Raw genomic sequence first — 56,878 nt, forward strand, 5'->3', positions numbered from 1 at the left:
AACGAAAAAGGCACTATCAATAAAATGATGGTGCCTTTATTTTCAATAGCTTAGCTGTTATGGCTTAGTTCATGCCGTAACGCTTGAGCTTCTTGCGCAGGGTGCCACGGTTGATACCCATCATCACGGCAGCGCGAGTCTGGTTACCACGGGTGTACTGCATGATCACGTCCAGCATCGGCGCTTCGACTTCGGAGAGAACCATATCGTACAGATCAATCACTTCCTGACCGTTCAACTGGGCCAGGTAGTTACGCAGGGCCTGTTGCACAGAGTCACGCAGGGGGCGCTGGGTCGGCTCGGCAGCGTGATTGTGAGTAGTTGTTACCAATGCATCAGAAGTCAGGGTTTGTTCGAACATATTCGGTCGGCTCTTTAGTTATCTTGTTAACCTAATCCATCGAAATACGCTTCGAGTGCCTCAAGTTGCGCGTCTGCGCAATCCAGGGCATTGAAGTGCTTACGGAATTCTCGGCCCGTCTCTTCTTCATCCAGATACCAGCCCACGTGTTTACGGGCTATGCGCGCTCCCAGATATGCACCATAAAACCGGTGCAGGTTGGTTACATGCTCGTTCATCAGGGTGCGAACCTCTTCCCTCTCGGGAGGCGGCAGCTTGGTGCCCGTCTCAAGAAAATGACGGATTTCCCGGAAAATCCAGGGTCGTCCTTGCGCAGCTCGGCCGATCATCACGGCGTCGACACCGGTATAGTCGAGGACATACCGGGCTTTCTCCGGGCTGTTGATGTCACCATTGGCGACAACAGGAATCGATACGGCCTGCTTAATCGCCCTGATCGTGTCGTACTCCGCTTCGCCCCGGTAGAGGCAGGCACGGGTACGACCATGCACGGCGAGGGCCGCGATACCGCAATCTTCGGCGATTCGGGCGATCTCCACGCCATTGCGGTTATCCGGATCCCATCCTGTGCGGATCTTCAAGGTGACAGGCACCTCCACTGCATCCACCACGGCCCGGCAAATTGCTTTGACCTGATCGGGGGCACGCAGCAGGGCGGAACCTGCCAACTTCTTATTCACTTTTTTTGCCGGACATCCCATGTTGATGTCGACGATCTGTGCGCCCTGCTCCACGTTGTAGCGGGCAGCAAACGCCATCATCTCGGGGTCGGCCCCGGCAATCTGGACCGATCGCAATCCGCCTTCTGCAGAGTGATCCATCCTCATCCGGGTTTTCTGGGTATCCCAGACATCCGGGTTGGCCAGCAGCATCTCGGAAACGGCCATGCCAGCCCCCAGTCGCAAACAAAGTTCGCGAAATGGTCGGTCAGTTACACCGGCCATGGGAGCCACAATCAAAGGAGTTTCAAGCGTGTGGGGACCTATCTGCATTCCACGGTTACCATCGGCTTAGGGCGGCGTATATTACGCATTTTTTAGGCAGGAGAAAAGGTTAGTATTTGAGCGTCAGCCATTTTTTTCTGAAAAAAACGTCGCGCCAAGGCTTGCAAATTCTGGAGTTATTGAAAAACGGCCAGATTGCTCGTGAGGGATGGCTGTACTACCTATGTCGGTTGTCTGCATAATTGTCAGTCCACTTGCCGGCCTGCTTTGCGTTATGATAACGGGCTTAAGTCGAGCAAATGCTCCAAACATTTATGCAACAAAAGCGGATTGGGGATCTATGACGTCAAGGTTCATTACATCACTCTGGCCGTGTCTGCTGGGGGCCGTGCTGGGGTCGGCACAGGCGCAGACCATCAGTTTCGGCGAAGCCTGGACTCGGGTCATCCAGCAGGATGAGGGGCTGGCCGCCGAGCAGGCCGGGGTCGATCGGGCCAAGCAGCTGCGCGAGGCCGCCAAGGCCATGTATCTGCCCAAGGTGGATCTGGGGGCCAGCTATACCCACCTCGATCAGCCGATGGAACTTGATCTGATGGATCTCAACCCCATCGCCAACCATCCGGAAATGGTCAAAGCGTTGCAGCATATCCTGGGCGGGCTGCCGATCCCGCATTTCACGCCCGATGATTTCGTTACCCCGCTGACCAAACAGAACGTGGTGACCAGTTCGGTCAAGATGCTGTGGCCGCTGTTTGCCGGTGGCCGCATCGATGCGGCGCAGGATATCCGCCAGGCACAGGTGAGCGAGGCGCAGCAGCTGCTGGTGCTCAAGCAGCAATCCACCTTCGAGAGCCTCTCCCAGACCTATTTCGGCGTGGTGCTGGCTGCTCAGGTGGTGCAGACCAAACAGGAGATCGAAGAGGGGCTGGCCCACCATCTGGATCACGCCAAGAAGCTCGAAGCGCAGGGCCAGATCGCCAGGGTGGAGCGCCTCTCCGCCCAGTCGGCCTATGATCGGGCCCGCATCGATACCCAGAAGGCGCGCCGCAGCCTCGAGATCGCCGAGCTGGCCCTTGGCCGCATGCTGAAGTTGCCAAATGCCCAGCCGGGCAGCGGCCTGTTCGTCAACAAGGAGCTGCCGCGCCTTGAGGGGGTGGTGAGCCAGACCCTGGAGGTGCACCCCGGTCTCAAGCTGCTCAGCGCCAAGAAGGAGCAGGCCAAGGGGCTGATCCGGGTCGAGCAGGGCAAATATGCCCCCGAGGTGTTCCTGTTCGGCAACTACAACCTCTATGAAGATGATTCACTCGCCTCCAAGACAGCGCCGGACTGGCTGGTGGGGGTGGGTGTCAGCATGCCGCTGGTGAGCCGCGATGGCCGCTCCGAGACGGTGCAGGCCGCCAAGAGTGCCGAGCTGCAAGTCAATCTGCTGCAAGCCAAGACCCGTCAGGATCTGGAGTTGCTGGTCGAGAAGACCTGGCGCGAAGCAGCGCAGGGGCTGGAGGAGTATCAATCCCTCTCTTCCACCCAGGCGTTGGCAGAGGAGAACGTGCTACTGCGGGACAAGGCGTTCGGGCAGGGACTTTCTACCTCCCTTGATGTGGTGGATGCCCAAAACCAGCTGGCGGGGGTCAAGACCCAACGTGCGGCGGCGGCTTATCAATATGTGGTGTCGCTGGCCCGTCTGCTGGCCCTCTCTGGCCAGATGAACAGTTTCAATCAATATCAGCATGGTCAGGTGATCGAGGTGAACTCATGATCCCGGCCCTGTCTGTTTCTTTTTTCATGTCTGTTTCGACCGCCAAGGGTCGCCCGTTTGTCGAGGTGAAGTGATGAGCCATCCCCCCATCAAAAAGAAGATGAGCCAGGGTAAACCGCTGTTGTTGCCGCTGGCGCTGGTGATCCTGGTAGTCTGGCTCGGCTGGCGTTTCTGGCTCGCCTATCAGCCCGAGCCGGTGCATCTGCAAGGGCAGATTGAAGCGCAGCAATATTCGGTCTCCTCCAAGGTGCCGGGCCGCATCGACGAGGTGCTGGTTAAAAAGGGCGATCAGCTGACCAAGGATCAACTGGTCTTTACCCTGGCGAGCCCCGAGATTGAAGCCAAGCTGAGCCAGGCCAAGGCCGGTGAGGCCGCAGCGGGTGCGCTGGCGCAAGAGGCGGAGAAGGGGGCCCGTGCCCAACAGATCGCTGCCGCCAAGGATCAGTGGCAAAAAGCCAAGGCTGCCGCCCAGCTGCGTGGCAAGACCTATGAGCGGGTCGCCAGCCTGCACCGAGATGGCGTGATGCCGCTGCAAAAACGCGACGAGGCCTGGACCGCCTGGCAAGCTGCACGCTACAGCGAAGGGATGGCGTGGCAACAGTACCAGATGGCGTTGGAAGGGGCGCGGGAAGAGACCAAGATCGCCGCCCGTGAGAAGGCCAAGATGGCGGCGGGTTCCGTGGCCGAGGTTGAGGCCTATCTGGCCGACACCCGCATCACCAGCCCCCACAATGGTGAAGTGAGTCAGGTGTTGCTGCGCAGCGGCGAGCTGGCGCCACAAGGTTTCCCGGTGGTGACCCTGCTCGACATGAGCGATGCCTGGGCCCAGTTCCACGTGCGCGAGGATCTGCTGCCCCGCTTCCCGGTCGGTACCGAGTTTGATGCCCGTATCCCGGGCCTTGGCGATCAGATGGTGCGCTTCAAGGTGACCCATGTGGCCGTGATGGGGGATTTTGCCACCTGGCGCGCCACCGATACCCGTCAGGGTTTCGATATGAAGAGCTTCCAGGTGGAGGCTCGCCCGCTGCAACCGGTTGAGGGGCTGCGGGTTGGCATGAGTGTGCTGGTTGAACTCTGATGGGACGTGAATTTCGGCTGCTGTGGCAGGATCCGTTCAGCCGTGCCCTGATGAGCTGGGTGCCGCTGCTGCTGATGGGGATCCTCTGCTGGATCTTCTCGGCAGGGCTGGCTCGCGACCTCAAGGTTGGGCTGGTGGATCTCGACCACAGCATGCTCTCGCGCCAGCTCGCCTTCTCGCTGGATGGCTCGGCCGGGCTCAAGGTCGCGCAACAGTTTGACTCCATCGATGCCGGTGCCCACGCCCTGCGCGGTGGCGACATCTATGCGCTGGTGGTGCTCCCCAACCATCTGGAGCGGGATGCCCGTCAGGGCACCCAGCCGCAGGTGACGGTGTTCAACAACGGCCAGTTCATCCTGATCGCCAAGCTGGTCAACTCGGCGCTGGCGCAGGTGGTAGGCACCCTTAACGGTCAGGTCGGCGTGCTGGAGGCGATGGCCGATGGCAAGGCGCTGCCCGGCGCGCTCGGGCAGTCGGTGCCTATCAGCAGTCAGGTCACTGCGCTCTATAACCTCAACTCCAGCTATGCCCAATTTCTGCTGAGCGCCATTCTGCCCGCGGTGTGGCAGATCCTGGTGGTGCTGTTCGGCCTCAATGCGCTGGCCCGTACCGATCGGCTGGGACTGGACTGGACCACTCGCGGTGTCTGGTTTGGCCTCTGGCGCACCCTGCTGCCCCACGTGCTGATTGGCTGGGGCTGGGGGATTGTCTGGACGCTGCTGCTGTTCAAGGGCTTCTCCTACCCCATGCACGGCAGCTGGCTGGTGCTGGTGGTGGGTCTGGGGCTCGCCTCGGCGGCCTGCGTCACCATGGGGGCCTTTTTCTACGGCATCATTCGGGATCCGGCGCGCGCCCTATCGCTGGCGGGGGCTTACACTGCGCCCGGTTTCGCCTTTATGGGGGTCACCTTTCCGGTGAGTGCCATGGGGGATTTCGCCCGCTTCTGGCGCAGCCTGTTGCCGGTCTCTCATTATGTCGAGCTGCAGATTGGTCAGAGCAACTACGGTCTGCCTCTCGCATCGGCGTTGCCGCAACTGGGGGCGCTGCTGCTGTTTCTGCTCCCCCTGCTGCTGGTGGTACGCCGTTACAAGCAGCAGGCCGAGCTTGCCCGTCAATCAGCCGTAGTGGCCGTCGCCGAGAAGGAGCCTGAGTGATGCTGGGATTTGTCGATCTGTTGCGCCTAGAGCTGCGCACCCTGCTGGCGGATCGCGCCATCATGCTCACCCTGTTTGGCGGGGTGGTCTTCTACTCGTTTCTCTATCCCCAGCCCTATCTGCATCAGCTGCCGCGGGAAGAGGCAGTAGTGGTGGTCAACGACGATGGCAGTCAGTTGTCCCGTCAGCTGGAGTTTATGGCCGATGCCACGCCGCAGGTGAAGCTGGTGGCGCGGGCCAATTCACTGGCCGAGGCGCGCCAGCTGATGATGGCCGGGAAGGCGAGCGGGATCCTGCATATTCCCAACCACTTCTATCGGGACCTGATGCAGGGCAAGAGCGTCACCCTGAGTTATGCCGGTGATGCCTCCTACTTTCTGGTCTACGGTACCATTGCCGAGGGGCTGGCGCAGGCCGGCGGCACTCTCGCCGCGCAGGTGAAGGTGGCGCGGCTGTTGAGCCACGGCGAGGCACTGCCACAAGCGGCCATGGGCTGGAATGCGGTGGCCCTCAACGTGGTGCCGGTGTTCAACCCGACCATGGGTTATGTGAACTACGTGGTGCCAGCGGTGTTCGTGCTGATCCTCCATCAGGTGTTGCTGATGGGAGCGGGGATCCTGGGGGCGACCCAGAACCAGCGCAGCTGCCGCGGCGAGCATGGTTACTGGCAAAGCGCGCCTGTATTGCCGCTGCTGCTGGCCAGAACCCTGGTGCTGACGGGGTTGTTCCTGCTGCCGGTGAGCTACTTCCTCGGCTTCTGCTTCGATCACTACAATATCGCTCGTCATGCAGATCCGCTGGAGCTGTGGCTGTTTGCCCTGCCGTTCCTGCTGGCGACCTGCTGGTTCGGTATTGTGTTGGGCGCCATCTTTACCCGGCGCGATCTGCCCACTCAGGTGGTGTTGATCTCCTCCCTGCCGCTGGTCTTTCTGGCGGGCTTTATCTGGCCGCTGGAGCTGATCCCTGCCCCTCTCAACTGGCTGGCTCAGTGGGTGCCCACTATCCCCGCCATCGAGGGTTTTCTGCGCCTTAACCAGATGGGGGCCGACTTTGCGCAGGTTTCCCGTTACTGGTGGCAGCTGTGGGGACTGGCGCTGCTCTACGGCGCCCTGGCCTGCCTGCTGCTGCGTTGGCGGCAGCAGTCGCAGCTAGTTGCTGGCCCATCAGTCGTTCAGAGTGAAACGACCGCCGGTTAGCGGGATGGTGCAAGCACGTGTGAGATGGCGTGTGCGGTATAGCGGAAACGGTCAGCCCAAGGGCTGACCGTTTTGTTATGTGGTGGGGTTAAGCGGTTTTACTGCTGGTTTAGCCGCGTTGGAGTTCGGGATCGCCGATGGCGTAGATCTGCCCCACTGCCGTCTCATCCGCCAGCAGACGCAAGCCTCGGGCGGCCACATCGGCGCGGCGCACCAGTCCGTGTACCTCCTTGCCCTGACTCAGCTCGGCGCGGCCGGTGGTGTCGCCATCCTGAAGGCCCGCCGGGCGAAGAATGGTCCATGCGAGGGCGCTGGTCTGCAGCCAGCTCTCCGCCAGACTCTTGAGACGTACCTCGTGACCGAAGGCGGCGCGGGCCCGCTCCGGCAGATACTGCCAGCTGTCGCCACAGCCGAGGGAGGTGACCAGCAGCAGCCGTTTCAGGCCTGCCTGCTCCATGGCATCGATCACATGGCGGTTGCCCTGATAGTCCACCGGCGCGGCTTGACGGAAGCTGCCGAGGGTAGAGACGACTTGTGCATTTTGCCCTGCCCGGACACATGCCTGCTGCACCGCAGCCGGATCCAGCGCATCCCCCTCGATCACCTCAACTCCCAGCGCACTCAGTTCCATGGCCATCTCGGGGCTGCGCACCAGCGCAACGACCCGGTGCCCTTGGTTCAGGGCGTGATGAGTAAAGGCGCGGCCCAGCCCGCGGCTGGCTCCGAAAATCAGTGTGGTTGGCATAGATGAGCTCCCTTGGCAAAAGGGGCTAGCCTAGTGGCTTGTTCGTCTGCTGTAAATGAGAGTTGTTTCTATTTGTGAGTCAGCAAGGAGGAGAAGGTGCGAGCCGTCAGCGACTCGCACTCTTTGAGAGGGATCAGCCGTTGTAGTTGCCGATGCTGGGGCGACGGCTGGGGCCGCTCAGGTGGATATCCACCGGATTGAACGCCTTGATCGCCTCATAGCTGAAATCACCGATCGCCTGATGCAGGCTCTGGGGCGTGTGGTTGGTGATGATGATGACGCTCTTTGACAGGTTGCGACGGCGGCGCAGCAGGTGGCCGAGGAAGCTGGACTGGCTCTCCGCCATCTTGGCGCGGTTGGCCGATACCTCATCGATGATCAGCAGATCCACCTCTTCCAGCGCGCGGCGGTACTGGTTGCGCTCGTCCTGATCGGGGATCACGTTGAAGAACAGCCGATCGACGATGGAGGCCCACTGCTGGAAGATCACCGATTTCTGGTGACGGGCGATCAGCTCATGCGCTACCGCCCCCGCGAGGGTCGACTTGCCGGTGCCGTAGTCGCCATAGATCAGCATGCAGCCGCCACCGCTCTTCTCCCAGTGCTCGAAGCCGCTGATAAAGTAACGGGCGGTTTCGATAGGGTATTGCAGCGCCGGATCTGTGGCATCCATTTTGTCGAACACCCAGTCGGGGTTGAGGTCGGCCTGGGCGATCAGTTTCTGGATCCGTTCCTGGCGGGCTGCCTTCTGCAGCTCGCGCACCTCGGCGTTGGCCTTGGCGTCGTACTCCTTGCGCAGGGTCTCGTAGTCATACTGACCGCCGCCGGTCTCTTGTTGCAGGCGACGAATGCGCTCCAGCAGGCCACCCACATGGCGGCTCAATTCCGGGTCGTGAATGCGGTGATCCTGCTTGGCCTTGGCGATCTTCTGGCGCTTGGCTTCGATCTCTTCCAGCTCCTGGCGCAGGGGATCTTGCGGGTCAGTCATGGAATGCTCCTTCTGCTCGATCAGGGATGGGTAGACAAGGGGTTGATTCTGCCTGCAGGCGGGGGCCGCTATCAATCATTATCCGGCTCCTGCTGCGCTGCGGGTTCTTGCGTCTGCTGTTGGGCCAGTCGCTTGGCCTCTTCAATCATCTGTTGGGCCCGTTTGCTGGGGCCCGACTCTGCCGGGGCCGGCGTCACCTGCTGGTAGCCCTGCACCTCCATCGGTTTGCGACGGGTATAGCGGCGGGTCTTGAGGGCGCGAATGAACTTGAGCATCCATTGATGCTGGGAGTCGAACACCTCGGGGCGCCCCAGCCAGTAGGCGATAAACTCCCCCAGATCTTCTTCGCTATAGCTGGCATCGATCACCCCGCACAGACGGGCGAGGGCGGGCAGCTCCTCGTCCGGTCGCCATTGCAGATGCATCTGGAAGGGGCGCTCCGGCAGCGGGCTGCGCAATTTCTGGGTCAGCAATGGCAATTGGAACGGGCACTGATGGTAGTGCTCACTCTCGGGCTGGGCCTCGACTTGCAGCAGGCCCGCCTCCATCAGTTCATCGAACAGCTCGGTGAGCTGGCGGGCATTGACCTGAAACGAAAAGCCGCAGGGATCACCCGGATCGACCACTGCCAGCGCCCGACCCAGCTCGGGATAGTTGAGCCTTGCCGCCTGATTTTCCAGCACCAGTCGGCGCAGCTGCAGGGTATAGAGACTACGAGCCGGATGGGACAATCTGGGGTGGGCAAGGGCGCTGTATTCGGCTGGGGTCATGGTCTTCTTCACGAGCTGGAGTGGGGGGCATTATCCCTTATGGCGCCCACTTGCACAATTCGGATGGCGGTCGCAGTCGCGGGGCCTCCCGAGTGAATAGAGCTGCGCGGGCGGATAGGGTTCTCTTGATGCCATCGTATGATCGAGGTCTACTTTTGACGCAGGGTTTCCGCGCTGACCGCACTTTTGAGCTAGTCTTAATACCTAAATAACCAATTGACTAATAAGAGCTTTATCAAGATGTCAAAAGCCGGGCCACGGATCCTGGTGGTGGAGGACGAGGCCGTTTTTCGCCACTCGTTAGTAAGTTACCTCGCACGGGACGGGGCAACGGTGTTTCAGGCCGAAGATGGTATTGAGGGGCTATCGGCGGCGGCCCTCTACCATCCTGATGTGGTGCTCTGCGATCTCAATATGCCCAATATGGATGGCCACGAGGTGATCGCCTGCCTCTCTGCGCGCTATCCCCATATTCCGGTTATCGTCATTTCGGCCCAGAGCACCATGGAGGCAGTCGCCAGCGCCTTGCGTGCCGGTGCGCGGGATTATCTGCTCAAACCCCTCGAGGATTATGCGCTGGTCGAGCGCAGTATCGAACAGTGTCTCAACGGCAGCGCCAATCGGGCGCAGCAGCTTGAGCTGATGGATCACATCGACTATTTCAGTGCCCACGACAAGGCGGCCAGCCGCCTGCTGGCGGGGCTCAAGCCGCCGGGCTTGCAGGAGTGGGGCCCCTGGCAGGTCACGTTCAAGGGGCTGGGTCAGTTGTTTATTCCCGATACCTTCAAGGTGGAAGACAAGCTGCTGGTGCTGGTGATGGAGCTGCCGATCATGGGGACGGATGCGGCATTTTGTGGTGCGCTGGTGCGCTCCTTGATGAACGTCCCCTACCGCCAGTTTCAGCAGAACGAGAGCCGGTTGCTGAGCCAGCCGCACCGGTTGCTCGACTACCTTAACCATCAGTTGATGGCGTCCGGGCTTCGCCACTCTTTTGCCATGGCGGCGCTGCTGTTTGATCAGCATGATGGGCTGGTGTTTGCCAACGCAGGGCTCACCTCTCCCCACTGGCTGATGCGCTCCGGCGGCTTGCCCCTTGGCCTGATGCGCAGTAGCCACTACGCCCTGCACAAACGCAGCTGGCATGAACCGTTCGCCCTGCAGTTTCGCAGTGACAGCGGCGGCTCGCTGGATGTGCAGGTTCGTCATCACTGATGCCGCCTGATAAACAGGCTAAAACAAACAGGGCGCCGATGGGCGCCCTGTTTGTTGTTTACAATCCTGACCGTTTAGACGGTGGCGGATTGCAGTTTCTTCTCTTGAGCTTGCGGCTCTTTGGCCGGGCCTTCGGCACCGTGCATCCAGTAAACCAGGCGGTTGGCCATGGTCAGCAGGATCAGGGCGCTCAGTACCGCCGCCAGGGCGATGCCACCGAAGATGGCGATCGGACCGGCTTCACCCACGAAGGAGCCGATAAAGCCCGCAGCGTAGTTGGCCAGGGCAACGAAGCCAAACCAGGCGCCCATCATCAGGGAAGCCAGACGCAGCGGAGCCAGCTTGGTCACCATGGAGAGGCCAATCGGGGAGAGGCAGAGCTCGCCCAGGGTGTGGAACAGGTATGCGCCAACCAGCCAGAACATGGAGGTCTTGACGGTGTTGTCACCACCCTGCTGCAGCACGGCACCGACCATGAACAGGAAGCCGATAGCCAGGAACAGCAGACCCATGGCGAATTTCACCGGAGAGTTCGGCTCTTTCTTGCCGAGCTTGATCCAGATGGCCGCAACGACCGGTGCCAGAGTGATAATGAAGAAGGGGTTCAGGGACTGGAACCAGGCGGTCGGCACTTCGAAGCTGCCGATCATGCGGTCGGTATACTCCTGGGTGTAGAGGTTCATCAGACCACCGGCCTGCTCGAAGCCGGCCCAGAAGATGATGGTGAACAGACCCAGTACTAGAATAACCTTGATGCGATCCACTTCCTGCTTGGTCAGCGGTGCTTTCTGCTCGGTAGTACGCAGGGCGGCTGCGCGCTGGGCGGCAGTGACGCGACCGATGTCACCCAGGAAACGCTGGGCCATGGTGGCCTGGATCACCAGAGAGAGCAGCATACCGATACCGGCGCCGACGAAAGCAGCTTGCCAGCCGTAGGCCGTAGCGGCAGCACCACAGATCACACCTGCCAGCAGGGAACCCAGGTTGATACCCATGTAGAAGATGGTGAAAGCACCATCACGGCGATGATCGCCCTCTTCATAGAGGTCACCCACCATGGTGGAGATGTTCGGTTTGAACAGGCCGTTACCCACGATCAGCAGCGCGAGGCCCGCGTAGAACATGGTGTTGACCATATCCGGGAACATGGCGTGGGGCAGTGCCAGAGTGAACTGACCTGCGGCCATCAGCACGGCACCGATCAGGATGGCGCGACGTTGACCCAGGAAGGTGTCAGCCAGCCAGCCGCCGATCAGCGGAGTGATATAAACCAGACCGGTATAGATACCGTAGAGTTTGAGGGCATCTGCCTGACTCCAGCCCAGACCGCCGTTGGCAGTCAGGTCGGTCAGATAGAGCACCAGTACGGCACGCATGCCGTAATAGGAGAATCTCTCCCACAGTTCGGTACTAAAGAGCAAAAAAAGCCCTTTAGGGTGACCTAAAAAGGTCCCTTTTGACGGGTTATTCATTGGAACTTCCACCTGTGTCTTATATTTTTTTGAGTTTTTTATGCAAGGGCGAGAAACACGCCTCAATCCTTATAGAGCATGTGTGAATAAATTACAACATTATGATTTGCTGAGAGTTTATTTACTCTTGATTGATTTTTTGTTGCAAAAATGAAAAAGGAGCATCGTTTGATGCCCCTTAAATACGTCTATAAAAAACAGATTTATCAGCGATTACAACTGCTTGACGAACTGCTTCAGCCAGCCGATGAATTCACCATTCAGCTCGTGATGGCGCACACCATATTCCACATTGGCTTTCATGTAGCCCAGCTTGCTGCCGCAATCGTGGCTCTTGCCCTTCATGAAGTAGGCGTTGACCTGTTCCTGCTCCATCAGCATGGCGATGGCATCGGTCAGCTGGATCTCGTCACCGGCACCGGCCGGGGTCTTCTCCAGCAGCGGCCAGATATTGGAGGAGAGGACGTAACGACCCACCACCGCCAGATTGGAGGGGGCTTCGTCACGGGGCGGCTTCTCGACAATGGCCTGCATCGGCAGGGACATCCCCTCGCTCAGGGCCTCGCCCTTGATGTCGGCGATGCCGTACTTGTCCACTTCGCTCTCGGGAACCGCTTCCACCATGATCTGGCTGATCTGGTTCTCTTCGTACATGTGCACCATCTCGGCCAGGTTGTCCTGCTTGGGGTTGCTGGCAACGTCGTCGATCAGCACATCCGGCAGCAGCACGGCAAACGGGTTGTCACCGATCAGCGGGCGGGCGCACAACACAGCGTGGCCCAGACCTTTGGCCTCACCCTGACGGACGTGCATGATGGTGACGTCTTTAGGGCAGATCTGTTGTACCTCTTCCAGCAACTGACGCTTGACTCGCTTCTCGAGGGTCGCTTCCAGTTCGAAACTCTTGTCGAAGTGGTTTTCGATGGAGTTCTTGCTCGAGTGGGTGACCAGAATGATCTCCTTGATCCCGGCGGCGATAGCTTCGCGCACTACGTACTGGATCAGCGGTTTGTCGACCACCGGCAACATCTCTTTCGGGATGGCCTTAGTGGCTGGCAGCATACGGGTACCCAGACCGGCTACCGGGAGCACGGCCTTACGAACAACAAGAGGAGTCTTTTTCATGGAAAACTATCCAGCGGGATTAAAGTGCGGCAATCATACCCCAAGAAAAATGGGGCAGCCACAGGCTGCCCCATTTGCAACTGATCCATTCGACTTTATTTGACTATTATCATGTCTCTGTTGGCTTCCAGCGTGGCCGGGCCAATGCCATTGACATCCGCCAGCTGATCGACTGAGGTGAACTTTCCCTGTTTTTCCCGATAGTCGACGATGGCTTGTGCCTTCTTGTCACCAATCCCTTTAAGGCTGGTGAGTTCGGCAAGGGTGGCCGTATTGATATTCAGCTTGCCGGTCTCCTTGGCGACCGAGGCTGTGGTTGTTTGCTTGGGCGTTGCCTTATCTGCGGCCAGTACGGGTTGGCTGAACAGGGGCAAGCAGGCCAGCAGCATGATTGCAGAGAGTTTCTTCATCAGCATTTCCATTCCTCCATGATGTGGATATTGCCGAGCGGCACATTGATGAATAGCGTATCGAACGGGTCTTTTTCACTGCTATTTCTAACAGGTCAAAACCTCATGCCGATGGCGAAATATTTGCTATAAGCGCTTCGCTATGAATGCCCTCATATATCCAAGCGTATGATCTTGAATCTATTTTAGATACATCTTTAAGGTGGCGGGCACGCTTTCCCGCAGCGCTACGCTCGAGACATTTCTGGCTCATCACATGGCATTGTTCTGTGCAACACTGCGCTGATGGCATGTTTCACTGGTCTTCAAAAGAGAACCAATAAAAAAGGCTGCTCACCTGGGGTGAGCAGCCTTTGTGATCGGTTTTTTCAGACAGGCACTGATTAGGCTTGTTCGTCAGCCTGGGCAGCCTGGATACCGGTCAGGGCGATGGTGTAGACGATGTCGTCAACCAGGGCGCCACGGGAGAGGTCGTTGACCGGCTTGCGCATGCCTTGCAGCATCGGGCCGATGGAGACCAGGTCAGCGGAACGCTGCACCGCTTTGTAAGTGGTGTTACCGGTATTCAGGTCCGGGAAGACGAACACGGTGGCTTTACCAGCAACCGGTGAGTTCGGTGCCTTGGACTTGGCCACGTTCTCCATGATGGCCGCATCGTACTGCAGCGGGCCGTCGATGATGAGGTCGGGGCGCTTGGCCTTGGCCAGCTCGGTCGCTTCACGCACTTTCTCTACATCGGCACCGGCGCCAGAGGTACCGGTGGAGTAGGAGATCATGGCGACGCGCGGCTCGATGCCGAACGCGGCAGCAGAGTCGGCGGACTGGATAGCGATCTCGGCCAGCTGCTCGGCAGTCGGATCCGGGTTGATCGCGCAGTCACCGTAGACCAGCACCTGGTCAGGCAGCAGCATGAAGAAGATGGAGGAGATCAGGGAAGAGCCCGGAGCGGTCTTGATGATCTGCATCGGCGGACGGATGGTGTTGGCAGTGGTGTGCACCGCGCCGGATACCAGGCCGTCCACTTCGTTGCGCTCCAGCATCATGGTACCCAGTACCACGTTGTCTTCCAGCTGCTCGCGAGCAACCACTTCGGTCATGCCCTTGTTCTTGCGCAGCTCGACCAGACGCGGCACATAACGCTCGCGTACAACGGCCGGATCGATGATTTCGACGCGATCGGTCAGAACTACACCCTGCTGCTCGGCAACACGACGGATCTCTTCCGGGTTACCCAGCAGTACCGGACGGGCAATGCCACGCTCGGCACAGATGGCGGCAGCCTTGATGGTGCGCGGCTCGTCGCCTTCCGGCAGCACGACACGCTTGTTGGCCTGACGGGCCAGCTCGGTCAGCTGATAACGGAATGCCGGCGGGCTCAGGCGACGGGAACGGGTAGAGCTGACAGTCAGCGACTCGATCCAGTGCTTGTCGATGTGGCCAGCGACGTAGTCCTGTACCAGCTCGATACGCTCGCGGTCATCTTCCGGAATATCGACGTTGAAGTTTTGCAGGCTGACTGCGGTCTGCCAGGTGTTGGTACCGGTCATCATGATCGGCAGGCCGGTGGCCATGGCCTGTTGGCACAGCGCCATGACCTGCGGCTCCGGATGATAGTTACCGGTCAGCAGCAGGGCGCCCAGCTTGACGCCGTTCATGGCGGAGAGGCAGGCGGAGACGATGACGTCAGAGCGGTCGCCGGAGGTGACCAGCAGGCTACCCGGACGGAAGTGCTCAACCATGTTGTGGATGGAGCGGGCGCAGAAGGTCACGGTCTGCAGGCGACGGCTGTCCAGCTCACCCTTGTGCAGGATCTTGGCCGCCAGATGCTTGGCGAGATCCTTGGCGCGCGGGGCGATCAGCTGGGTGTTCCAGGGGATGCAACCCAGGATGCGCAGCGGGCTCTTGCCGAACACTTGCAGCACTTCCAGGTTGTGAGCTGCGTCAGAAGCGTGGTGATGCGCCTCGAACATCTCGGTCAGGTCAGGGCGGGTTACGCCATGCTCGTCAACCGGCGCGCCAACCTTGTTGATCACGCAGCCAACGATACGGGGGTTGTTGACACCACCGAAGTTGGAGCAAGCCAGTTCGATGCGCTCTTTCAGCTTCTGGCTGGAGTCATGGCCCGGATGGGTCACGAATACCATGTCGGCATCCAGAGCTTTAGCGACGTCGTAGTTCAGCTTGTTGGCAAAGGGCTGCTTGTCGGTCGGCACCATACCTTCGACAACCAGCACTTCGGCACCACTGGATTTCACGTGCTCTTCGAAGCGGGCAACGATCTCTTCCAGCAGGATGTCGGTGTTGCTGGAGCTGATCATGTTCTCGGCGTAGGAGAGGGTGAACGGCTCGGGCGGGTTGATGTTGGCAGCAGCGCGGATAACGGCGGTTGAGCGCTCGGCACCGGTTTCACCCGGACGCGGCTGGGCAACCGGTTTGAAGAAGCTGACATTGACACCGTGACGCTCCATGGCGCGAACAACGCCCAGACTCACGGAAGTTACGCCGACACCAGTGCCGACCGGGATAAGCATAATAGTGCGTGCCACTTTATACCCCTTGTTCATTTTTTGGGATCAGGAAAAGGCCGCCCTGTGGGCGGCCTCGAGTTACTGCGTCAATTAAGCGCCGACCAGTTCCAGCGCGTCGTGGGCGATAACCCACTCTTCGTTGGTCGGGATAACCAGGGCCTTGGTAGAACCAGCCTTGGTGATCTCGCCACCCTTGCCGAAACGAGCCTTCAGGTTGGCGTCGTGATCGACGTCAAAGCCCAGCAGACCCAGCTTGTTCAGGGTGATTTCACGGATAGGTGCGGAGTTTTCACCGATACCACCGGTGAAGACGACGGCGTCCAGACGACCATCCATGGCGGCGGCGTAGGCACCGATGTACTTGGCCAGGCGGTAGCAGTAAACGTCCATGGCACGCTTGGCTTCTTCTTTGCTGTCGTAGTTGTCTTCAACGAAACGGCAGTCGGAGGTCACTTCGGTCAGACCCAGCAGGCCGGACTCTTTGGTCAGCATGGTGTTGATATCGGCAACGCTCATGCCCAGCTTGTCGTGCAGGAAGAAGATGATGGCCGGGTCCAGATCGCCGGAGCGGGTACCCATGACCAGGCCTTCCAGCGGGGTCAGACCCATGGAAGTATCGACAGACTTGCCGTTCTTGATGGCGCAGACGGAACCGCCGTTGCCCAGGTGGCAGTTGATGATGTTCAGCTCTTCAACCGGCTTGTTCAGCTGCTTGGCAGCTTCCAGGCTGATGTAGTAGTGGCTGGTGCCGTGGGCGCCGTAGCGACGGATGCCGTTCTCTTTGTAGAGCTTGTACGGCAGGGCGTACAGGAAGGCTTCTTCCGGCATGGACTGGTGGAACGCGGTATCGAATACGGCCACGTTCTTGTCTGCCAGCGCCGGGAATACGCGGCGCGCTTCACGGATACCGATCAGGTGAGCCGGGTTGTGCAGCGGTGCGTACGGAACAGCGGCTTCGATACCGGCAATCACGTCTTCGCAGATGACAACGGAAGAGGTGAAGCGCTCGCCACCGTGAACAACACGGTGACCGATGGCGATCAGGTTCTTGGCCAGTTCCGGATTGAGCGGCAGGATCTTGTTGACGATGAAGTCCAGTGCTTCCTGGTGAGCGGCACCCGCGCCCAGATCGGCACTGCCTTTCTCGCCATGCAGTTTCCACTTGATGCGGGCGTCGTCGAGGTTGAAGCACTCGGCCAGGCCGGACAGCAGGTCATCACCGGTGGTTGCGTCAATGACAGCAAACTTCAGGGAAGAGCTGCCACAGTTAAGAACAAGAACCAGCTTACTCATGAATAAATCCTATCGCAGATTGGGTTGTGTAGGCGGATGCGTTGGACGCGGTGCGGCCAAAAACTTTCAACTTATCCTTATGAGGGTTGGCAATCTGTTGCTTGCCCCTTGTATAGTGATACAAGACCCGAAATCCAGACGTCCCTGACAGGTCAATAGCAAGACGCTTTTGACGCAAAAATGGGCGTACAAAGGATAACCCGATTGTTGAAAAATAACAAAGTCATCCTCAACCTTTGTTACTTTGCATCAAATTTTGTCGAGGTTTTGCCGTTAGTACGTTCAAAAAGCGCTCGGAGGTAGTATGAGCATGAACATTTTTGGAACTAAGTTACAGCAAGGGCGCCATTATATGACGCTTTGGCCGCGCCGTCCCGAGCTCAATTCGATGTTTCCTGAAAATCGGGTGATCAAGGCGACCGAGTTCGCCCTCAAGGTGATCCCCGCGCTGGCTGTGCTGAGCGTGATGCTGCAGTTCCAGTTTGGCGAGCTGCACTACTGGCCCTCCGTCATCACGTCCGTGCTGTTTCTGCTCAGTTTGCCGCTGCAGGGCTACTACTGGCTCGGCCAGCGTGCCGACACCCGTTTGCCCCCTTCGCTGGCGAGCTGGTATCGGGAGATCAACGGCAAGATGAACGAGCAGGGGGGCCGCCGCCAGCTGGTGTCACAGCCGCGCTACGAAGAGCTGGCCGATACCCTCAAGGCCGCCTTCCAGCAGCTCGATAAATCTTTTCTCTACGAATAATCCGCTTCAGATGCAAAAAGGCGCCAGTGGCGCCTTTTTTGTTGCGGTCGGTGTGCGGATCAGGCCGCCAGTACCTTGCGGATCTCCTGGATGGAGAGCTTGTACTGACGCGGGCACTGACGCCATACAGTCAGCATCCGCTGGTATTTGTCGCGCATGGCGATGTCGCTGGAGAGCTCGTCGCACGGGCACTTGAGCTCGGGGAAGCGCTTGTCCACCTCCAGCAGGAAGCAGACATAGTCGGCCAGCTCCCGCTCCTGGCTGCGGCTGTAGCCGTTGAACTCCAGCCGGCTGGCGTTGATCTCGCCCTGATCGGCGGCATCCAGATTGCCCCATGAGATGGCCAGTGCGTGGTGCAGCTCCAGGGTGTCGATCACCTCCTGGCAGGTCGCCAGATCCAGATGGCCGAAGCTCTTCTCCAGCTCGAGGATCTGCAGGCAGTAGCCGCGTTCGATGATGGTGCTAGCGCGCTGGTAGATGTCCGCCTTCTCCGGGTTGAGTTTCGCCAGAATTTCGTACTGGTTGCTCAGGATCAAACGCTCAGTGTTGCTCATGTTCATGGGATGTCTCGCTGGAAGATGATTCTGGGGTCACGTTAACCCATATATAAAATGAATTTTTTGATCTGGGCGGGGGAGTTGGTGAGAAAAATCCGTTGGCAAGGGGCTGCTGGCCAGACAAAAAAGGCCTGCGTGGCAGGCCTTTCAATCCCGCAGGGGAGGGTTATCCCTTGAGGAAATCCAGCACCACCTGATGGTGATCGCTGGTTTTGAACTTGTCGAAGTGGTGGGCAATCTTGCCCTCTTCATCGATCAGGAAGCTCTGGCGGTGAATGCCGTCATACTCCTTGCCCATAAATTTCTTCGGGCCCCAGACGCCAAAAGCATCGGCCACGGCGTGGTCTTCATCGGCCAGCAGGGTGAAGTTGAGCTGGTCCCGCTCTTCGAACTTCTTCAGCCGTTTGGCCGGATCCGGGCTGATGCCAAGTACCACCACATTGAGGGCGGCCAGCTCGGCGTTCACATCGCGCAGGCTGCAGGCCTGGGTGGTGCAGCCCGGGGTCATCGCCTTGGGATAGAAGTAGACCAGCACTTTTTTGCCGCGCAGGCCAGCGAGGCTGACCGGATTGCCATTCTGGTCGGGCAGGGAGAAATCGGGGGCGGGGCTGCCAGCTTGTAGTGGTTGCATGGGGTCTCCTCGGGTAAAACGCCCTCAGGCGTGTTTGCGATTGACGATAAACTCGAACGATTCGGCACCCAGTTGACGACAGAATTCGGCGAAGGCGGTTTGCGAACCTTCCACTTCACCCTCTCTGGCCAGATTGAGCTGAAAACTGATCTTCAGCAGGTTGAACGGCTGCTGCTCCAGGGTCATGGATTGCATCGCCTGGATGTTCCAGCCATGTTCGCTGAAGAACTGGGTGCACTGGCTTACGATGCCGGGCTCGTCGCGGATCAACAGGTCGGCACTGGCGCGGACGTCATACTGCAGGGACTGGTGGCGTTCGGTGCGTTTCATCATGGTGATGAGATCCCACTCCTGACTACGCAGGGGTAGGCTGATTTCGAGTTGCATCAAGCTGTTCCAGTCGCCCGAGAGCAGCATGATAAAGGTAAATTCATTGCCGAAGATGCCAAGGCGGCTGTCCACAATGTTGCAACCACAGCCACTGACGTGGCGGGTCACTTCATTGACGATGCCAGGCCTGTCCGTGCCGATGGCCGTTACGACCAGGTAGTGAGTCATAAATCTTCTCTCGTCCGTTATTTCGTTGCGAAAGCCGCGCTGGCAAGCCAACCCTCCGGCCCTGATGACCACTCCCTGAGGGGCGCTGCCGACTCTCGTCCATTGCTTTTTGTGCCGGATGGTATCACGGCTTGCCCCCTCTCTCCCTTGTTTTTCAAAGGGGGCAGCTTTACCATTACGCCCCTGAAAATCGGGAGAAAAGTCCATGTTACGCGGTAGTATTGTTGCGCTCGTTACCCCCATGCTGGCTTCAGGTGAAGTCGATTGGGCCAGTCTGGCCAAACTGGTCGACTATCATGTCAGCGCCGGGACCAGCGCCATTGTTGCGGTGGGAACCACGGGGGAATCGGTGACCCTGAGCGAGCAGGAGCATATCGCCGTCGTTGAAAAGACCGTTGAGTATGCTGCCGGACGCATTCCCGTCATTGCCGGTTGCGGCTCCAACAATACCGCCCATGCCATTGAATTGACCAGACGACTGGCCAAAACCGGCGTGGTGGCGGGCCTCTCGGTGACCCCTTATTACAACAAACCCACTCAGGAAGGTCTCTATCGTCACTATTGTGCGATCGCCGAGGCTAGTGGTCTGCCCCAAATTCTTTATAATGTGCCCGGTCGAACCTGCTGCGATCTCAAACCGGAGACCGTGGCCCGTCTGGCCAAGGTTCCCGGCATTATCGGTTTGAAAGAGGCAACCGGTGATTTGAGCCGCACCCCGCTGCTGCGTGAACTGTGCGGGCCGGAGTTTGCTCTCTACAGTGGCGATGATGCCACTGGTTGTGATTTTATGCTGCAAGGTGGCGATGGCGTGATTTCGGTCACCACCAATATTGCAGCGGCCCAGATGGCCGACATGTGTCGTGCTGCGCTGGCCGGTGATACCGGGCGGGCGCATGACATCAACAATCTTTTGATGCCGTTGCACAAGACTCTGTTCTGCGAACCGAGCCCTACCCCGGTGAAATGGGCCTGTGCCCAACTGGGGTTGATTGCAACAGCCACCTTGCGACTGCCGCTGGTTGACCTCACCCCCGAGGGCGAACAGCTGATGGCGCGAGCACTGACCACAGCGGAGTTGATGGCGAGTGTTTAAATCTAATGGAAAGGGAAATAGAGCCCGTCTGGTGCTGAGCGTTGCGACCCTGGCCGTCTTGGCCGGTTGCAGCACCCCCCAGGATCGCAAAATGGCCAACCGCGACTTCGATTATGAAGATGCCCGCCTCGAGGGGCGCGCGTTCTTGATCCCCGCAGGATTGAGCGCCCCCACCTTCAACAGCCAGTACGATATCCCGCCGCTGCCCGAGAGCAGCCGTGAAGGTGCCCTCGGCGCCCAGATCGACGTGCGCCCGCCCGCCCAGCTGCTGACCGTGGTACCGGGCAGTCAGGTGGTGCAGGCCGCAGCCGAACCGACCGTTGCCTTCTATGCCCTGAGCACCAGCCAGAGCGTGGAGCGCGATACCTGGTCGTTCCTGATGAACTTCCTGGCCAAACACAAGGTCACCACCGAGAAGCTGGATCAGCAGGACGGCGTATTGCAGACCGGCTGGTTTGACAACACGGTCGCCCTCGATGGCTGGGGTGAAGATGACGAAGATTTCAAAATCCGTCAGCGTTACCAGTTCACCGTGCGCAACGATGCCCAGCGCCACGCCGTCAACATGTCGGTTCGGGTGCTGGATCACGAAGAGACCATCGACGGCGAGACCAGCAACAAGCTGACCCCTGCCGATGCCCAGCGCTATGCCGCGCGGGTGCTGAACCAGTTCTCTCTCTATTACGACAGCCAGCTGAAAGCCCGCGAGCAGCACAAGTTCAACGATGGTATGGGCCTGCAGCTGGGTCTGGACAACAACGAGCTGAGCGCCTGGATTGCCGAAGGCTCCTTTGATCAGGTGTGGCGTCGCCTCAACCAGGTGTTGCCCGCTTACGGTTTCATCATCAAGGACACCCAGCAGTCACTGGGCTGGATCGACGTCGAGTACGAAGAGCCGGGTGCCGAGTTCTGGAAGGCGAAAGGGAGCGAGCCGTTCAAACTGGAGGAGGAGAAATACCGCTTCCAGCTTGGCGAAATGGCGGGAGGCAAGACCTCCATCACCCTGTTCGACAAGGACAAGAAGCCGGTATCGTCCGGGGTTATCTCCCAGATGTATATCAGCCTGTCCGAGGCGTTCGCCAAGGGGCTGGCCGATCAGGCAGCAGCAAAAGCAGAATAAATACAGGGGCCTTGTGCCCCTGTTTTGTTATCAGAATTCCCCTGAATACGAGGGGGGATTGTGACCGGTTTTCGATGATGCGAGCCCCCTTGCCAGCCCGTTGCAAACAGAGCGTGCGGGTGAGGGACTCGCGATGTTTACCCCCCACAAACAGGAAGTGTTATTAGCCATGAGTCTTGCAGATCAAGTATTGGCGGTGAATGACGATTTGCCGATCCGTACCGATAAACCTGTCCATTCCGGCAAAGTGCGCAGCGTCTACTGGTTGACCCCCGAAGACAGTGCCCGGCTCATAAAAGAGAAAGGCTATGATGTGCCGGCCGATGCGCCCCTCGCCCTCATGGTGATCAGCGATCGCATCTCGGCCTTCGATTGCATCTGGCAAGGTGTGGATGGCCTGAACGGCGTACCGGGCAAAGGGGCTGCGCTCAACGCCATCTCCAGCCACTGGTTCAAGCTGTTCAAAGAGAAGGGACTGGCCGACAGCCACATTCTGGATATTCCGCACCCCTTCGTCTGGATCGTGCAAAAAGCCCGTCCGGTAATGATCGAGGCAATTGCCCGCCAGTACATCACCGGCTCCATGTGGCGTGCCTACAAGGATGGCGAGCGCGAGTTCTGCGGCATCACCCTGCCGGAAGGGCTCAAAAAGGATCAGAAGCTGCCGGAAATCCTCATCACCCCGTCCACCAAGGGCGTGCTGAAAGGGCTGGATGGTGTGCCGGAAGCCGATGACGTCAACGTCTCCCGTGCCGATATCGAGCGTCACTATAAAGGCTTCAACTTCAGCAAACCGGCTGACATTGACCGCTACGAAGTGCTGCTCAAAGAGGGCTTCAACGTCATCAGCGACGCGCTGGCCGCACTGGATCAGATCTTCGTCGATACCAAGTTCGAGTTTGGTTACGTCCACGATGCGGCGGGCAACGAGAAGCTGATCTACATGGACGAAGTGGGCACCCCCGACAGCTCCCGTATCTGGGATGGCGCGGCCCTGCGCGACGGTCAGATTGTCGAGAAGTCCAAAGAGGGTTTCCGTCAGTGGCTGCTGAACCACTTCCCGGATCCGGACATTCTGCTCAACAAGAACCGCATGCCGGAACGTTTCGCCCTGGCTCGCGACAACAAGCTGCCGACCGAAGTGATGATGGATATCTCCAACACCTACGTCGGGATCGCCGAGAAGATCATCGGCCACAAGCTGGTGCGCTCTGCCAATCCCAAGCAGGAGATCATCGAGGTGCTGCGCGAGCAGTACGGTCTGATCGACTAAGGGTTGCTCTCTTTTTTTGTCGTCAACAAACAAACGTTTGCTGATGGCGAAGGAGATAGGCAGAGAAACAGACGGGCCCCGCTACGGGGCCCGTTTTTATTGCGGTTCTGGCGGCAAGCGAGCGGCGATCAGCCGTTGACCCTGAACACCTGACCGGTCTGGATGCCCAGTACCGACTTCTTGTAAGCCTGCGCCACCTTGGCGGCGGGCACCGGCACGAAGCCCGGGAAGAAGTCGGCGTATTTGTCCATCGACTCCGCCAGCACGGTGGGGCTCACCACATTGATGCACAGGCCCCTGGGCAGCTCGCAGGCGGCCGCTTTCACAAAGTGATCGATGGCGCCGTTGACAGTGCTGGCACTCACGCCCCAGTTGATTGGCTCCTCGCTCAGGATGCCGCTGATCAGGGTGATGGAGCCCTTGTCAGTCAGATAGGGGATGGCGGCGCGGGTCAGGTTGATCTGGCCCATCAGCTTGCTCTCCAGTCCCACCTGCCACTGCTCGTCGCTCATCTCGGTCAGACCGTTGAAGGCCACGCTGCCGCTGGCGACGACCAGCGCATCGAACTGGCCCAGCTTGGCGAACAGCGCCTTGATGGAGGCGGGATCGCGCATGTCGACCGTGGCATCGCCACGGCTGTGGCCGACCCGGATCACCTGATGATCTTTGGCAAGCAGTTCACTGACCGCGGAGCCGACGGTGCCGGAGGCACCCACAATCACAATTTTCATCTGCATCACTCCTGGTTGGGATGTGTCGATTTTAGCGCAACAGAAAATGCAAAAAAGCGCGTAAAATAAACCCATTGTTTCCATATTGGATCTAATGATGAATATCGCCCATCTGGCCAGCTTTTACGAAGTGGTGCTGCGCGGCAGTTTCTCGGCCGCTGCCGATACGCTGGGAGTGAGCAAGGGGATGCTGAGCCGCCACGTCAGCGCGCTGGAGTCCTCCCTCAATGCGCAACTGTTGCAGCGCACCACCCGCCGCCTCAGCCTGACCGAGGCAGGCAAGACCCTCTATCAGCAGGCGGGGGAGATCTTCGCGCTGGCACGACAGGCGGAGCAGGATATTCAGGCGCTGACCGAAGAGGATGGCGGCCGCCTGCGCTTTACCTGCCCGGTCAGCACCGGCGATCGCATGGTGAGCGAGCTGCTGACCAGCTTTGCTGCGCTCTGCCCCGGAGTTGAAGTCGAGCTCAACTTCACCAACCAGATGGTCGACATGAGTCAGGGAGAGAACGACATCGCCCTGCGCGCCATGAACGAGGTGCCGGACAATCTGGTGGCCCTGCCGCTCGGTCGGCTCAAGGATGTGGTGGTGGCGAGCCCCGCACTGGTGGCGCGCGAGGGGCGTCCTGCCACTCCCTATGAGCTGAGCGGGCGCAGCTGCCTGTTGCAGGGGCACAATCCGGCCTGGGAGCAGTGGCACTTTATCCGTGAGGGAGAAGAGGCCCACATTCTGGTGCAGGGCAAGGTGCGGGCTAACCACTACAGCACTGTGTTGCAATTGGCGCGCGCCGGTATGGGCTATGCCAAGTGTCCGCTGATGCTGGTGGAATCGCTGCTGACGGCAGGGGAGTTGGTGACGGTGCTCGACGAGTGGCAGAGCGGCCTGCATCAGCTCCATGTGCTGCATGCCCAGCAGCGACGGGTGCCGCGCAAGATCCGGCTGTTCAAGCAGGTGCTGGCCCAGTGGTTTGCCGAGCGGCCCAACTACCTGCTCTGAGCGGCGTTATTTTTCTGTCATCTTCGGCTGCTACCCTGCGCCCATCATCGGCATCAGGAAGATCAGCGGGAATGAAGAGCAATAGAGGGTTGACCGGGTTTGTGCTGCTCTGTGCAGTGTTGGCGGCGGGCAGTGCGCAGGCCGTAGTGGAAGTGAAGGTGCCGGATAATTTTCGCATCCTCGCGGTGAGCAACGGCACCTTGCAGGATGAGCAGCATGCCACCCTGGCGGATGGCGAGCAGCAACTGCTGGTGCGCTTCGAGGGGGTGATCCCCAGTCGCAGCAGCAGCGAGAATGACCGGCAGGTGCGCTCCGAGCCGCAGGTGGTGCGCTATCAGGGCAGCAATCAACATTTGCAGCTGACTGCCAGCGTACCGGGAGACGAGCGGGGCATGCAGGCGTATGCCAAGGCACCAGTGGTAGCGTTGCAGGAGAATGGCCGGGCGCTTGCCATCCAGCAGGATGCGCTGGTGACCAGCGGCATGCTGCTTGGGGTGGATTGGAACGGCAAACTGGCTGAATACAACCGCAGCGGCGGCAAGGCGGCGTTGACGGCCGTCGCCGTTGCTGCGCAGCCAACGGCTACGCTCGCCAGCGGGGCGCAACCCGTTGTGGCAGCCAGCGAGCTGGAAGGGCAGTTGCAGCAGTTGTTCCTGCAGGCCGATCCGGCCCTGCGCAAGCGCTTCATCGGTTGGGCCGTGCCGCAGCTTTAAGTTTTCCGCCCGTTGCAGTAACGTGGACACTCCTTTTTCAGGCGCTCTGTTCATCGTACTCAACGAGGTTTTCATGTTTGAATTGCATTCACGCCTGCAGGCAGATACCCGGTGGCTCGGGGATCTGCCCCTCTGCCGTGTCTTGCTGGCCAAAGACAGCCAGTATCCCTGGCTGATCCTGGTACCGCGAGTGGCTAACTTGCGGGAAATTCACCATCTGGCGCCGGAGCAGCAGCAACAGCTGATGCAGGAGTCCTGCGCCGTCGCCGCCCTGATGGAACAGGCCCTCAGCCCGGACAAGATCAACATAGGGGCGTTGGGCAATCTGGTGCCGCAACTCCACCTTCACCATGTCGCCCGCTTTGCGACGGATCGCGCCTGGCCCGGCCCCATCTGGGGAGCTCATCCGGCCGTGCCTTACGAGCCACAAGTTTTGGCGCAGCAGGCCGATACATGGCGTGCCCGGCTCGCCAAGCTGAGCGGTTTCACCCCTGTGGCTGCTGATAACGGAGTCAACTGAGAGGCGTGTCGCTATTTCAGTCTCCGGGCCGCGCCATCTGTTAGAGTTATGGTATAGATAAGCCCATTTTCGAAGTTCAGGAAGGTCCCATGATAGTGACAAGATCCGATGACGATGCCGTATTGACCACAGAGGATGTGCTGCTCAGCCTGTGCAACTCGGTGACGGACGTTTTGAGTGCCGCGACCATGAGTCAGGTGCGTTTTTCCGGCATGGTGCAGCGGATCAGCAAGACCTGCCTCAAGCCCGATATCGGCTGTTTCGTGCTGTTCGATGGCGGTTTTTCCGGTCTGGTGGTGATCAACTTCTCCGCCGCCGCCGCCATGGAGCTGTACGAGAGCTACATGCTCAGCATGGGGCTCTCCAAGGAGGATCTCGCCATCTCCCACACCTCTGACGAGGTGAGCAACGTGATGGGTGAGCTGATGAACCAGATCGTCGGCAGCTTCACCGTCAAGGTGGGCCGGGATCTGCAGACTCACATCACCCAGAACCAGCCGAAGATGCTGGCCCTCAACAAGCAGGTGATGCTGAGCGTCGATACCAACCTCGACAGCCCGGAGTCCCGCCGCGTCACCTTCTTCACCGCCCGCAACAACATCTTCTATCTGGAGCTGGCGATGGACAAAACCGAGTTCATCCGCATCCACAATGAGGGGATGGAGCATGAGGAGCTGGATCCCGATGCGCTGATCGCCCAGACCAAGCTGGATGCTGCCAAGCCGGTTCAGGCTGCGGCCCCGGTCGCCAACGATCACGACGATCTGCTCGACTCCCTCGGGATTTGAGACGCAAGCCAGACGACATCAAGGCCACTTTCGAGTGGCCTTGTGTTTTTGCGCTGTACCAGGGGTCAGAAGTTGTAGAGCAGGCCGGTGCTGAAGCGGGTGGCTTGTGAATCGTAGAAGCTGATATCCGAGCTGGATTTGCCATACGCCGCGCTGGCGGTCGCCGAGAGGGAACTGACGCCAAACAGGTTGTGCCAGAAGAAGATGGCGTTCGCCGCAAACTCGTCGGCATCGGCGTACTGGCCGAAGAGGGGGTTGGCCTCGTCATAGTTGCTCTGGCCGAGGTAGAGGTTGCTGACAAATGACCACTGGGCGCCCCGCTTGGCATAGGTCAGCTGCATGCCGCTCTGTTTGTAGCGCTGGGCGCGTCCGTCGAGATCCGCATCGCGATAGATCAGCGCGGGCTCAATCACGTGGCCGCCGCTAAAGCGCCACTGATAGGAGAGTTCGAGGGCGTGGATCTTGCCGTTGCGATCGAGGGCTGAGGCGTAGTTGGTATGGTGGATGGCGTCGTATTGCTGGCCGCTGCGCTCTTCATCCACGTCGATGTTGCGGGTGGTCAGGCTGCCATTGAAGTTGCTGCCCCAGATATTGTCCCAGCTTGCCCGCACGCCGGTCGAGTTGATGTCGGTCGAGCTGCGGGCCACCCCCACGGCGAATGGATCGCTCCACTGCTCGGTTGGCATGGCGCTGAACACCAGCGAGCCGCCGACAATCCCCTTGTCCCCCAGCTCTTGCCGCAGCCCCAGTTGCTGGGTGAAGTCGAAGCGAATGGCATCCTGGATCAGGTTGCCGAGAAAAAGCTGGGTGCGGGTGTCGGCAAAGGTGTAGCGGATATCGGCATTGATCAACGGCGTGACGGCCGAGCTGCTCTGCGGGCTGCCCAGACCGGAGAGGGTGTTGTGGTCATCATCGCCGCTGTAGAAGTTGGATTCGTAGTTGACGACATTGATGCCGCCCAGCAGAAAACCGGACCAGCCGGACTCTTTGGGAATGCCCCCCAAATCGGCATGGGCGCTGTTGGCGACAAGCAGGCCAAGGCCCAGCAGAGAGATGTGACGCATCGAAGTGTTCTCCTGATCCGGTCGTTCGGGATGAAAAGATGAGGTTCAAGTTGCCGACATTCGCCAGTCAGCTCACAGAATCGTGACGCAACGGGGTGAGATAAAGAAGAGTTCACCCTGTTGTGCTGGTATTCTGTACCGCGAATATCGGGGGAAAACAACAAGATGAAACAGATTAAATCCTGGGCGCAATATTACGTCGATCTGATGACCAAGCTGGGACTGGTGCGATTCAGCATGTTTCTTGCGGCGGGCATTATCGTGCTGGCGGTCGCCATCCAGATGGGGGTGACCCTGTTCCTGCGCGGCAATATCGATGTGATCGACTTCGTTCGCTCGGTGTTCTTTGGCCTGTTGGTGACCCCCTGGGCCGTCTATTTTCTCTCCATCGTGGTGGATCAGCTGGAGGACTCCCGCCAGCGGCTGACGCGCATGGTGCGCAAGCTGCAAGATATGCGCGAGCGGGATCTGGAGCTCAATACCCAGTTGCAGGAGAACATCAGTCGCCTCAACGCCCAGATTGCCGAGACCAACCGGGCCGAGAGCCTGCGCCTGCAGGCCATCGAGGATCTGGAGAACGAGGTGTTCCAGCGCGAAAAAGCCCAGCTCCATCTGGGGGAGCGCACCGCCCTGTTGCGATCCTTTATCGACTGCTCTCCCGATCTGGTCTACTACCGTAACGAGGATGAGCAGTTCTCCGGCTGCAACCGCGCCATGGAGGAGCTGACCGGCAAAGTGGAGGCGGAGCTGATCGGCCTGACCCCGTTCGATGTCTACAAGCAGGAGATCGCCAACAAGATCGTCGAGACTGACCGGCAGGTCTTCGCCAGCAACGAGCCGCTCACCTACGAGCAGTGGCTGGAGTATCCCGATGGTCGCAAGGCCTATTTCGAGCTGCGCAAGGTGCCCTTCTTCGATCGCTTCGGCAAGCGGCTCGGTCTGCTCGGCTTTGGCCGCGACATCACCGAGCGCAAGCAGTATCAGGACAAGCTGGAGAAGGCGAGTCGCGACAAGACCACCTTCATCTCCACCATCAGCCACGAGCTGCGCACCCCGCTCAACGGCATCGTGGGCTTGAGCCGGATGCTGATGGATACCCCCCTCGATCCCAAGCAGCACCAGCAGCTCAAGACCATCCACCTGAGTGCGGTGACCCTTGGCAATATTTTCAACGACATCATCGACTTGGACAAACTGGATCGGCGTCGCCTCGAAATTGCGCCGACCCGCATCGACCTGCCCGCCTTCCTCGACGAACTGGAGACCCTGTCGCGTATTCAGGCGGAGCAGAAGGGGCTCTATCTGCATTTCGACCGCGACGGTGACATGCCGCAATTCGTGATGGCCGATGGCACCCGCCTGCGTCAGGTGTTGTGGAATCTGGTGGGCAACGCGGTCAAGTTTACCGATGAGGGGGGCGTCACCGTGCGCTGTCTCGCCCATCCTGCCGACGAGCCGGGCAAGCTGGCGCTGCACTTCGAGGTGGAGGATACCGGCGTCGGTATCCCGCGCGCCCAGCAGGAGAAGATCTTCGCCATGTACTATCAGGTGCAGGGCAAGAAGCACGCCACCGGCACCGGCATTGGCCTCGCGGTCTCCCGTCAGCTGGTGCAGGCGATGGGGGGTCAGCTCTATGTGGACAGCGATCCGGGCGAGGGCTCCTGCTTCACCGCCGAACTGGAAGTGGCCTGTGCCGAGCCGGTGCTGGCCGAGCCGGAAGAGGAGATGCCTTCCCTCGATATCCTGCTGGTGGAGGATGTGGAGCTCAACGTAACGGTGGCTTGCGCCCTGCTCAACAAGCTGGGTCATCAGGTGCAGGTGGCACGGGATGGCACCCAGGCGCTGGCGATGGCTAACCCGGATGATTTTGACCTCATTTTGCTCGATATCCAGCTGCCGGACATGACCGGCTTCGATGTGGCGGAACAACTGCTGGCGCGTTATGGCGACAGCCTGCCGCCCATGGTGGCGCTCACCGCCAACTCAACCGGCGATCGCCAGTACTATCGGGATCACGGCATGCAGGATGTGATCAACAAGCCCCTCGGCTCCAAAGCGGTGCGGGAGGTGATTGGTCACCTGTTTGCCGGTCTGGCCGAGGATGAAGCGGACGAGCAGGCGGATGCGGGCAATCAGGATGCGCTGCTGGACTTGCCCTTCCTCACCGATTACGCCGATACCGTGGGCAAGCCGGTGCTGCTCTCCAGCGTCGATCTGTTCGAGAAGATGATGCCGGACTACATGGCGGTGCTCGACTCCAACATGATTGCCAAGGATCAGGCGGGGGTGGTGGAGGAGGCCCACAAGATAAAAGGGGCGGCAGGTTCCATCGGCCTGCGCCGTCTGCAGCAGACGGCCCAGCTGATCCAGAGCCCGGATCACCCCGCCTGGTGGGAGAACGTAGAAGACTGGATTGAGACGCTGCGCCGCGAATATCCCGGCGATATCGCCCGTCTGCGGCGCTGGTTGTTGTCTTGAGGCGGGTGGTTGTCTTGAGTCTGAGGGAAGTTGCTGGCAAGGAGCTGCAAGATGTATAGCCGTTTGATTACCCCCGCGCGCATCCACTCCTGGGGTGACGAAGATCTGCTGGAGGCGACCGAGCAGGATCGCGCCCGTATCGTGCAGGCCGCGCCGGTGCGCCGTCTGCAGCAGAAAACCCAGGTCTTTCCGCTCGATGTGAAGGCCTCGGTGCGCAGTCGCCTCACCCATTCGCTGGAGGTGCAGGAGACCGGTCGCCAGATCAGTCGCCGCATTCTGGCCGCCTTGCCAGCAGGCGTGGTCTGCGAAGGGGCCTTTATCAATCTGGTGGAGATGTCCTGCCTGCTCCATGATGTGGGCAACCCGCCGTTTGGCCACTTTGGCGAGCAGGTGATGAGCCAGTGGCTTGGCGAGATGCTCGATCCCCTCTATCAGCAGGCGCTGGCGCAGCCCCCCTCGGCCCAGTGGGCGGAATTGCGTCAGGATCTGCAGTTGTTTGATGGCAACGCCCAGAGCCTGCGGCTGGTGCACAGCCTGCACGAACTCAACCTGACGCTCGGGCAGCTGGCGGCGCTGTGCAAATACCCGCAGCAGCCGCAACCCGGCGTGAGTTACGGCCAGCATCACGGCTGGAGCAGCAAGCGCGGCATCTTCTTCAGCGAGCAGCCGCTCTACCGCGCCCTCGGCCAGAGTCTGGGGCTGGCCCCCGGCTGTCGCCATCCGCTGGTCTACATCATGGAGGCGGCGGACGACATCTCCTACTGCATCGCCGATCTGGAAGATGCGGTGGATCGGCGGATCCTGACACTGTCAGAGCTGCTGGTGGCGTTGCGCCGTGCTGATGGAAGCGACTATCTGGCTGTGTTGCTGGATGAGGCGCTGGCCTCTGGCCGGGGCTTTTTCCCCCATTTTCGCCAGCAACTGACCCGGGATCTGGTGGCGCTGGCGGCGCAGAGCTATGTCAGCGAACATCAGGCCATTTTGCAGGGCTCCTACCCGCAAGCGCTGCTGCACGGTCAGGCGCCGGCGGCGCGGGTGCTCGATATCCTCAAACAGGTTGCCCGCGAGCTGGTCTTTATGCGCCCCGAGGTGGAAGCACTCGAGCTGGAAGGGTATGCGGCGCTGCGCGGGGTGCTGACCAGTTATGCCTGCCTGTTGGCGCTGCCGGCGCGGCAATTTGCCCGCCTGCTGGCCGGGGAGGGGAGTCAGGATCTCTTCTTCGCCCGCCGCCTCTATCACCGCCTCTCGGCCCGCCACCTCAAGGCCTACCGGCTGGCGATCGCCACCCCGGACTCGCGCTTTGCCTGCCAGCACGAGCAGGAGTGGTATTACCGGGTGCGGCTGCTGCTCGATTACGTCAGCGGCATGACAGATACCTATGTACTGGAGGAGTACCGGCTGCTCTCCGGGATTTGATGCCCGGGGTTGCCCCTTGTCAGGCAGCATAAAATGCCATGAAAACGTTTAAAAAGGAGTCGCAGGAGGCTTGTTTTAAATTCGGATATTTTTTAGACTTCTGCAACCTGTTCAACTTTTGCTCGGTAAGGAGACGAATATGCAACATCTGATGCTCAATATTGCATTCTCTCGCGGCACTGCGTGCGGCGTGAAATCTCGTGCTCTTTTACCGCGTGGCGTAAACAGGTAACCCCTGTCTTTTTATCACCCGCGGTTCGTCCCGCAGGGTGATATCCACTTTCTCCGGGAGAACCGCATGTTCAACTGGAGAATGTCATGTCTATCGAACTGGTTTTACTGCGCAGTGTTGAATCCCTGGTCCAGAGAAGGATTGCCCGGGTCGAGCGTCGTCTCGTGCAGGTCAATCTGTCACCCGCCCTGCTCAGGGATATCGGGCTGGAAGGGTATCAGGGTCAGGTCTCCCTCGTTCGCGAGCGGGAGTATCAAACCGGCTTCCGGCTCGGGAATCGAATAACCTGATGGAAGGGGCCTGTATGGCCCCTTTCTTGGCCTTGATGGCAGACCCCGGTCTGCCATTTTCATTTGATTAAGCTGTGGTTAAGTTAAGGCGCGAATATCCATTCGCGAATTTTGCGAAAATCTCTATTATTTGCGGCCGACTTTTCTTTGGATTCAGGTTATGAGCCGCACTCGCCGTTTATTTCAGTTTATATTCCTGCTGCTATGGTGTGTGCTGGGGCAGCGCGAATCTGAAGCGAGGCTTAATCCATTGGCGCTTACAGAGGCCGAACGTCAGTGGAGCGCGGCCCATCACGAGCTGATCATCGGTATGCCGATGATGGGATCGCCCCCTTATAGCTACAAGGATGCGGTACAGGGGTTCAACGGCCCGGTGCCCGAGATGGCGCTACTGATCGCCAGAGCGCTCGGCTTGCCCCTGCACTACAAGGAGTTCACCTCCTATGACGAGGCGCTGAGCGCGTTGCAGGCGGGCAAGGTGCATATCATCATCAATTTTCAGCCCGGAGAGCAGTGGGAAAACCAGATAGCCTCGGTGCCCTTCCCGTTCTTTATTCCGCAGGGGGTGCTGCTGAATCGCACGCTCACCCGGCTCTCTCTTGACGAGGCTCGCAAGCTTAAATGGGTCTGCATGGTCGGGACCGACTCCTGTGGCCAGCTTGAGGCGCTGGGTCTGGTGCCGGTCAAGGCGGTGGAGCGGCGCAGCGAAGCCACCTTCATGCTCAAGCAACAGCTGGCGGATGCCTATCTGGCGGATATGCCATCGCTGTTGTCGGAGCGGGCACAAAACCCCAATGCCGGTTTTTCGATTGTCAAACCGCAGTGGGCGCCGGTCTCCTCCCTGTCCGTCAATATGCTGCGCAACAACCCCGGGCTCACCAGTCTGATAAACCGCGTCATGCCCGAGCTGCCGGTGACGGATATGCGTCCCATCCTTGAAGCCATCAATGGGGGGCAGACTACGGCATCGGGGGAGATCACCACGGTCAAATTTACCCCCGAGGAGCAGGCGTGGCTGCGCACGCATCCGATCTTGCGCTACGGCATCTCGCCGCACTGGGTCTCGATGAGCGAGTTCAATTATCGTGGCAAGCTGGTGGGCTACGTACCCGATATGGTGGCCCTGCTGCGCCGCTACTCCGGGCTGGAGTTCTCGCTGGTGCGTACCGAATCCTGGCGAGAGACCCAGAATTTGCTCAAAAGCCACCTGATCGACTTTATTCCGGTGATGAGCCCGTCGGCAGAGCGCGAGCATCTGGGGATTTACACCCCTAACTACATGTTTGTTGACCGCGTCATCGTGGGGGGGAGAGAGAGCAAAAATCTCTCCGACCTCGAATTGGTGCGAGGTACGCGGGTCGGCATTGTGGATGCATCCATTGACGAGGAGCTGTTGGCCTCACTGGGGGCAATTCCGGTGGAGGTGAAGGATGACAGCCGCCTGCTGCGCCTGCTCGATGAGGGGCGCGCCGATTATGTGCTGCTTACCATGACCACCCTGCCGGCCGCCCTGGGGCGAGGCTTTGAGGATCGCTATCGGGTGGTCTACTCCGGGCAAAACTTGCGTCTTCCCGGCGCCATGGGGGTATCCCCTGCCGACCCCATGTTGCAGCAGATCCTGACCAAGATCCTCTATGCCATCCCCCAGCACGAGATTGACAAGCTTGAATCCCGTTGGCTGACGATGCGGCTGCAGACCGGCCTGGATACCCGCACCGTAGTGCTGTGGTTTCTGGTCTGCGCGGGGGGGGCGCTGGTGTTCTTTACCATCTTCTGGCACTGGAACCAGACGCTGCAGCGGCAAAATGATCAGCGAAAACAGGCCCAAAAGCAGCTCAACGAGCAGCTGGCCTTTGTCCAGACGCTGCTCGACTCCTTGCCGAGCATGGTGGCACTGCGAGATCGCCAACAGAACCTGACTCTCTGCAACAAGGCGTATCGGGAGGCCTTTATCGGCGCCGAATCCGGCGGGGATGGCTGGAGTTATATGCAGACCGAGGAGCGGGAGCAGATGCTGCGTGAAGAGCAGAGCGTCTGGGCGACCGGTGTCAGGCTGGAGGGAGCTGGCTATACCCGACGGATCGACGAATCCCAGTTCCATGTGGTCTATGTCAAGTTGCCCTACCGGGCGGCAGATGGCGAGATCCAGGGGGTATTGACCGTGCTGACCGATGTCAGCGCCCTGAAAGCGGCCGAGGACAAGGTGCGCGAAGTGGAAGCCATGCTGCGGGACATGACCGACAGCATGCCCGGCGTGGTCTATCAGTATCTGTGGCATCGCTCGGATCAGGGGCGTTTTCTCTATGTCTCGCAAGGGGCGGGGGAGACGCTGGGGGTGCCTTCCCAGGCCCTGATGTCCGCCAGATCCGAGTGGAAGACATTTGGCGTCAGTGAAGAGGTGTTGCAGGCGTTCTTCAGTCGGGTTGCCGCCAATGCACCGACCCGGACGCCGATCGACTGGGAGGTCAAGGTGCCCCACTATGGTGGCGAACGCTATCTGCAGGTGCGGGGCAGCTTCGTGGAGCAAGGGCCGGATACCCTGCTTCTCAACGGCATGGTGCAGGACATCACGGCCCTCAAGCAGCAGCAGTATGAGTTGCATGAGGCGCGCGCCAGCGCCGAACAGGCCATGCAGGCCCGCAGTCGCTTTCTGGCCACCATGAGCCATGAGCTTCGTACGCCGATTTCGGGGATGCACGGCATGCTGGAGCTGCTGCGGATGAGCAACGTGGACGATGATCAGCGCTATCTGCTGCGCAACGTGGTCACCTCGACCAACAACCTGCTCTATCTGGTCAACGATATCCTCGATTTCTCCAAGATCGAGGCGGGCCAGCTTCATCTGGATTATCAGTCGAGCCCGTTGCAGTCGGTGATTTGCGATGCGGTTCGTGGTCATGCCGCCCAGGCCCATGGCAAGGGGTTGCAAGTCGAGTTCAGTTGGGAGAGCGAGGTGCCGGATCGGGCGGATATCGATGCCATCCGGGTGGCGCAGGTGGTCTCCAACCTGCTGAACAATGCGGTCAAGTTTACCGAGCGCGGGGTGATTGCCATTCGCGTCAGGTATCGGGATCAGCAGCTCGCCATCACGGTAGCCGACTCCGGCATCGGGATCGCCGAGGAGAAGCAGGCGCTGCTGTTCACCCCGTTCGAGCAGCTCGACTCCGATATCAATCGTCGTTATGGCGGCACCGGGCTGGGATTGGCCATTTGCGATCAACTGGTGCGCAAGATGGGGGGCTCGCTGAGCCTCAATAGCCGGGCCGGTGAGGGGGCCAGTTTCTGCTTCACCATTCCGCTGAGCAACCCCCACTGGGATCTCCCGGCGCTGGCAGGCAGCGAGTGGTGGTATCTCGGTGACGACCACCTGCTGGAACAGACGATGACTCGGTTGGGTGCCAAATTGCACCCTATCGATGCCAACCGGCTGGCTCGGGGGGTCAATGGCCTGCTGCTGGCCGACGAGTGCTGGCTGGCGCGCGATCTTGGCCACAACTGGTTGGAGCGAGTGCAGCAGCCCGGGCTCAAGGGGATCGTCTTCTCCCCTGACGAGGTGCTGCGCACCCGGCTGGGCCCGGCGCGCTGGTGGCGGCTGGGGCTCTCTCCTCTCTATCCGGACCTGCTGCTGGAGAGTGGCCGCGAGCTGCTCTGCGGGGTCGTCAATCCGGTGATGGCAACGCATGCCGACAAGTTGGTCGGTCGGGTGCTGGTGGCGGATGACCATCCGGTCAACCGGGCCCTGCTGGAGCGCCAGCTGGGGATCCTGGGGGTCGAGTGCGTGGTGGTCGAGAACGGCGAGCAGGCGCTGCAGGCCTGGCAGGCAGAGCCCTTCTCGTTGTTGCTGACCGACTGCCACATGCCGGTGATGGATGGCTATACCCTGACCAGCACCCTGCGGGCCAACGGCGATCAGGCCCCCATCATCGGGGTGACGGCCGATACCTCGGAGGAGGCGTCGGCCCGCATGGTCGCCGCCGGCATGAACGGCATGCTGATCAAGCCTTATATGCTGGAGGCGCTGCGCCAGACGCTGGTGCATTGGCTGCCAGCCTGCGCAGCCGTGACGCCGGAGCCGCTCATCGGCGCGTCGGCGCTGGCTGCCCGCTGGATGGCGCTGTTTGGCGATGAAGAGGATGCCAGAGCCATGGCCAGCGAATATCTGGCCTCCAATCTGCTGGATCGCGAAGAGATGATGGCGGCGCTGGCGGTCCGCAACGGGGACGCGTTGCTGGAGATCGCTCACCGCATCAAGGGGGCCGCCCGCATGGTGGGGGAGTGTGCCCTGGCCGAACAGGCCGAACTGCTGGAGAGTGCCGCACGGCTCAAGCAGCTGGATGAGTTTGCCGTGCTGGGGCAGGAGGTTGATCTGCTGATCAACCGGGTTACCTACGAGACAGGATTATGGCTGAATGAACAAGCGCGAGCATGAAGTGGTCATCATGGTGGCTGAGGATCACCCCTTTCAACGCAAGGCGCTGTTGCATCAGATCCGCGGCCTGGGCTATCGGCAACTGCTGGAGGCGCGGGACGGGGTGGAGGCACTGGCGCTCTGCCAGCAGCAGAGAGTCGATATCCTGCTCTGTGACCTGCGGATGCCCGGCATGGATGGCATGGGTTTGCTGCGCCGTCTCTCGCAGGCGGGTTTTCGCGGCGGCATCATCCTCTCCAGCGCGCTGGAGGGAGATGTGGTCGAGGCGGTGCTGCGCATGAGCGCCGCCTATGGCCTGCATGTGCTGGGGCGGCTCGACAAGCCCGCCCGGCCGGGGCAACTCGCACAGCTGATTCAGTCATGGTCTCCCGCCCGGGAGCCCTCCCGTCAGGAGGAGGGGCACAGGATCGATCTCGATCAGCTCAAACGCGGCATCGAGCAGCAGCAGATCTTGCCCTGGTATCAGCCGAAAGTGAGCTTTGCCACGGGTCAGTGGGCCGGGATGGAGGCGCTGGCTCGCTGGCAGCATCCCGAATATGGACTCATCTCGCCGGGACTCTTTATCCCGATGGCGGAAGAGCACGACTTGATTGCGCCCCTGACCGAGATCATCATTGGCAAGTCGTTGAGTGATGCCCACCTGTGGGGGGAAACCGGATTGTCGATCAATCTGTGTGCCAGCTCCCTCAATGACGGCAGTCTGTGCCAGACCCTGATTGACCAGTGCCGGCACTGGAGCGTGGATCCGGCCCTCATCACCCTGGAGGTGACCGAGAGTGCCTTCATTCGTGATATCGGTGCCATGCTGGAGGTGCTGACCCGGCTGCGGATGCACGGCTTTGGCCTCTCCATCGATGATTTTGGCACCGGCTACTCCTCGATGCAGCAGCTGGCGCTGCTGCCCTTTACCGAGCTGAAGCTGGATCGCTCCTTCGTCGATCGCTGCCATGCCGATCCGGCGCACCTGGCCATTATCGAGTCCAGTATCGAGCTGGCCCGCAAGCTCGGGCTCAAAACGGTGGCAGAAGGGGTGGAGGACGCGGCGACCTGGCACTTGCTGGCCAGGCTCGGCTGTGACCTCTGCCAGGGCTTTTTCTCCGCCCGCCCGATGCCGCACAGTGAGTTGGCAAGTTGGCACCGGACTTGGCAAGATAGATTGCCTACACTGATATCTATCTGATTCTGTTGTCTAGCTCCCCCGTTTGAACAAGGATGTTCATGAAAATCTCAAGCAAGCTGTTGCTCAGCTTCGGTTTTATCAACCTGCTGATCCTGCTCTCCTCCACCCTGGTCTATTACCGGCTCACCCAGATCAATCAGGCCCAATACACCCTGCTGGAGCAGGCGCTGCCCGCCCTGCAGCGGGATGAGGCGAGCCAGAAGGCGCTGGTGGCCACCGTCTCTGCCCTGCGTGGCTATCTGATCCTCGGCAAGGATCCGGCTCAGGCCTCCCGCCTCAAGCAGGAGTGGGAGTCAGCATGGCAGGCCATCACCCATCAGACATTCAGCCCGGCGCTCGCCCAGTCTCTCGGGACCTTCAAAAGCCATCAGGAGAAGGTGTGGGCCATCGCCCAGAGCGAAGAGAATCTGCCTGCCCACACCCTGATGCTGCAGGAGGCGGGGCCGCTGGCGGAGGCGGCGCTCGATCAGTTGCAATCCTTTGCCAATGAAGAGGTTGGCACTCCACAGGATCAACTCTCCGGCGATCGCCGCATGCTGCTCAAGCAGGTGGGGGATGCCTACAACAGCCTCGCCAACGCCCTCTCCGCCCTGCGGGATTTTCTCATCTCAGGCGATCCCGAATACCGCAGCAAATATCAGGATTACTACCAGTTTCACCAGCAGCGGGTGGCGGAGGTGAAACAGCAAGCCGAGCTTTTTACCGAGACCCAGCAGAGCCTCTGGCAGCTGTTTGAAGAGATGGCGACCCCCTTCTCCGAGCTGGTGGGGCAGGTGATCGAGAAGCGCCAGGCGCCGGATTGGGATCAGGCCAACTACCTGATGGCCACCGACATCGAGCCGATGCAGTCCACTCTCAGTGAACAGCTGGTACAGCAGGTGGCAAAGACCCGGGCCGAGGTGGAGGAGATCTCGGCGCAGATGACCCGCGCCGGGAGTGCCATCAACCAGACCCTGCTGCTGGCAACCGGCAGTGCCATCGTGCTCGGCATGCTGGTCGCCTGGCTCTTTAGCCGCCGTCTGACCCGTGACATTGCCAGCCTGGTGACCCGGGCGGGGCAGGTTGCCGATGGCCGACTGGCGGCCGAGCCCTTGCCGATAACGGGGCAGGATGAGTTGGGAGAATTGACTGGCTCCATCAACCGGATGTCTGTCCAACTGCGCCAGTTGGTGGGTGAGTTGCAGGGGGCGGTGGGGCAGGTAGAAGAAGCCTGTGGTGAGGTGGGCAGCACCACGCGGGCCATCGTCGTGGATTTGACGGTGCAGGATCAGCGGGTCGATGCGGTGGCGGCCGCTATCGATCAGATGTCGGTCAGCGCCCGGGATGTGGCTGGCAATATCACCGCCGCGGCAGGTGGTGCCCAGCAGGTGCAGCAGCAGACCCGACAGGGGCAGGCCGCGCTGGCGCGGATGACCGACGCCATGCAGCAGATTGCCGCCATGATTGGGCAGGCCAACGAGGCCATGGGGCTGCTGGCGCATCAGAGCGAACAGGTCGGGCAGATCACCGAGGTGATCGCCACGATCGCGGAGCAGACCAACTTGCTGGCCCTCAATGCGGCGATCGAGGCAGCGCGAGCAGGCGAGCAGGGGCGCGGTTTTGCGGTGGTGGCCGATGAGGTACGCCAGCTGGCGACCCGCACCCATCAATCAACCGCCGAGATCAGCCAGACCATTGCGGCCATCTCCCAACAGACTCGCCAGACGGTGAGTACCGTCAGCAGCGGTACCGGGTTGGTCGAGCAGGGGCGGGATGCAGTCGGCCTGGTGACCGATACCCTGAGTGCCATGAACCAGCTGGTGCAGTCGCTGTCGGGTCAGCTGGAAGCCATATCGGTGGCGACCGAACAACAATCCCGGGTAGCTATCGAGGTGGCCGGCACGGTAGAGGATATTGCCGTGCTCAGTCGGCAATCCTGTCAGCTCAGTCAGCAGGGGGAGGAGATAGTGGCCAGACTGGCTGGCGATACCGGCAAGCTGACGGCGGTGATCGCACGCTTTGATCTTGAAGCGTGAGATGGCGGGATCATCCCGCCATTGCGATTTATCCGGCCGTTTGGACTGTTGGTTTAGTCCAGCCGTCTGAAGGCGTGGTTGTCGAAGCTGCTGGTGGTCTCGCGATTGAGCAGGCTGACCAGCAAAATTGCCCGTTTGTCCCCATCCGGTTCCATATAGATGGCTTCGAAGCCAGCCAGTGGTCCCTCTTCAATCAGCACCTTGTCGCCCGAGCAGGGCAGGTTGGCGTAGCAGGCTCTCGCCTCGTCGCTGTCATCGCGGCTCATCAGCTGATAGACCAGCTTGTTGCTGATGGGGGTCCACTCACTGCCGAAATGGATGATCCGGCTGATGCCGCGGGTCGATTTCAGGGTGACCGGTGTCACCTCTTCCAGATCGACGAAGATAAACAGATAGTTGGGGAACATGGGTTCCCGTACCGGAACTCGCTTGCCCCGGCGCAGCTTCTCGATCTCCACCATGGGGTAATAGGATTCGATACCCTGGGCATCGAGGTGGGCGCGGGCGCGGGCCTCTTCTTTTGGCTTGCAGTAGGCCAGATACCATTTTTTCATATTATGAGTATGTTCGTGTTGCCGTGCTCGCGGATATGATAGCGGCGCCAATAAAAAAGGCCACGCATTGCGTGGCCTTTTTTGCCAAGTGAGCAATTACCAACCTTTTACCAGGCCGCCTTTGAACAGCTCCAGACCCTTCTTGTAGACCTCGTCGGTCTGATAGGACTGGACGAACTGTTTGACCTTCTCGTCATCCTTGTTGTTGTCGCGAGCGACGATCAGGTTGACGTAGGGGGACTCCTTGTCTTCAACAAACAGGCCGTTTTCGGTCGGGGTCAGACCAATCTGACCGGCGAAGGTGTTGTTGATGATGGAGAGATCCACATCTTCCAGTGAACGGGGCAGCTGGGCTGCTTCCAGCTCGACAATCTTGAAGTTGCGCGGGTTGCTGGCGATATCCAGCACGGTGGCTTCCAGACCGGCGCCATCCTTCAGGGTGATCAGACCCTGTTTGGCCAACAGGATCAGCGAGCGACCCAGGTTGGTCGGATCGTTCGGTACCGCGATCTGGGCGCCATCTTTCAGTTCGCTCAGCGCCTTGATCTTCTTGGAGTAACCGGCGATCGGGTAGACGAAGGTGTTGCCAACCGGCACCAGCTTGAAGCCGCGATCACGCACTTGCGCATCCAGATAGGGTTTGTGCTGGAAGGCGTTGACGTCGATGCTGCCATCGTTCAGCGCCACGTTCGGGGTGACGTAGTCGGAGAAGTTGACGATCTCGACGGTCAGACCGTATTTCTCTTTGGCGACCTTGGCCGCCACTTCAACCAGCTCGGTCTCGGGGCCAGCAATGGCGCCCACTTTCAGAACCTTGCTCTCTTCTTTTTGACCGCAACCGGCCAGAACCAGACCAGCCAGCAGCGCAGCTGCAACGGATTTGATGCCAAATTTCATAAAACCTCCTGTCAGAAATCGACGATTAACGATGATCACATTTGTGGACCAGGCGCTCACCCGCGCTCTGGATAAGTTGAACCAGTACTACCAGGATAACCACGGTCACCAGCATGACGGTCGGGTCAAAGCGCTGATAACCATAACGAATACCCACATCCCCCAGACCGCCGCCACCGATGGCCCCGGCCATGGCCGAGTAGTTCACCAGCGTGACGAGGGTAATGGTGACGCTGTTGAGGATGCCGGGCAGAGCCTCGGGCAGCAGCACCTTGGTGATGATTTGCAATGGCTTGGCGCCCATCGCCTTGGCCGCTTCCAGCAGGCCATCCGGCACCTCCATCAGGGCCCCTTCCACCAGACGGGCGATGAAGGGGATACAACCGACGGTCAGCGGCACGATGGCAGCGATGGTGCCGATACTGGTGCCGACAATCAGCCGGGTCAGCGGAATGATGGCGACCAGCAGGATGATAAAGGGCACCGAGCGACCCACGTTGACCACCATACCCAGAGTACGGTTGAGCAAGGGGTTGGCCAGGATCTGGCCCGCCTTGGTGACGTGCAGTGCTACGCCGAGCGGCAGGCCCAGCAGGCAGCCGAACAGGGCGGAGGCAAACACCATGACCAGGGTGTCGCCCAGGGCCGTGATGAGCAGATTAATCATGGCTTCGGACATAACCCATTACCTCCAGCTGAATATGGTTGTCGATGAGGAACTGCTGGGTCGCCTCGCACTGGGCCTCATCCCCGAACAGCTCGGCCAGCAGGAAACCGAATTTGACGCCACCGGCGTACTCGATGTCTGCGCTCAGAATGCTGATGTCGATGTTGAAACGGCGGCTCGCCTCGGAGATCAGCGGCGTATCGACCGTGCTGCCGGTAAAGCCAAGCTTCACCAGCGGATAGCTACCCGGCACTCGCTCGCTGCTCATCCGATCCTGATACTCCTGCGGTACCTCCAGATGGATGGTGGAGTGGATGAAGTCACGGGCCAGCTGGGTCTTGGCATTGCTGAAGAACCAGGCTACTTCGCCCTGCTCGATCAGGCGGCCATCGCTGATGATGGCCACTTCGTCACAGATCCCTTTCACCACATCCATTTCGTGGGTGATGAGCAGGATGGTGAGCCCCAGCTTGACGTTGATCTCCTTGAGCAGGGTCAGGATCGAGCGGGTGGTCTGCGGGTCGAGGGCCGAGGTGGCCTCGTCACAGAGCAGCACCTTGGGGGCCGGTGCCAGTGCGCGGGCAATGGCGACACGCTGCTTCTGACCGCCGGAAAGCTCGGATGGATAGGCATGGGCACGGCTTTCCAGCCCGACCAGTGCCAGCAGCTCGGCAACCCGTTGCTGGATCTGCTCTTTGCTCCAGCCTGCCAGCTCCAGCGGAAAGGCGATGTTGGCAAACACGGTGCGGGAAGCGAGCAGGTTGAAGTGCTGGAAGATCATCCCGATCTGGCGGCGAGCCTGGGTCAGATCCCGTTCGCTTAGGGCGACCAGATCCTCGCCATCGACAATCACCTGGCCCTCTGTCGGGCGCTCCAGCAGGTTGACACAACGAATGAGGGTACTCTTGCCGGCACCGGAGGCACCGATCACCCCGAAAATTTTGCCTTGGGGTACATGCAGACTCACATCACGCAGGGCGTGCACGGCGTCACTGCCTGTACCGTAGACTTTGTTGAGACCTTTCAACTTAATCATGGATTCTTCCGTGCTAACAGCCTTACAGCACAGGGCGCTACAGGCGGGGAAATTGGGCAGAGGTTTCACTGGGTTACTCTGTCATCATGGAGGATGATGCTAAGATGTCTGGATGGCTGTGTCAACGCATGTTTTTACGTCTAGACGTCTAAAAAAGTGATAAGGATATCTGTCTGGTGGATAACGATCAGGGTGGATATGTCTCGCATCCAGATCCTGTTTCGCCAGCTAGGTATATGGCCGAATTAAAGATGGTTTATATCGGGTAAATGCTGGTTTTATTAGTGTGTCAGCCCGATGTCACCTATGTCAGGTGTCGAGCCTGAAACGCCACCATAGTTACACAAATCGCTGCACAAATCGTTCCCTATTCGCGACCGGATCACCTGTCTGCCCCTTTGTCGGCATCAACCTTGATGCAGCGCAAGGGGGGCTCGGATAGGGATTGGGTCGGTTGCGCTTGTTTTTTATACTGATGATACCGACAAGCATGGAGGGCAGTGCGATGAGATTCCAACAGATCAAAGAGTTGCTGCACTATCTTGAACAGGTTCATCACCAGCTCGGGCTCTGTTACGGGCGATTGACCAGTCAGGTGGACAGCGAACGCAGCCGGATGTTGCTGGTCTATCTGCAAGGGCGTGAGGATGCGGCCAGTGCCCATCTGCACGAATATGCCGCTCAGCTGGGAGAGGCGGTGAGGGAGACCTGGCTGAATCAGAGTTTCAGCGAGGGTATGTTGCCCGCCATCACCCGCTTCGAGCTGCCGGCCTCGGCCCAGACCCAGGATATCGTCACTCAGGTGTGCCGCTGGGAAGAGCGGCTGGTGGGCGAGCTGGGCCATCTGGCCCGGGAGTGCCCGACACCGGCTACCACCACTCTGCTCGAGAATCTGGCCGGGTTGGAGCAGACCCGCCTGACCCGACTGGTGCACGGGGTACACCGACTCGATGACATGTAACGGGTGATGGCGGTCGAACACGCAAGATAGCGGCCAAACAAAAGGGCCCGGCAGCAGTGCCGGGCCCTGTCCATTTGATCTCTGCTGATTGGCGGTGAGCGGCGATCAGCCCTGCCGCTCGGCCGCGTAGAGGGCGGCCCCGATAATGCCCGCCTGATTGAGGCTGGCCGCCGGAATGAGCGGTGCCCGGGTCTCGATGCGATCGACAAATTTATCCAGTTTGGCGGCGCTACCGCCCCCCAGAATAAAGAGGTCGGGGGAGAAGAGAAACTCGAGGCGCGCCAGATACTTGTTGAAGCGTTTGCCCCAGCGATTCCAGGAGAGATCTTCCCGTTTGCGCACAGCATCGGAGCAGTAGTGCTCGGCCACCATCCCTTCCAGCATCAGGTGACCCAGCTCGGTGTTGGGCAGCAGGTGGCCGTTGACGAAGATGGCGGTGCCGATGCCGGTGCCGACCGTGATGAGGATGATGACCCCCTTGCGATCCTTACCGGCGCCAAAGCGCATCTCGGCCAGACCGGCGGCATCGGCATCATTCAGCACATAGCAGGGCTTGCCGGTGACATCGGCAAACAGATGCTCGGCATCGGTCTCAATCCAGCTCTTGTCGATATTGGCCGCACTCTTGGCAATGCCGTTGTGAATGGTGGCGGGAAAGCCGCAGCCCACCGGCCCTTTCCAGTCAAAGTGTTCGACCAGCGCCTTGAGGGTATGGGCGATGGCGGCCGGGGTGGCCGGTTGCGGCGTGGCAATGCGATGGCGCTCGCCGATCAGTTCGCCGGTTTTGGTATCCACCAGACAGCCCTTGATCCCAGAGCCTCCAATATCCACTCCCAACATATGCATCTGTGTTGTCCTTGTTGTGTGCCGACCAGCTGATACTGATTACGGTGTTCTGGTCACTGCGGGTCGGCAGAGCATGAAAAAAGTACAGCAATCCGGCAAGGGGCAGATCACTTATGCGTGATCCGGCAGACCTTTTTCGATGCAGCGGATCAGCAAACGGGTTTTCTTGTTCTCTTCATCCTGACGCTGGGCAAGGGTGGCCAGCGCCCATTCGATATGTTCGGCCACCATGGGCTCGGCGGTGGTCAGCCCCTGTTGCAGGGCGGCGATCACCTCGGGGGTTGCCGGGCCATTGCCGAGGGCGACCGCCAGATTGCGGCGCCAGCGTTGGTAGCCGATGCGGCGGATCGGGCTCCCTTCGGTCTGCTTGAGAAAATCGCTCTCGCTCCAGCGCCACAGCGCCAGCAGGGGCGGGCGGTGCAAGCCGGGGCGCGGGCTGAAGTCAGGTTCCGGGCTGGCATCGGCATAGCGATTCCAGGGGCAGATAAGCTGGCAGTCGTCGCAGCCGTAGATGCGGTTGCCCAGCAAGGGTCTGAACTCTTCCGGGATCGGGCCATCGTTCTCGATGGTGAGATAGGAGATGCAGCGACGGCCATCCACCACATAGGGGGCGACAATGGCGCCAGTCGGGCAGATGTTGATGCAGGCGACGCACTTGCCGCACTGCGCCTTCTCCACTGGCTGGTCGAGCGGCAGCGGCAGGTTGAGCAACAGCTCACCGAGAAAGAAGAAGGAGCCAGCCGATTCGTTGAGCAGCAGTGAGTGTTTGCCAACCCAGCCGAGGCCCGCCTTGGCTGCCAGCGGCCGCTCGAGGATGGGGGCGGAGTCAACGAAGGGGCGCCACTCACCCAAGGTCTCTTCAGTGCCTTGAAACAACTCGGCGCAGCGCGCTTCGATGCGATCACCCAGCTGTTTGAGCCGGTTGCGCAGCACCTTGTGGTAGTCGCGGCCGAGCGCGTAGCGGCTGATATAGCCGAGGGTCGGATCGCGCAGGGTGGCGGCAAAGCCCGCCTCGAACGGCAGGTAGTTCATCCGCACCGACAACACCCGCACCGTGCCCGGCAGCAGCTCGTGGGGGCGCGCGCGCATCATGCCGTGGCGCACCATGTAATCCATGCTGCCGTGATAGCCCGCATCCAGCCAGGCCTGCAATCTCGGCTCTTCGATACGCAGATCGGTGTCGGTGATGCCCGCCTGGTCAAATCCTAGCTCCCGTGCCCAGAGCTTGATATCGTGGGCCAGCTGGTGGAAGTCAGGTGCGCTCATGCGGCTTGGCCTGGCCGGAGTTGGCTGGCGTGGGTCGATTGATAAGAGGCGGGAGCCGTCATGGTAGAGATCATCAGGGGCGCGTTGGGCACATAAGAGGGGGGCAGTTTACCACAGGGGCTGTGGCAGACTGAACAGATCCGCACACTGGAGCGCAACTGGGCCGCGCGTGAGGGGCAACCTCTCTATGCCCTGATGGAGCGAGCCGGTGCTGCACTGCGCACCTATGCCACCCTGCATTGGCCCGAGAGTCGTTGCTGGTGGATTTTCGTCGGCCCCGGTAATAACGGCGGTGATGGCTATGTGCTGGCCCGCCTTGCCCGCCAGATCGGCATCGAGGTGGTGGTGATTGCCGCCAGAGCACCCGAGCTGCTGAAAGGGGATGCCAGACGGGCCGCCGATGAGTGGCTGGCGGCCGGTGGCCGGGTCTGGCTGGCCGAGCAGTTTGATGGTGCGCAGCAGCCTGCCCCGGATCTGGTGGTCGATGCCCTGCTTGGCACCGGCGTCAACACCCCCCTCTCGCCGCTACTGACAAAGATCGTCGCAACAATCAATGGCTTGGCTGTGCCCGTGCTGGCGGTGGATCTCCCCTCCGGCCTCAACGGCGATACCGGCCGTGCCATGGGGGCCGTGGTGCAGGCCACTCGCACCCTCACCTTTATCGGGATCAAGCAGGGGATGCTCACCGGCGACGGGGTGGATTGCGTCGGCCTGCTCGACTGTGATCCCCTTGGCGTCACGCCAGATGATGCTATTTCGCCCGCCGCCTGGCGCATCGATTATCCACTGCTAAGCACGCAACTGACCCCGCGCCAGCGCGCTTCCCACAAGGGCTCTTATGGCAAGGTGCTGCTGGTGGGGGGCAATCGCGGCATGCAGGGGGCCATCGTGCTGGCAGCCCGCGCCTGCCTGCGGGCGGGGGCTGGGCTGGTGCGGGTGTGCCAACATCCGGAGCATCCGCCGGTCAGCCTTTATCAACCCGAATTGATGAGCCTTATCACCGCAGATGACGAGGGGTGGGCGTCGGTGCGGGTCATCGGCCCCGGCCTCGGTCAGGATGAGTGGGGAAGGGGGCAAATCGCCCGTTATCTCACCGATCGGCTGCCACTGGTTTTGGACGCTGATGGATTGAATTGGCTGGCGCAATCTCCCCGCCATCAGGATAATTGGGTGCTCACGCCCCATCCCGGCGAAGCGGCGCGACTGCTGGGATGCACCATTGCCGAGATTGAAACCGACCGGTTTGCCGCCGTGCAGGCGTTGCAGCGGCGCTATGGCGGTGTGGTGTTGTTAAAAGGGGCGGGAACACTTATTTATGACGGCGAGCGGGTCGCTCTCTGCTGTGAAGGCAATCCCGGCATGGCAAGTGGCGGCATGGGCGATCTGTTATCTGGTATAATCGCCGCCCTTTTGGCCCAGGGCTGGTCTGCCACCATGGCAAGCTGGCTGGGCGCCGTGATCCACGGCGAGGCCGCAGATCAGGCCGCCGCCGACGGCGAGCGGGGCATGCTGGCGTCAGATCTGCTGCCGCTGATCCGCAGACTGGTTAATCCCGACACCATAACAAGTTAAAAAGAAGAACATGGCAAAACAGTTGATGATGACACTGCCGGACGAGGCAGCAACCGTGGCACTGGGTGGCCGTCTGGCACAGGCTTGCCAGCAGGCGACCACAGTGTTTTTGCATGGCACGCTTGGCGCCGGTAAAACCACCCTGACCCGCGGCTGGGTGCAGGGCCTTGGCCATCAGGGCAAGGTAAAAAGCCCGACTTACACCCTGGTCGAGCCCTACGAACTCGATGGTTGGCAGGTCTACCATTTCGATCTCTATCGCCTGGCTGATCCGGAAGAGCTGGAATTCATGGGCATTCGGGACTATTTTGCCGCCAACACTCTCTGTCTGGTGGAGTGGTCCGAGAAGGGCGAGGGCTGGCTACCGGCTCCCGACCTGGAAATTACCCTCACTTATGTAGGCGAGCAGCGCGAGGTTCTGATAGAGGCCCGCACTGCTATTGGCGAAGCCATTCTGGAACGGTTGTCATCTACGTGCGCTTGATCCTTGTTATTGCTCTCTCTTTGATGGCGTTACCCTCCTGGGCGAATCAGCTCAAGAGCGTACGAATCTGGCCATCACCGGATAATACCCGGGTGGTGCTCGACATGAGCAGCGCCCCCAACTTCAACTATTTCACCCTCACCGGCCCGGATCGGCTGGTGATCGACCTGAAAGGGGCGAGCAACGCCGCCAATCTGGCGCGGATCGAGAACAACAGCGAACTGGTGCGCAAGATCCGCCAGAGCACGCCGCTGGAAAAGGGCGGTCTGCGGCTGGTGATGGATCTCAGCTCCGCCATCAAGCCGGTGGTCTTTCCGTTGGCGCCAGCCGGGCCTTATGGCCACCGTCTGGTCATCGACCTCCCTTATGAAGAGAAGCGCTCGGCGGCTGCGGTGCAATCCACGCCCGTCGGTGGCAAGGGCAAGGGGGTGGTGATTGCCATCGACCCGGGCCACGGCGGGGAAGATCCGGGCTCCATCGGCCCGCGCCGTACCTACGAGAAGCGGGTGACGCTGGCGGTCTCCCAGAAGCTGGCGGCGCTGATCGACCGCGAGCCGGGGATGCGCGCCGTGCTGACCCGTCGTGGCGACTACTTCGTTGACCTCAACAAGCGCTCCGAGATTGCCCGCAAGGCCAAGGCCGATCTGCTGGTGTCGGTGCATGCGGACAGCTTCCATAACTCCACGCCCCGTGGTGCCTCGGTCTGGGTCTTGTCGACCAACCGCGCCAACCGCGAGATGGGCAGCTGGCTGGAGAAGCAGGAGAAGCAGGGCGAGCTGCTGGGCGGTGTCGGCAAGGTGTTGGCGGAATCCGATCCCAACCCCTATCTGGCGCAGACCTTCCTCGACCTCTCCATGGACAAGTCCCGTGCCGAAGGATATGACGTCAGCCGCCAGATCCTGCGCTCCATGGGCAAGGTTGCCCGACTGCACAAGAAGGCGCCTGAACACGCCAGTCTGGCGGTGCTGAAAGCGCCGGATATTCCCTCGGTGCTGGTAGAGACCGGGTTTATCTCCAACCATGCGGAAGAGAAGCTGCTGGCCACCGCCAGCTATCAGGACCAGCTGGCCCGCGCCATCTTCGAGGGGATCCGCAACTACTACCGTGCCCACCCGACCAAGGGGGCCATGCTGACTGGCAAGGGGCAGGCGAGCCGGCCTGCCGCGACCACTCGGTCTGCGCCGGTCGCCCAGCAGCCGGTGAGCCAGCCCAGACAGGTACAGTCGCAGCCGGTGGTGAGTAACAAGATGCCCGCCACTGCCCGCGACGGCGGTGCGGCGACCGGCTCTGGTGCCGGGGTGATCAAGCCTTATTCGGCAGCAGCGCAAGAGACCGGAGCGCCGGTCAGCAGCGTGGGCGACTATGACAAATCGCAGATGCTCCGCCATGTGGTCCAACGGGGCGAGAGCCTCTCCCGCCTTGCCGAGAAGCATGGGGTGAGTCAGTCCACTTTGGTGGAGATCAACCAGCTGCGCAGCCGGGATATTCAGATTGGTCAGACCATCTATATCCCCCAACAGGGGCAGAGCCGCAGTGCCGCTCCCGTTCGCAGTGACGACAAGTCGCAGATGATCCGCCATGTGGTCAAGCGGGGCGAAAGCCTCTCCCGTCTTGCCGAGAAGCATGGGGTTAGTCAGGCGCGGCTGGTGGAGATCAACAAGCTCAAGTCGCGGGATATTCAGGTAGGGCAGGTGCTCTACATTCCGCAAAACTGACGTGCGGGAGCTGGCTCTGCCGCTCCCCGTGTTGGCAGAATACTTTCTGCAAGATTGAAATTCAGGAGCAAGTGATGCCGATCCGTATTTTGCCACCCATTCTGGCCAACCAAATTGCAGCCGGAGAGGTGGTGGAGCGGCCCTCTTCTGTGGTGAAAGAGCTGGTGGAAAACAGCCTAGATGCGGGGGCCGACCGGGTCGAGATCGACATCGACAAGGGGGGCGCCAAGCTGATCCGCATCCGTGACAACGGCTGTGGCGTCGCCAAAGACGAGCTGGTGCTGGCGCTGTCGCGTCACGCCACCTCCAAGGTCGCCACGCTGGACGATCTGGAAGGGATCAACAGCCTCGGTTTTCGTGGCGAGGCGCTCGCCTCCATCAGCTCGGTCTCCCGTCTCACCTTTACCTCCCGTACCGCAGAGCAGTCCGAAGCCTGGCAAGCCCAGGCGGAAGGGCGCGAGATGAGCGTCACCATCAAGCCGGCGGCCCATCCGGTGGGCACCACGCTGGAGGTGGTGGATCTCTTCTTCAATACCCCCGCGCGGCGCAAGTTCATGCGCAGCGAAAAGACCGAGTTTGCCCATATCGACGAGCTGGTGCGCCGCATCGCGCTCTCCCGCTTCGATGCCACCCTGATCCTGCGCCACAACGGCAAGGTGGTGCGCCAGTACAAGGCCGCCAATACCGTGCCGGAGCAGGAGCGCCGCCTCGCCGCCGTTTGCGGCACCCCCTTTATGCACCATGCGCTGGCGGTGGAGAGCGAGCATAGCGATGTGCGTCTGTGGGGCTGGCTGGCGACCCCGGAGGGGGCCAGACCGCAGAACGACCTGCAATACACCTACGTCAACGGCCGGATGATGCGCGACAAGCTGATCAACCACGCCATCCGTCAGGCCTATGATGAGCTGTTGCCTCCCGATCGCTTCGCCGCCTATGTGCTCTATATCGAGCTGGATCCACGTCAGGTGGATGTCAACGTCCACCCGGCCAAGCACGAGGTGCGCTTCCATCAGGCGCGGCTGATCCACGACTTTATCTTTCAGGCGCTGTTCACTGCGTTGCGTCGTGAAGGGGTCAGCGCCGTGCATCAGGACGCGCCGCTGGCCGAAACTCTGGTCGAGTTGCCGGTCAGCCCGCAGATTGAATATCCCGGTCAGGCGCCACGCCCGGAGTGGTACGGTGCCGAGCACAGCTACCGGGCACCTGCACAGGTACGGGAAGGGGGCGCGGCGCGCGCCAGCAACTATCAACCGCCCGAGCCGCCGAGTCGCGAGGCGATGCGCGGTATGGGAGCCCTGCTTACTACCCTGCCTATTGCAACGGCGGCTGAGACTGCACCTGAGCAGCCAGCGGCCACCGTGCCATCACCCAAACAGGGGGGATGTCGCGCTCTGACGCTGGTGGATCAGGCCTACCTGTTGATCGAGCGGGATAATCAGCTGGCGCTGCTCTCGCTGGTGCGCGCCGAGCGGGTGCTGCTTCGCCATTGGCTGCTGGAGACCTGGGGCCAGGGGCTGGCGGCCCAGCCACTGTTGCTGCCGGTCTCCTTCAAATTGCCGAAGAATCTGATCGCGCTGGTGACCGAGCAGGAGCGTTTGCTGAAACGGATGGGGCTGGAGTTGAAAAGCGGCGGGCGCGACACCATGATCCTGACTCGGGTGCCCGCCCTGCTGCGCCAGACCGATCTGGTGCGTCTGTTACCCGAATTGCTGCAAATTATCGAGGGCGGATCTGACAGTGATGCTGGCCAGCAGGCTGAAGTATTATGCCAATGGCTGGTGGAGCAGGGGATAAGCCGCGAGAAGATATACGATTTTTCAACTGCCAGTCGTCTGCTGACGGAACTTGTGACCGATTTCAGTGACCAACTGGCAGACATTCGCATGGTGCGCCCGCTTTCGCTGGCGACCGTGCTGGAGGAGTTTGAACATGGCGAGTGACTTGCCGACCGCAATTTTTCTGATGGGGCCGACGGCCTCCGGCAAGACGGATCTCGCCATTGAACTGTGCCAGTCATTGCCTTGCGACATCATCAGCGTCGATTCGGCGCTGATCTATCGCGGCATGGATATCGGTACGGCCAAGCCGACCGCCGATGAACTGGCGCGGGCCCCGCACCGGCTGATCGACATTCTTGACCCGGCCTTGAGCTATTCGGCGGCCGACTTTTGCAAGGATGCCCTGCGGGAGATGAAAGAGATCGCCGACCGTGGCCGCATTCCGCTGCTGGTGGGCGGTACCATGCTCTATTTCAAGGCGCTGCTGGAGGGATTGTCCCCGCTGCCCTCCGCCGATCCCGCCATTCGTGCCGGGATTGAGGAAGAGGCTGCTCGCCTCGGTTGGCAAGCGCTGCACGACGAGCTGGTGCGCATCGACCCGGTGGCCGGGGCGCGGATCCACCCCAATGACCCGCAGCGGCTCTCTCGGGCGCTCGAGGTCTACCGCATCAGCGGCAAGACCCTCACCGAGCTGACACAGGTGCAGGGGGAGGGGTTACCCTATCGGGTGCAGCAGTTTGCCATCGCTCCGAGCGATCGCGCCGTGCTGCATCAGCGGATCGAACAGCGCTTTGACAAGATGCTGCAAGGTGGCTTTGAACAGGAGGTTCGTGCGCTGATGGCGCGCGGCGATCTGAACCCGGATCTCCCCTCCATTCGCTGCGTGGGTTATCGCCAAATGTGGGACTACCTGTGTGGTGAAGTGGGGTATGATGAGATGCGTTATCGTGGCATTGTTGCCACACGCCAATTGGCAAAACGACAGATGACCTGGTTGCGCGGCTGGCCCGATGTGACCTGGTTGGAATCTGGTGAGTCTGGCAATCTCGCCCGCGTGCTTGCTCGCGCTGGTGCGGCTTGACACTCCCTGTATAATCAGGTTGTTATATTGATATTCGGTGTTTAAAAACAACAAACTATAAGGAAAAGAAAAATGGCTAAGGGGCAATCTCTCCAAGACCCGTTTTTGAATGCGCTGCGCCGTGAGCGGATTCCTGTTTCTATCTATTTGGTGAACGGCATCAAACTGCAAGGTCAGATCGAGTCTTTTGACCAGTTTGTTATCCTGCTGAAAAACACCGTTAGCCAGATGGTTTACAAGCACGCCATCTCGACTGTCGTACCGGCCCGTGCCGTCAATCATCACCAGCCCACTCCGGGTGGCGCGGCTGATGAACAGGGTGATGCCGAGGCGTGATATCCCTGGGCGAGTCGACTCGCCAACTCAGATTCATCATGATTCCTGTTAAGGAGCAAGCGCTTGTTTGACCGTTATGAAGCTGGCGAACAGGCCGTTCTGGTGCATGTCAACTTCAGTGATGAGGGTGAGCGGGAGGATCTGGAAGAGCTCAAGATGTTGGTGAGCTCGGCCGGAGTCAATGCGCTGGGGGTCGTGACCACCAGTCGCAGTGCGCCCAGTGCCAAATTTTTTGTCGGCAGCGGCAAGGCTGAAGAGATCGCGTCCCAGGTTCAGATGCTGGCGGCGGACGTGGTGATCTTCAACCATGCCCTGACCCCCGCCCAGGAGCGCAACCTGGAGCGTCTGTTCCAGTGCCGGGTGGTGGATCGAACCGGCCTGATCCTCGATATCTTTGCCCAGCGCGCCCGTACCCACGAAGGTAAACTGCAGGTCGAACTGGCCCAGTTGCGCCATCTTTCCACTCGTCTGGTGCGAGGCTGGACTCACCTTGAGCGTCAAAAGGGCGGGATCGGTCTGCGTGGCCCGGGTGAAACCCAGCTTGAAACTGACCGACGTCTGCTGCGGGAACGCATCAAGGCGATTTTGCGTCGGCTCGACAAGGTGGCCAAGCAGCGGGAGCAGGGACGCCGCGCCCGCAACCGCAACGAAGTGCCGACGGTGTCACTGGTTGGTTATACCAACGCCGGAAAGTCCACTTTGTTCAACCAACTTACAGCTGCCAGCGTGTATGCTGCCGACCAATTGTTCGCAACTCTGGATCCTACCCTGCGTAAACTGGTGATCCGGGATGTGGGTGATGTGATTTTGGCGGATACAGTTGGATTTATTCGGCACTTGCCCCATGATCTGGTCGCGGCCTTCAAGGCGACCCTGCAGGAGACCCGTGAAGCGGATCTGCTGCTGCATGTGGTGGACTGTGCCGATGAGCAGATGCAGGAGAATATCGACTCCGTGCAGCAGGTGTTGGCCGAGATTGAAGCCGACGACAGGCCCCAGCTGATGATCTGCAACAAGATCGACAAGCTGGCGGATCGTCCGGCGGGTCTGGAGCGAGATGACGAGGGGCGCCCGTTGCGCGTCTGGCTGTCGGCTCAGACCGGTGAAGGTTGTGAGCATCTGTTTACGGCGCTGACCGAATTGCTGGCTGGCTCCATGGTGCATCACACCCTGCAGTTGCCTCCTTCTGCCGCGAGATTGCGCAGTGCGCTCTATCAGCTGAAAGGGATTGAGCAGGAAGGTTTTAGCGAGGAGGGTGATTTCGTGCTGGAAGTCCGCTTGCAAGTGGCCGACTGGAACCGCCTCGTGAAACAGGAAGGTGAGAGTTTACAACGCTTTATCAGGCATTGATTCGTCGATGAAGATGAACCCTTTGGGGCTTCTCAACGTATGATGGCCCGGTAGAGATGATATCCATCCGCATGTATTAATGGAGACGCTGATGGCTTGGAATGAGCCTGGTAACAACGGCAAAGACCGTGACCCTTGGGGGAATAACGGCAAGAATCAGGGACCCCCTGATCTGGATGAAATGCTGCGCAAAGTGAGTCGCCGTTTCGGTGGCTTGTTTGGTGGCGGCAAATCTGGCGGCGATATAGGTCGCTTTGGTATCTCCATCGCGCTGGTTGTGGCTGTGGTGGTGTGGGTCGTCAGCGGCTTCTACACCATTCGCGAAGCGGAGCGTGGTGCCGTGCTGCGGTTTGGCAAGTTTTCCCATATTGTCGAGCCTGGCCTGCGCTGGAAGCCGACCTTTATCGATCAGGTGATCCCGGTGGACGTCGAGTCCGTGCGTTCCCTGCCTGCTTCCGGTTTCATGCTGACTCAGGATGAGAACGTGGTACGGGTCGAGATGGACGTACAGTACCGTGTCGTCAATCCCGAGCAGTACCTGTTCAGCGTGACCAATGCCGACGAGAGTCTGGGTCAGGCTACCGATAGCGCCCTGCGCTACGTGGTGGGTCATACCCGGATGGATGATGTGCTGACCACCGGTCGTGAGAAAGTGCGTCAGGAGACCTGGCAGGTGATCGATGGCATCATCGAGCCCTACCAGATGGGTCTGCAGATCGTCGACGTCAACTTCCTGCCGGCGCGTCCGCCGGAAGAGGTGAAAGACGCCTTCGATGACGCCATCTCCGCTCAGGAAGATGAACAGCGCTTCATTCGTGAAGCGGAAGCCTACGCTCGTGAAGTGGAGCCGAAGGCGCGTGGTTCGGTCAAGCGTCTGGAGCAGGAAGCGGAAGCTTACAAATCCCAGATCGTGTTGAAAGCCCAGGGTGAAGTTGCTCGCTTCAACGAGTTGCTGCCCCAGTATCAGGCTGCCCCCGAGCTGACCCGTGAGCGTATCTATCTGGAAACGATGGAAGAGCTCTATCAGCAGGCCAACAAGGTGGTGGTCGACATGCCGGCTGGCAACAACAGCATGATCTACCTGCCGCTCGACAAGCTGTCCGGCAAGCCGAATGCAGCCCAGTCTGATCGTGCCACTGTCGCTCCGGTCGCAGAGCAAACCCCCGTTTCCAACGAGGGTGCCAACTCTACGCCGACAACGCCGCTGCGTAGCGGTGACCGCTTCAGCTCAGGGAGAAACTGATAGATGAAAAAGCTAGCTATTGGTGCAATCGCTGTCGCGGCCATGGTCTGCTTCTCCTCTGTCTTTATCGTTGATGAAGGTCAGAAGGGGATTGTGGTGCAGTTTGGCAAGGTGAAGCGGGTTGACTCCGGTGAGCCCCGTCTCTATGAGCCGGGCCTGCACTTCAAGGTGCCGCTCATCGACCAGGTTCGCAAGATGGATGCCCGCATCCAGACCATTGACAGCCAGGCCGACCGTTTTGTTACCTCCGAGAAGAAAGACCTGATCATCGACTCTTACGTGAAGTGGAAGATTGAGGATTTCTCCAAGTACTACCTGGCAACCGGTGGTGGCAACAAACTGCAGGCTGAAGATCTGCTCAAACGCAAGATCAACAACGGTCTGCGTTCCGAGATCGGTAACCGCACCATCAAGGACATCGTCTCCGGTGAGCGCAGTACCGTGATGGAAGATGCTCTGAAGAAGATGGCGCGCTCCTCCGAGCTCGGTATCAAGGTGGTGGATGTGCGGATCAAGCAGATCAACCTGCCGGTAGAAGTCTCCAACTCCATCTACCAGCGGATGCGTGCCGAACGTACCGCAGTCGCCCGTGAGCACCGCTCTCAGGGTCGCGAGAAGGCTGAAATCCTGCGTGCCGATATCGACCGCAAGGTGACCGTCATGATCGCCGACGCCGAGAGTAACGCTCGCCAGCTGCGCGGTGAAGGGGATGCGGAAGCCGCCAAGATCTATGCCGACAGCTACAAGAAAGACCCCGAGTTTTTCAGCTTCGTGCGTAGCATGGAGGCCTATCGCAAGAGCTTCGCCGGTGGCAACGACCTGATGGTGTTGAAGCCGGACAGCGAGTTCTTCCGTTACCTCAAGTCTCCTCACGGCACCAAGCAGTAATCGCCACGAGGTCACATTCAAAGGGTCTGCATTGTCAGACCCTTTTGTTTTTGGTGCCAACGGCCAGCCGTCGACCACCAGTGGTTGGTTGTGTTGACGCTGTGCTGAAGGAGGTCGGATGCTGACATCCATGCTGATGGGGTTGGGATTGCTGTTGTTGTTCGAGGGGCTCGGCCCGCTGTTGATGCCCAGGGCATGGCAGCAGATGTTGCGGCTGCTGAGCGATCAGCCAGCGGAGCAGTTGCGCCGTATCGGCGGCTCGCTAGTGGTGGCGGGCAGCGTGATCCTCTGGATGCTGAGTCGCTGAGTCTGGCGCAATGCACTGTCCAGCAGATAGCAGAC

At 60.1% G+C, this 56,878-nt stretch carries 51 protein-coding genes; 30 read left to right on the top strand and 21 right to left on the bottom strand.

Going from position 1 to position 56,878, the window contains the following annotated elements; genetic code table 11:
- Positions 1 to 64: 64 nt before the first annotated feature.
- A complete protein-coding gene (gene fis / locus OKC40_RS03070; protein ID WP_005309538.1) occupies positions 65 to 361 on the bottom strand; it encodes a DNA-binding transcriptional regulator Fis in 297 nt (98 codons plus the stop codon).
- 26 nt (positions 362 to 387) lie between these two features.
- Complete coding sequence (gene dusB, locus OKC40_RS03075; RefSeq protein ID WP_033135778.1) at positions 388 to 1,353, bottom strand: tRNA dihydrouridine synthase DusB; 966 nt, start codon at positions 1,351 to 1,353, stop codon at positions 388 to 390.
- A gap of 292 nt (positions 1,354 to 1,645) precedes the next feature.
- Here dusB and OKC40_RS03080 point away from each other — a divergent pair, with 292 nt between their 5' ends.
- From OKC40_RS03080 to OKC40_RS03095, 4 genes are all read left to right on the top strand, one after another.
- The gene (locus OKC40_RS03080) at positions 1,646 to 3,061 is read left to right on the top strand and encodes a TolC family protein (protein WP_270794052.1); all 1,416 of its coding nucleotides are present in this window, start codon (positions 1,646 to 1,648) and stop codon (positions 3,059 to 3,061) included.
- A 73-nt stretch (positions 3,062 to 3,134) separates the two neighbouring features.
- Positions 3,135 to 4,139, top strand: coding sequence for an HlyD family secretion protein (locus OKC40_RS03085; RefSeq protein ID WP_082182312.1), 1,005 nt, complete (start codon positions 3,135 to 3,137; stop codon positions 4,137 to 4,139).
- The gene (locus tag OKC40_RS03090) at positions 4,139 to 5,293 is read left to right on the top strand and encodes an ABC transporter permease (RefSeq protein ID WP_236315890.1); all 1,155 of its coding nucleotides are present in this window, start codon (positions 4,139 to 4,141) and stop codon (positions 5,291 to 5,293) included. The genes OKC40_RS03085 and OKC40_RS03090 overlap by 1 nt, the downstream gene beginning before the upstream one ends.
- Positions 5,293 to 6,489 (top strand): ABC transporter permease, encoded by a 1,197-nt coding sequence (locus OKC40_RS03095; protein ID WP_236315888.1) that lies wholly within the window; start codon positions 5,293 to 5,295, stop codon positions 6,487 to 6,489. The genes OKC40_RS03090 and OKC40_RS03095 overlap by 1 nt, the downstream gene beginning before the upstream one ends.
- 109 nt (positions 6,490 to 6,598) lie before the next feature.
- Here OKC40_RS03095 and OKC40_RS03100 read toward each other — a convergent pair whose 3' ends face one another.
- The 3 genes from OKC40_RS03100 to OKC40_RS03110 all read right to left on the bottom strand — a co-directional run bounded on the left by OKC40_RS03100 (position 6,599) and on the right by OKC40_RS03110 (position 8,992).
- Positions 6,599 to 7,234, bottom strand: a complete 636-nt coding sequence (locus tag OKC40_RS03100) for an SDR family oxidoreductase (protein WP_270794053.1) — start codon at positions 7,232 to 7,234, stop codon at positions 6,599 to 6,601.
- Between the two features lie 133 nt (positions 7,235 to 7,367).
- On the bottom strand, positions 7,368 to 8,222 hold the full coding sequence (locus tag OKC40_RS03105; RefSeq protein WP_042010405.1) for a DnaA ATPase domain-containing protein: 855 nt from the start codon (positions 8,220 to 8,222) through the stop codon (positions 7,368 to 7,370).
- Positions 8,223 to 8,293: 71 nt separating this feature from the next.
- Positions 8,294 to 8,992, bottom strand: coding sequence for a DnaT-like ssDNA-binding domain-containing protein (locus OKC40_RS03110; RefSeq protein WP_005349201.1), 699 nt, complete (start codon positions 8,990 to 8,992; stop codon positions 8,294 to 8,296).
- A 240-nt stretch (positions 8,993 to 9,232) separates the two neighbouring features.
- Here OKC40_RS03110 and OKC40_RS03115 point away from each other — a divergent pair, with 240 nt between their 5' ends.
- Entirely contained in the window at positions 9,233 to 10,204 is a 972-nt protein-coding gene (locus OKC40_RS03115; protein WP_201908667.1) for a response regulator, read from the top strand.
- Between the two features lie 74 nt (positions 10,205 to 10,278).
- On the opposite strand, the gene OKC40_RS03120 is transcribed toward OKC40_RS03115, so the two are convergent.
- The 5 genes from OKC40_RS03120 to OKC40_RS03140 all read right to left on the bottom strand — a co-directional run bounded on the left by OKC40_RS03120 (position 10,279) and on the right by OKC40_RS03140 (position 17,032).
- A complete protein-coding gene (locus OKC40_RS03120; RefSeq protein WP_021231963.1) occupies positions 10,279 to 11,676 on the bottom strand; it encodes a peptide MFS transporter in 1,398 nt (465 codons plus the stop codon).
- 213 nt (positions 11,677 to 11,889) lie between these two features.
- Entirely contained in the window at positions 11,890 to 12,801 is a 912-nt protein-coding gene (galU, locus tag OKC40_RS03125; protein WP_100654493.1) for a UTP--glucose-1-phosphate uridylyltransferase GalU, read from the bottom strand.
- A gap of 95 nt (positions 12,802 to 12,896) precedes the next feature.
- Entirely contained in the window at positions 12,897 to 13,217 is a 321-nt protein-coding gene (locus OKC40_RS03130; protein ID WP_064341080.1) for a ComEA family DNA-binding protein, read from the bottom strand.
- 377 nt (positions 13,218 to 13,594) lie between these two features.
- Positions 13,595 to 15,775 carry a phosphate acetyltransferase gene (gene pta, locus OKC40_RS03135; protein ID WP_005339119.1) on the bottom strand — a complete coding sequence of 727 codons (2,181 nt, stop codon included), beginning with the start codon at positions 15,773 to 15,775 and terminating at the stop codon, positions 13,595 to 13,597.
- A gap of 54 nt (positions 15,776 to 15,829) precedes the next feature.
- Complete coding sequence (locus tag OKC40_RS03140; protein WP_042059883.1) at positions 15,830 to 17,032, bottom strand: acetate kinase; 1,203 nt, start codon at positions 17,030 to 17,032, stop codon at positions 15,830 to 15,832.
- Between the two features lie 304 nt (positions 17,033 to 17,336).
- On the opposite strand from OKC40_RS03140, the gene yfbV reads away from it, so the two are divergent.
- A complete protein-coding gene (gene yfbV, locus OKC40_RS03145) occupies positions 17,337 to 17,777 on the top strand; it encodes a terminus macrodomain insulation protein YfbV (protein WP_005339116.1) in 441 nt (146 codons plus the stop codon).
- 59 nt (positions 17,778 to 17,836) lie between these two features.
- On the opposite strand, the gene OKC40_RS03150 is transcribed toward yfbV, so the two are convergent.
- The 3 genes from OKC40_RS03150 to OKC40_RS03160 form a co-directional block, all read right to left on the bottom strand.
- Entirely contained in the window at positions 17,837 to 18,337 is a 501-nt protein-coding gene (locus OKC40_RS03150) for a YfbU family protein (RefSeq protein ID WP_058057224.1), read from the bottom strand.
- 163 nt (positions 18,338 to 18,500) lie between these two features.
- Positions 18,501 to 18,965 (bottom strand): thioredoxin-dependent thiol peroxidase, encoded by a 465-nt coding sequence (gene bcp, locus OKC40_RS03155; protein ID WP_270794054.1) that lies wholly within the window; start codon positions 18,963 to 18,965, stop codon positions 18,501 to 18,503.
- A 24-nt stretch (positions 18,966 to 18,989) separates the two neighbouring features.
- Positions 18,990 to 19,523 carry a glycine cleavage system protein R gene (locus OKC40_RS03160; protein WP_005341119.1) on the bottom strand — a complete coding sequence of 178 codons (534 nt, stop codon included), beginning with the start codon at positions 19,521 to 19,523 and terminating at the stop codon, positions 18,990 to 18,992.
- 205 nt (positions 19,524 to 19,728) lie between these two features.
- Here OKC40_RS03160 and dapA point away from each other — a divergent pair, with 205 nt between their 5' ends.
- The 3 genes from dapA (at position 19,729) to OKC40_RS03175 (ending at position 23,009) form a co-directional block, all read left to right on the top strand.
- On the top strand, positions 19,729 to 20,616 hold the full coding sequence (dapA, locus tag OKC40_RS03165) for a 4-hydroxy-tetrahydrodipicolinate synthase (RefSeq protein WP_270794055.1): 888 nt from the start codon (positions 19,729 to 19,731) through the stop codon (positions 20,614 to 20,616).
- Positions 20,609 to 21,736: an outer membrane protein assembly factor BamC gene (gene bamC / locus OKC40_RS03170; protein ID WP_042059891.1), complete on the top strand. Its 1,128-nt coding sequence runs from the start codon at positions 20,609 to 20,611 to the stop codon at positions 21,734 to 21,736. Before dapA ends, bamC begins: the two co-directional genes overlap by 8 nt.
- Before the next feature lie 169 nt (positions 21,737 to 21,905).
- Positions 21,906 to 23,009, top strand: coding sequence for a phosphoribosylaminoimidazolesuccinocarboxamide synthase (locus OKC40_RS03175; protein ID WP_042059893.1), 1,104 nt, complete (start codon positions 21,906 to 21,908; stop codon positions 23,007 to 23,009).
- 128 nt (positions 23,010 to 23,137) lie between these two features.
- On the opposite strand, the gene OKC40_RS03180 is transcribed toward OKC40_RS03175, so the two are convergent.
- Positions 23,138 to 23,740, bottom strand: a complete 603-nt coding sequence (locus tag OKC40_RS03180) for a short chain dehydrogenase (protein ID WP_270794056.1) — start codon at positions 23,738 to 23,740, stop codon at positions 23,138 to 23,140.
- 97 nt (positions 23,741 to 23,837) lie between these two features.
- On the opposite strand from OKC40_RS03180, the gene OKC40_RS03185 reads away from it, so the two are divergent.
- From OKC40_RS03185 to OKC40_RS03200, 4 genes are all read left to right on the top strand, one after another.
- Positions 23,838 to 24,737, top strand: coding sequence for a LysR family transcriptional regulator (locus OKC40_RS03185; protein ID WP_270794057.1), 900 nt, complete (start codon positions 23,838 to 23,840; stop codon positions 24,735 to 24,737).
- Positions 24,738 to 24,808: 71 nt separating this feature from the next.
- Positions 24,809 to 25,450, top strand: a complete 642-nt coding sequence (locus OKC40_RS03190) for a DUF2057 domain-containing protein (RefSeq protein WP_270794058.1) — start codon at positions 24,809 to 24,811, stop codon at positions 25,448 to 25,450.
- 73 nt (positions 25,451 to 25,523) lie between these two features.
- Positions 25,524 to 25,970 (top strand): HIT domain-containing protein, encoded by a 447-nt coding sequence (locus tag OKC40_RS03195; RefSeq protein WP_075113695.1) that lies wholly within the window; start codon positions 25,524 to 25,526, stop codon positions 25,968 to 25,970.
- Positions 25,971 to 26,059: 89 nt separating this feature from the next.
- The gene (locus tag OKC40_RS03200) at positions 26,060 to 26,758 is read left to right on the top strand and encodes a DUF3334 family protein (protein ID WP_042656806.1); all 699 of its coding nucleotides are present in this window, start codon (positions 26,060 to 26,062) and stop codon (positions 26,756 to 26,758) included.
- A 65-nt stretch (positions 26,759 to 26,823) separates the two neighbouring features.
- Here OKC40_RS03200 and OKC40_RS03205 read toward each other — a convergent pair whose 3' ends face one another.
- Positions 26,824 to 27,822, bottom strand: a complete 999-nt coding sequence (locus tag OKC40_RS03205) for a DUF2860 family protein (RefSeq protein WP_270794059.1) — start codon at positions 27,820 to 27,822, stop codon at positions 26,824 to 26,826.
- Between the two features lie 165 nt (positions 27,823 to 27,987).
- On the opposite strand from OKC40_RS03205, the gene arcB reads away from it, so the two are divergent.
- The 6 genes from arcB (at position 27,988) to OKC40_RS03235 (ending at position 39,862) form a co-directional block, all read left to right on the top strand.
- Positions 27,988 to 30,300: an aerobic respiration two-component sensor histidine kinase ArcB gene (gene arcB, locus OKC40_RS03210; RefSeq protein ID WP_111808616.1), complete on the top strand. Its 2,313-nt coding sequence runs from the start codon at positions 27,988 to 27,990 to the stop codon at positions 30,298 to 30,300.
- Between the two features lie 51 nt (positions 30,301 to 30,351).
- Positions 30,352 to 31,716, top strand: a complete 1,365-nt coding sequence (dgt, locus tag OKC40_RS03215; protein ID WP_270794060.1) for a dGTPase — start codon at positions 30,352 to 30,354, stop codon at positions 31,714 to 31,716.
- A gap of 318 nt (positions 31,717 to 32,034) precedes the next feature.
- Positions 32,035 to 32,238, top strand: coding sequence for a hypothetical protein (locus OKC40_RS03220; protein WP_075113699.1), 204 nt, complete (start codon positions 32,035 to 32,037; stop codon positions 32,236 to 32,238).
- 160 nt (positions 32,239 to 32,398) lie between these two features.
- Positions 32,399 to 36,667, top strand: a complete 4,269-nt coding sequence (locus tag OKC40_RS03225) for an ATP-binding protein (protein WP_442865886.1) — start codon at positions 32,399 to 32,401, stop codon at positions 36,665 to 36,667.
- Complete coding sequence (locus OKC40_RS03230; protein ID WP_270794062.1) at positions 36,648 to 37,847, top strand: EAL domain-containing response regulator; 1,200 nt, start codon at positions 36,648 to 36,650, stop codon at positions 37,845 to 37,847. The genes OKC40_RS03225 and OKC40_RS03230 overlap by 20 nt, the downstream gene beginning before the upstream one ends.
- 38 nt (positions 37,848 to 37,885) lie before the next feature.
- Positions 37,886 to 39,862 carry a HAMP domain-containing methyl-accepting chemotaxis protein gene (locus OKC40_RS03235; protein ID WP_270794063.1) on the top strand — a complete coding sequence of 659 codons (1,977 nt, stop codon included), beginning with the start codon at positions 37,886 to 37,888 and terminating at the stop codon, positions 39,860 to 39,862.
- Between the two features lie 53 nt (positions 39,863 to 39,915).
- Here OKC40_RS03235 and rfaH read toward each other — a convergent pair whose 3' ends face one another.
- From rfaH to metN, 4 genes are all read right to left on the bottom strand, one after another.
- Positions 39,916 to 40,416 carry a transcription/translation regulatory transformer protein RfaH gene (rfaH, locus tag OKC40_RS03240; RefSeq protein WP_270794064.1) on the bottom strand — a complete coding sequence of 167 codons (501 nt, stop codon included), beginning with the start codon at positions 40,414 to 40,416 and terminating at the stop codon, positions 39,916 to 39,918.
- A gap of 96 nt (positions 40,417 to 40,512) precedes the next feature.
- Positions 40,513 to 41,313 carry a methionine ABC transporter substrate-binding lipoprotein MetQ gene (gene metQ, locus OKC40_RS03245; RefSeq protein WP_042059915.1) on the bottom strand — a complete coding sequence of 267 codons (801 nt, stop codon included), beginning with the start codon at positions 41,311 to 41,313 and terminating at the stop codon, positions 40,513 to 40,515.
- Positions 41,314 to 41,338: 25 nt separating this feature from the next.
- Positions 41,339 to 41,992, bottom strand: coding sequence for a methionine ABC transporter permease (locus OKC40_RS03250; protein ID WP_270794065.1), 654 nt, complete (start codon positions 41,990 to 41,992; stop codon positions 41,339 to 41,341).
- A complete protein-coding gene (gene metN, locus OKC40_RS03255; RefSeq protein ID WP_270794066.1) occupies positions 41,973 to 43,016 on the bottom strand; it encodes a methionine ABC transporter ATP-binding protein MetN in 1,044 nt (347 codons plus the stop codon). The genes OKC40_RS03250 and metN overlap by 20 nt, the downstream gene beginning before the upstream one ends.
- Before the next feature lie 505 nt (positions 43,017 to 43,521).
- Between metN and OKC40_RS03260 the strand changes: the two genes are divergently transcribed.
- Positions 43,522 to 43,977: a hypothetical protein gene (locus OKC40_RS03260; RefSeq protein WP_234603842.1), complete on the top strand. Its 456-nt coding sequence runs from the start codon at positions 43,522 to 43,524 to the stop codon at positions 43,975 to 43,977.
- A gap of 105 nt (positions 43,978 to 44,082) precedes the next feature.
- On the opposite strand, the gene ppgK is transcribed toward OKC40_RS03260, so the two are convergent.
- Positions 44,083 to 44,823 (bottom strand): polyphosphate--glucose phosphotransferase, encoded by a 741-nt coding sequence (gene ppgK / locus OKC40_RS03265; protein WP_042059923.1) that lies wholly within the window; start codon positions 44,821 to 44,823, stop codon positions 44,083 to 44,085.
- A 111-nt stretch (positions 44,824 to 44,934) separates the two neighbouring features.
- A complete protein-coding gene (gene queG / locus OKC40_RS03270) occupies positions 44,935 to 46,089 on the bottom strand; it encodes a tRNA epoxyqueuosine(34) reductase QueG (protein WP_270794067.1) in 1,155 nt (384 codons plus the stop codon).
- Positions 46,090 to 46,209: 120 nt separating this feature from the next.
- Here queG and OKC40_RS03275 point away from each other — a divergent pair, with 120 nt between their 5' ends.
- From OKC40_RS03275 to OKC40_RS03320, 10 genes are all read left to right on the top strand, one after another.
- Positions 46,210 to 47,661 carry an NAD(P)H-hydrate dehydratase gene (locus OKC40_RS03275; RefSeq protein ID WP_270794113.1) on the top strand — a complete coding sequence of 484 codons (1,452 nt, stop codon included), beginning with the start codon at positions 46,210 to 46,212 and terminating at the stop codon, positions 47,659 to 47,661.
- Between the two features lie 10 nt (positions 47,662 to 47,671).
- Positions 47,672 to 48,145 (top strand): tRNA (adenosine(37)-N6)-threonylcarbamoyltransferase complex ATPase subunit type 1 TsaE, encoded by a 474-nt coding sequence (gene tsaE, locus OKC40_RS03280; RefSeq protein WP_005339056.1) that lies wholly within the window; start codon positions 47,672 to 47,674, stop codon positions 48,143 to 48,145.
- Positions 48,146 to 48,168: 23 nt separating this feature from the next.
- Positions 48,169 to 49,860, top strand: a complete 1,692-nt coding sequence (locus OKC40_RS03285) for an N-acetylmuramoyl-L-alanine amidase (RefSeq protein WP_234605612.1) — start codon at positions 48,169 to 48,171, stop codon at positions 49,858 to 49,860.
- A gap of 74 nt (positions 49,861 to 49,934) precedes the next feature.
- Entirely contained in the window at positions 49,935 to 51,800 is a 1,866-nt protein-coding gene (mutL, locus tag OKC40_RS03290) for a DNA mismatch repair endonuclease MutL (protein ID WP_270794068.1), read from the top strand.
- Entirely contained in the window at positions 51,790 to 52,719 is a 930-nt protein-coding gene (gene miaA, locus OKC40_RS03295) for a tRNA (adenosine(37)-N6)-dimethylallyltransferase MiaA (RefSeq protein WP_234605614.1), read from the top strand. Before mutL ends, miaA begins: the two co-directional genes overlap by 11 nt.
- A gap of 72 nt (positions 52,720 to 52,791) precedes the next feature.
- Complete coding sequence (hfq, locus tag OKC40_RS03300) at positions 52,792 to 53,055, top strand: RNA chaperone Hfq (protein ID WP_005339045.1); 264 nt, start codon at positions 52,792 to 52,794, stop codon at positions 53,053 to 53,055.
- A 63-nt stretch (positions 53,056 to 53,118) separates the two neighbouring features.
- Entirely contained in the window at positions 53,119 to 54,405 is a 1,287-nt protein-coding gene (gene hflX, locus OKC40_RS03305) for a ribosome rescue GTPase HflX (protein WP_033135815.1), read from the top strand.
- A gap of 91 nt (positions 54,406 to 54,496) precedes the next feature.
- Entirely contained in the window at positions 54,497 to 55,648 is a 1,152-nt protein-coding gene (gene hflK, locus OKC40_RS03310; RefSeq protein ID WP_270794069.1) for an FtsH protease activity modulator HflK, read from the top strand.
- A 3-nt stretch (positions 55,649 to 55,651) separates the two neighbouring features.
- Positions 55,652 to 56,536 carry a protease modulator HflC gene (gene hflC / locus OKC40_RS03315; RefSeq protein WP_005339038.1) on the top strand — a complete coding sequence of 295 codons (885 nt, stop codon included), beginning with the start codon at positions 55,652 to 55,654 and terminating at the stop codon, positions 56,534 to 56,536.
- A gap of 118 nt (positions 56,537 to 56,654) precedes the next feature.
- A complete protein-coding gene (locus OKC40_RS03320; RefSeq protein WP_111900703.1) occupies positions 56,655 to 56,843 on the top strand; it encodes a DUF2065 domain-containing protein in 189 nt (62 codons plus the stop codon).
- The last annotated feature ends 35 nt before the right edge of the window (positions 56,844 to 56,878 follow it).

Source organism: Aeromonas sp. QDB11 (assembly GCF_027705265.1).
GTDB lineage: Bacteria > Pseudomonadota > Gammaproteobacteria > Enterobacterales > Aeromonadaceae > Aeromonas > Aeromonas allosaccharophila.

Coding starts and splice junctions, on each gene's coding strand:
- fis (WP_005309538.1), bottom strand. CDS start 361: ATGTTCGAACAAACCCTGACTTCTGATGCATTGGTAACAACTACTCAC.
- dusB (WP_033135778.1), bottom strand. CDS start 1,353: ATGCAGATAGGTCCCCACACGCTTGAAACTCCTTTGATTGTGGCTCCC.
- OKC40_RS03080 (WP_270794052.1), top strand. CDS start 1,646: ATGACGTCAAGGTTCATTACATCACTCTGGCCGTGTCTGCTGGGGGCC.
- OKC40_RS03085 (WP_082182312.1), top strand. CDS start 3,135: ATGAGCCATCCCCCCATCAAAAAGAAGATGAGCCAGGGTAAACCGCTG.
- OKC40_RS03090 (WP_236315890.1), top strand. CDS start 4,139: ATGGGACGTGAATTTCGGCTGCTGTGGCAGGATCCGTTCAGCCGTGCC.
- OKC40_RS03095 (WP_236315888.1), top strand. CDS start 5,293: ATGCTGGGATTTGTCGATCTGTTGCGCCTAGAGCTGCGCACCCTGCTG.
- OKC40_RS03100 (WP_270794053.1), bottom strand. CDS start 7,234: ATGCCAACCACACTGATTTTCGGAGCCAGCCGCGGGCTGGGCCGCGCC.
- OKC40_RS03105 (WP_042010405.1), bottom strand. CDS start 8,222: ATGACTGACCCGCAAGATCCCCTGCGCCAGGAGCTGGAAGAGATCGAA.
- OKC40_RS03110 (WP_005349201.1), bottom strand. CDS start 8,992: ATGACCCCAGCCGAATACAGCGCCCTTGCCCACCCCAGATTGTCCCAT.
- OKC40_RS03115 (WP_201908667.1), top strand. CDS start 9,233: ATGTCAAAAGCCGGGCCACGGATCCTGGTGGTGGAGGACGAGGCCGTT.
- OKC40_RS03120 (WP_021231963.1), bottom strand. CDS start 11,676: ATGAATAACCCGTCAAAAGGGACCTTTTTAGGTCACCCTAAAGGGCTT.
- galU (WP_100654493.1), bottom strand. CDS start 12,801: ATGAAAAAGACTCCTCTTGTTGTTCGTAAGGCCGTGCTCCCGGTAGCC.
- OKC40_RS03130 (WP_064341080.1), bottom strand. CDS start 13,217: ATGCTGATGAAGAAACTCTCTGCAATCATGCTGCTGGCCTGCTTGCCC.
- pta (WP_005339119.1), bottom strand. CDS start 15,775: ATGAACAAGGGGTATAAAGTGGCACGCACTATTATGCTTATCCCGGTC.
- OKC40_RS03140 (WP_042059883.1), bottom strand. CDS start 17,032: ATGAGTAAGCTGGTTCTTGTTCTTAACTGTGGCAGCTCTTCCCTGAAG.
- yfbV (WP_005339116.1), top strand. CDS start 17,337: ATGAGCATGAACATTTTTGGAACTAAGTTACAGCAAGGGCGCCATTAT.
- OKC40_RS03150 (WP_058057224.1), bottom strand. CDS start 18,337: ATGAACATGAGCAACACTGAGCGTTTGATCCTGAGCAACCAGTACGAA.
- bcp (WP_270794054.1), bottom strand. CDS start 18,965: ATGCAACCACTACAAGCTGGCAGCCCCGCCCCCGATTTCTCCCTGCCC.
- OKC40_RS03160 (WP_005341119.1), bottom strand. CDS start 19,523: ATGACTCACTACCTGGTCGTAACGGCCATCGGCACGGACAGGCCTGGC.
- dapA (WP_270794055.1), top strand. CDS start 19,729: ATGTTACGCGGTAGTATTGTTGCGCTCGTTACCCCCATGCTGGCTTCA.
- OKC40_RS03175 (WP_042059893.1), top strand. CDS start 21,906: ATGAGTCTTGCAGATCAAGTATTGGCGGTGAATGACGATTTGCCGATC.
- OKC40_RS03180 (WP_270794056.1), bottom strand. CDS start 23,740: ATGAAAATTGTGATTGTGGGTGCCTCCGGCACCGTCGGCTCCGCGGTC.
- OKC40_RS03185 (WP_270794057.1), top strand. CDS start 23,838: ATGAATATCGCCCATCTGGCCAGCTTTTACGAAGTGGTGCTGCGCGGC.
- OKC40_RS03190 (WP_270794058.1), top strand. CDS start 24,809: ATGAAGAGCAATAGAGGGTTGACCGGGTTTGTGCTGCTCTGTGCAGTG.
- OKC40_RS03195 (WP_075113695.1), top strand. CDS start 25,524: ATGTTTGAATTGCATTCACGCCTGCAGGCAGATACCCGGTGGCTCGGG.
- OKC40_RS03200 (WP_042656806.1), top strand. CDS start 26,060: ATGATAGTGACAAGATCCGATGACGATGCCGTATTGACCACAGAGGAT.
- OKC40_RS03205 (WP_270794059.1), bottom strand. CDS start 27,822: ATGCGTCACATCTCTCTGCTGGGCCTTGGCCTGCTTGTCGCCAACAGC.
- arcB (WP_111808616.1), top strand. CDS start 27,988: ATGAAACAGATTAAATCCTGGGCGCAATATTACGTCGATCTGATGACC.
- dgt (WP_270794060.1), top strand. CDS start 30,352: ATGTATAGCCGTTTGATTACCCCCGCGCGCATCCACTCCTGGGGTGAC.
- OKC40_RS03220 (WP_075113699.1), top strand. CDS start 32,035: ATGTCTATCGAACTGGTTTTACTGCGCAGTGTTGAATCCCTGGTCCAG.
- OKC40_RS03225 (WP_442865886.1), top strand. CDS start 32,399: ATGAGCCGCACTCGCCGTTTATTTCAGTTTATATTCCTGCTGCTATGG.
- OKC40_RS03230 (WP_270794062.1), top strand. CDS start 36,648: ATGAACAAGCGCGAGCATGAAGTGGTCATCATGGTGGCTGAGGATCAC.
- OKC40_RS03235 (WP_270794063.1), top strand. CDS start 37,886: ATGAAAATCTCAAGCAAGCTGTTGCTCAGCTTCGGTTTTATCAACCTG.
- rfaH (WP_270794064.1), bottom strand. CDS start 40,416: ATGAAAAAATGGTATCTGGCCTACTGCAAGCCAAAAGAAGAGGCCCGC.
- metQ (WP_042059915.1), bottom strand. CDS start 41,313: ATGAAATTTGGCATCAAATCCGTTGCAGCTGCGCTGCTGGCTGGTCTG.
- OKC40_RS03250 (WP_270794065.1), bottom strand. CDS start 41,992: ATGTCCGAAGCCATGATTAATCTGCTCATCACGGCCCTGGGCGACACC.
- metN (WP_270794066.1), bottom strand. CDS start 43,016: ATGATTAAGTTGAAAGGTCTCAACAAAGTCTACGGTACAGGCAGTGAC.
- OKC40_RS03260 (WP_234603842.1), top strand. CDS start 43,522: ATGAGATTCCAACAGATCAAAGAGTTGCTGCACTATCTTGAACAGGTT.
- ppgK (WP_042059923.1), bottom strand. CDS start 44,823: ATGCATATGTTGGGAGTGGATATTGGAGGCTCTGGGATCAAGGGCTGT.
- queG (WP_270794067.1), bottom strand. CDS start 46,089: ATGAGCGCACCTGACTTCCACCAGCTGGCCCACGATATCAAGCTCTGG.
- tsaE (WP_005339056.1), top strand. CDS start 47,672: ATGGCAAAACAGTTGATGATGACACTGCCGGACGAGGCAGCAACCGTG.
- OKC40_RS03285 (WP_234605612.1), top strand. CDS start 48,169: ATGGCGTTACCCTCCTGGGCGAATCAGCTCAAGAGCGTACGAATCTGG.
- mutL (WP_270794068.1), top strand. CDS start 49,935: ATGCCGATCCGTATTTTGCCACCCATTCTGGCCAACCAAATTGCAGCC.
- miaA (WP_234605614.1), top strand. CDS start 51,790: ATGGCGAGTGACTTGCCGACCGCAATTTTTCTGATGGGGCCGACGGCC.
- hfq (WP_005339045.1), top strand. CDS start 52,792: ATGGCTAAGGGGCAATCTCTCCAAGACCCGTTTTTGAATGCGCTGCGC.
- hflK (WP_270794069.1), top strand. CDS start 54,497: ATGGCTTGGAATGAGCCTGGTAACAACGGCAAAGACCGTGACCCTTGG.
- hflC (WP_005339038.1), top strand. CDS start 55,652: ATGAAAAAGCTAGCTATTGGTGCAATCGCTGTCGCGGCCATGGTCTGC.
- OKC40_RS03320 (WP_111900703.1), top strand. CDS start 56,655: ATGCTGACATCCATGCTGATGGGGTTGGGATTGCTGTTGTTGTTCGAG.